The sequence below is a fragment of the Lysinibacillus sp. UGB7 genome, from assembly GCF_049058285.1.
In the GTDB taxonomy this organism is placed as follows: Bacteria; Bacillota; Bacilli; order Bacillales_A; family Planococcaceae; genus Lysinibacillus; species Lysinibacillus sphaericus_B.
In genome coordinates this window covers 1-57,671 of the sequence record NZ_JBMGUV010000031.1, presented here as the reverse complement: position 1 = coordinate 57,671, position 57,671 = coordinate 1, and the positions used below count along the sequence as shown (strand labels likewise).

Sequence of the window (57,671 nt, the reverse complement as noted above, 5' to 3'; positions counted from 1 at the left end):
GGTGTCGCTGTTATAAAATCTTTCTACAATTTGTTGGGCGGTAACAATCGGCTTTCCTCTGAAGTTAATGCCCTTGAATAGCATGCCATTTAACTCAAGCGACTTTCTGTAGGACTTGATGACCTCAAAAAAACGGCTAGATGCTTTGAATCGGATGCCCGTCACTCTTGACCTGTGCGCAGGAGTATTCACTGCAGTTAAAACATATTCTAATTGCTCGTAGGAATTTTCAACCTGAAACTTTTTACTTAGCCGATGATCCAAGTATTCCTGAAATGTAACCTGCTGCATATTCTCTTCACCGAGTTCCGGTAGTACATTGGACACATAACTGTTGAACATTGAATTAGGTGAAAATAAAATAATTTGATCTGCATTCAGACTATCTCGATATTTGTAGAGCAAATATGCAATTCGCTGTAAAGCGGCAGATGTCTTACCACTGCCAGCTGCACCGTGAACAATGAGCAGCCTCCTGTGGTCATGACGGATAATCCGGTTTTGCTCCTGTTGAATAGTAGCTACTATACTGTGCATATGTTTGTCTGTACCTTGACCAAGAACCTGCTGTAAAATCTCGTCTCCAATAGTGAGACTGGTATCGAACATAGATTGAAGAACACTTCCGCGGATAAGATATTGCCACTTCTTCTCCAACTTCCCTTGGATTATGCCTCCTCCTGGTGTTGCATACTGGGCAGGACCGGGCTGGTAATCGTAATAGACACTGGAGATAGGTGATCTCCAGTCGTAAATAAGGAAATCTTCGCCACTTTTATCCATAAGCGAAGAGATTCCTATATAAATCTGTTCCTGAGATGACATTCCCTCTTCTATGAAATCTATTCGGCCAAAGTAAGGAACCTTCTGCATACGGTGCAGCGTAGATAATCTCTTAGATGCATGTTTATGGGTGCTTTGGCTTACGGACAGTGCTTGCGCTTCTTGTCTTAAGCCGATGACAGTCTCAAGAAAATCGTCGAAGGTATCCATATTCACCTTAATTTCATCCCAAAAATGTTTGCGAATATTGATCACTTCGTTCTTGCGCTGCGAAGTTTCTTCCTTCAATCTGCTAATTTGCTCTGTAATGGTCTCCATTACATTGTCCACTCGTTTTTGCTCCTGCTGAAACTCCGAATTCATAGCATTCACTCCTTAAAAATATAAATGTAGGGGTTGACTAAAGAAAAAAAATACTTTATAATTAAAATAGGGATAATATACTCTTTTCAATTATAAAGTGTCTATCTATATAAATTTACCACGGGTTCACATTTTTTTCAATGTATTGGACCTAATTTCTATTTCTATAATTAAACATATATAAAAATGTAAAAACACTCCTATAAAGCGGCATTTAGGGGTGTTTTTTAATATCTGCTTATTACTAAAAAAGCATCGTTCTAAAATCTAGAACGATGCTTTCCCTATATTTCGAATAAACCGCACTTACTTGTGATACGGTTCACCGTAATGTGGCTAAGTGAGGTTTTTTTATTAATCTAATGAATCTATTACAACTTGATGAATTTGATTCACCATTTCTTCTAATGTCTGCTTACTTGTATTAAACGCATACTTATCAACTATATAAGGGTTGTATTGTCTAACTTCATCCACAGAAACATCGTGCCAGATAGGAAGGATAATCACTCTTTTTTCATTAATTTCTCTATTTAAAAAGCTTTTGAATTCATATTGTGACCAACCGCTTTCAATAAAGTTTTTGGATAAGAAAATTACAACAAACCTCGAATTCAATATCCCCATATTCATCATATCTGTTTGACTCTGTCCTATTTTAAATACCTTGACATCTTCAAAAACTTTCAATCCTTTATTACTAAGCTTCTCCGATAACTCTGAAACAAAAATGTCTTTATCGAGGCTTGAATGTGATAGAAATACATCAAACTCTATTATTTCTTTATCTTTAACTGAATGCTTAATATCTAATGAAAGTTCATTTAATTTTTTCGACATCTCAGAATAACTGTTTAAATACTCTACATTTGTACTCGTTTGTGATTCCATAGATTTTAGCATGGTTTTAAATTGCTTTTCCTGCTCTTTTGCCAGCCGACCTTTATACCTGTTCATACCTTCAGTATTTTTTCGTATCTGTTCAACAAGCGATGTAATATCTTTGTCTTGTTTTAGTAATTCTTTATTATATTGCCCTATTTTTTGAATATCCATTTTCGTTATACTTCTCTTACTTGAAAGTTTTAGCAGTTTATCGGCTTTTAAATCTCTTTTCTTTCTAGCATATGTCAATTTCTTTTGAAGCTGAATGTCTTTTTCTGTAAGTCTTTTTAAGTTAGTTTCATTTATCCCCATAAATACACCCTCTTAAATATAATATAAAACGTAAAACAAACACTCGTTCTTATTCTATAATACGAAGGAATATTTTTCAATTTTCATAATTTCTATCATCTGTTTTTTAAAGATACAACATCTGATACTAAGCTAGAGGCTATTCCAACTACCGTACCTAAAACAAAATATAGCAATTTCCTTCCCCCTTTCAATTTTACACCTAAATAAAAAGAGAATAGCTTCTATTAGCCATTCCCTTTTAAAATAATCTATTCTTTTCTATCCTCTTAATCTCTTACTAACAAAGTACAGTACAATTAAAATCACCCATGTAATCGGACTGAAAATAATCATAACTGCAAATCGAATAAACACAATCCAAAAATGTCCAAAGAATATAGTAATAATAAGTGCTACTATTACCGCAAGTATTAACCAAAATTGTTTCATAGTTGCCCACCTATCAACCTACAATGATTTTCTTAACTACCCAAATAAATGCTACTATTACCGCTACAAAAAGAAATCCTCCAAAGAATAGACCGAATAAAGCCATTACAATTCCCGACAACATAATAGCAATTGTCCACACAACAAAGAATGTAATAAAGCCGCCACCGATATTCTTCACAAATACTAAGGCAATGATAAAGCCTATTACTAACGCTAATATTTCCATTGGTTTTTTCCTCCAAATTGTCGTATCTCAATCCCTCTTAGGTTTCTTTTTAATATTTTCATCACCCAACTGTAGGAATAGCCATATTTTCTTGCTAAGTCTTTTGCGTTTTTTCCGTCATATTCATTTAGTATTTGTTGATATAAATACTCTTCTGATAATAATTTTTTAGGGAATGTTACATATTGCCCTGCAAAGTAATCATGAACGATTAGCGTATTTTCATATCCAATTAACTCAATGAATTCTTTATAAGCTCCATTAAAGCAAGAGCTGTTTAATGTACTCCTATCCATGGATTCATCCCACCTTTCTGAAAATATTTCTATATCAAATATTGCATTTTCAGATTTGAAAAGCACTTCGACTATTGAATGGCTTTTCCTAAGTAAAATCCACTCTTCTGCTTAAGGGAACAATTTGCATACAAACTAGTAATTAATTTTTCCATCATAGATATGGTTACTTCATTTTTTCTTCATTGTTTCTTTAATCAAAGCATACATGGATATCCCAAAAGATACGCCAGCTTGAAACAACTCAATTGGATTTTTAGTTGTTGGTATAGGTAGTTTCATCATGTTCACCTCCTTTTCTTGATTCCTTTTCATTAACCTCAATTGTTCCCCATTAAATTGTCGCCATTTTTTATCCAAACGCTTTTAAAATGTTGAGAATTTTGCTCATCGTAAACATCCAACATCATATACTCATCGTTAGTTACCGTTACAAAACTGATAGCTGTTACCATACAAATCTGAGGTAATCGTGACCATTCTTCTACTGTAAAATAGCGTTCGTCCATTTCTTCCTTGTATAATTCAACTGTCTCATAGCCAATGTCTTTTAGCAGAATCGACTCTTCTGTAAATTGCTTCATACCAACTAAAAATCGTTCATAGGAATACCTCATGTTTATACACTCCTTCTTGTCTTTTAAATTGCAATGAGAATAGAAAAAGAGGTAGATGACTCATCAACTGACAAGTCATCTACCTCTAGTTTTAGTTCTTTTAATATTTCATCATTGAGCTTTAATTGAATGCTATCAATTTTTCTATCTTCCCCAATGGTTATTTTGTGAATGATTAGATGTAATAGTCGTTTACGTTGCTCTCTCGTCAAAGCATTCTGAAAGGCATTTAAAAAGTTCATTAGAACTTCTTTAATCATTTCATACGCTATGCCCTTAACCGTACTTCCTTGAATTTGATTGCTTAAAGGCTCCATCAATTCATTTAACGCTAAAATTTGTTCTTCTAACATTTTTGCTTTTTCAATATACATTGCCTTTGGAATCAACTCTTCTGTGTAGGCATCAAATGTTTTCGCCATTTTTTGCTCTAGCTCTTTCAACTGTTTAGCATAGATATCATATTCTTTTTGCAAAGGTGCAAACATCTTTTCGTTACGTTGATTCACGCTTTTAACTAGCTGTTCAATCAATTGGTCACTTTTCATTAGTGTTTGTAGCTTGTTTAATACAAAGGAATCTGCGTACTCTGTTCTGACACTATTAGAACGACAAACTAATGTCCCTTTATTTTTCCAGGCACCGCAAACATAGTATTCTAATACTCTTTTCGTACCATCTTTTAATTTGTTTGTTGTACGACCAATGACCATCCCAGCTCCGCATACTGGACACCGCAAAATGCCCGTTAAAGGAAACTCGCCATCATGTACTCGGTTTGGTTTACTGGAACGACTTTCATATATATTTTGAGCCACTTTCCATACTTCTTCTGAAATAATTGGTTCATGTTCACCCTTAATAATAACTGGATTCGGATTGATATTGTTACGTCTTTTCTCGTTCCAATCTCTGCGTACATTGTAGCGAATGTACCCAGCGTAAATAGGATTTGTCACAATAGTTTTAATGGCATTCAATGAAAAGGTTTTACCCTTTTTTGTTCGGTAGCCCTTTTTGTTGATACAATTAGCAATGGATTTGTAACCATGTCCAGAGGTGTACATTTGGAAGATAACTCGTATAACGTTGGCTTCTTTTTCATTCACAATAAGATGTGTATCTTTTCGTTTTTTGTTCTCACTCGGTAATGCTACAACATCGTAACCAAGCACTTGTCCGCCATTCCAACGCCCTTCTTTTGCTCGAGCGAGCATACCCATTTTTACATTTTCAGCAATATTGTTTCGTTCATACTCTGCAATAGCAGCCATCATTTGAAACTGTAATTTGCCTGTTGGTGATTCTGTTTCATACTTCTCTGTGTAGGAACGGAAAGCGATGTTTTTGCTATTTAATAATTCAACAATATTCATTAAATCAACCATTTTACGTGCTAGACGGTTCATTTTCCATACTAAAACAACATCAAATTGCTTCTGTTCTGCATCTTGTAATAATCGCTGAACTGCAGGACGACCTGAAATGTTCTTACCGCTAATTCCCCTATCTATGTATTCATCATACACAGTGTAATCATGAAGTTCACAGTATTCACGAAGAACACGGGTTTGCTCATCAGCACTGTAGCCTTCTTCTGCTTGTTCTGTGGTGGATACCCTAACATAAATAGCGACTCGTTTTGTATATAAGTCATTCGTTACTTTCACTTTCTTTTACCTCCTCTGTATTCGTTTGTTGCAAATATTGAATTACCATGGATGTTAGTATCTCTAACGCTTCATTTGTTTCTTCCATATGTAAGCCTCACTTTTATAATATATATTTATTTTTTTCTTTGTTTCAGTTTGATTACTATAGTCAAGTTTGTTGTATAGATTCTATTTAGCGGTTCTTCATTTTCTTCCCTCTACTTCGATTAAGGAGAGGGTCAGGTGGCAAGCAAAATGAAAACTTTTCTTTTGATTCATTTCCTCCCACCTATTTCCATCCAACTTTTAATTTTTGTACTCCCCCTAGCCCCCTAAAATTGAATGCTTTCCCCGTTCATTGTAAGTACGTGAGTGTTCTCTAACCCTACAATTTCCATACCATCAAGGAAAACTGTTCCATTAACCTTCTTTTCCACAATTGGAATAGATTCATTACCCATAATGATTTTGAAATATTTCCAAAAAATTTGTCTGGACTTTGTCCTCTTGTCGTCTATTCCTTGTATATTCAACCACTGTAAATATTTATCGTAAAAATCAGACCTCTTCGTTCGAACCCCTTCCTTTAGAACGATATGGTCAAGGAAAAACTCCTTAACAGGATTTTGCTCAGCATAATAAGTACGTTGGCATTCCTCGATTACTCTACACTGGCTAAATTGATAGTTATTTTCCCTTAACCGCTTTAGACCATTAATTGCCCAATTCAAAATACCAGGAAGTTCATTTGTCAATTCCTGTATTAAATCTACATTTCGTTCATTTGTTTGGAATGTCCGATTAAATGGTACAATAAATATCTTTCTAAAAAAGCCATTGGTCACATCCTTTGAGTCGGGTAAGGCATTTAAGACAAAGACAAGCTTACAATATGGTTTGTAACTTATAGCTGAGCGATATTTGATGTTAATAGTTATTGTGTCCCCACTTACAATAGCCTTAAAGTTTTCAGTTTTTAATGCATTCTCACCCAAGTCATTTTCAGTAGCAATATTTACTGTTTTATTGATTAAACCTTCAAGACCAAACTGTTCACCAAAATCAGCCAATGGTATGCTACTTGCATTCTCTTTCCCTACCAATTTCCTAATGATGGCGGCAAGGACACTCTTACCATTTGCTCCACTACCATAAAAAAAGAATGCCTTTTCTGCTTTTGTTTCAGCAGATAAAAGATAGCCTAAAATCTCTTGATGAACCCGAATGAGTTCTTCATCATCTCTTGTAATTTCCTTCAGAAATTGCATAAAAGTTGGAGCAACCGCTTCTGGGTCATAGTCAATTGGCACTTGCACCGTTGACAAATAGCTTGGATGATGAGGAAAAAGTTCAAATCTATCTAGACTCAACATCCCATTCTTTAGATTGATGAAATTTCTCGTGGTGTTCATCTCATCCACTGTTTCTGATTCTCGTAATAATGCCTTAACCGCTTCTGCTTCCGATTTACTGTTCCAACTACTCCAACGCCCTTCATGCATCAGAGTTCGAATTACTTTTCCTAGCTCCACCTCTGTTGGTTCTTCATAGATACCTTTACTATGAAAGAGGAATAGTCGTCCATCCTTTGTAGAACGAACATGACAACGGCTAACGAAGTGCTTAGCAAAAATATTTGCATTGAAGGAAAAGCTATTCTTTTTTTCATTGTAAATAAAGCCATGTTCTTCCGCTCTACTAATATGGATTAACTGTTGCAGTTCTTCCAACAATTCAGGAGGAATCATTACTTCTGAAATTTTCTCTGCTAAATCAAATATCTCCGCAGACTCATAGTGAGGAGTATGATTAAATCCATAAAGCAATGCCTTAAAATATTGAAGGCTTTCTGAAACAACAAGCATATCCAAAGCAGTTACTAACATAGAAAGTTGTTCCTTCATATGAATGCCTTCAAGTAGCTTTCTAGTTCTTTCACTTCCTTCAAACAATCTTACTTTGCGTACTTTATAGGTAGAAAAATAAGGTGATGCGTCTTTCTGTATAGCTTCTATTTTCTGTTTCATTAATATGGGCTCCTTTTTAACAGGAGGGAATAATCCCTCCTTATGTATTCGGGTTTTCAACATTCAAAATTTCAATTTTTTCAAAGGCATTACCAGCTTCTGAAAACACATGATAGATTTTTGCATGTCCAGTTTTGCCAATCAAATAATTCATCGTTATTCTTTGACCTTTAAATACTTCTTTGAATGCACTAAGGAACATCATTAGTTCCGATTTTTGATGGGATGAGATATTGTAAAATACTATTAATGGTGTAATTTGCTGTGTTTTCTCACTGTAAAGGGAAAATTTAATAACATACTGGTCTTTCATTCCGTATTGTGTGTCCACATTTTCCTTTACCCCAATGTCATCAATTCGAAAGTCATATATACCTTCAGCAATTTTTGCTGTTCTTACCGTAGAAATAAAATCATCTCCAAAAGTGAAGATACGTTCCATAGCAGAATTCTTTATGGCAACTGATTTATTATGTTCTTCTTCCAAATCATTGCTTTTAACTAGATTAAACTGATTAGTAAACGGTTCTTCTGTTCCATTTTTAATTGATTCAATTTCATCCTCTTCATGAACTGGCACACTTCTATAAACTTCATTAGGTTGACTTAGTACTGGATATTTAGGTTTTCTTAGCATTGCTTTACACTCCCCTAATAATAAAATTTCTTTCTTTAATGATTTTGGAATCACTAATGACTTTCTGTAACAAATCATACCAATGGATATAAACATTATTTAGTAGGGAAAAAAAAATAGTTTTTCCCCCCTAATCTAGAAATAAAAAAGCCACCATGAAAATGGTAGCTAATTAAAGTAATTATTCTTATTTATGAAGCTCTTTTATTGCTTTTTCCAACACTGTTTTACTATCATCATAGGTTATATCATTAGGATTTTCATTTTTGCTAATAGCTTGTATTACCTTATCTTCAATCTCTTCATGACGGATTTCGCTAAACATATCCGCCACTTCACCAACTTCCATAAAGCATTGGTAAATCTTTTTTTCCAGATAGTCATACAGTTCAATTACATCATTTTCATTAAGTAATCGAGCATTATAATCACTGTCATCAAAGTCATATAATTCATCACTATAATTTTTTACTTCATATATCTTCTTTTTTTGTGGACTAATATTTTCATTACCTAAATTTTCAAATGTCCCATATCGTAATTCTGCCTCTTTTAACAACCTGCTAAATTTATCAATTAAACGGTTATGCCTCTCAATTGAAAAATATTGATGTTGCGAAAAAATTTCCAACGTTATTTTCTCTTTTTGACTACTATCCTTAACATTCCTAGTACTATATTCAACTAGCCCATTCACCAACTCACTCCATTGAGAATAGGGTAAACCTTCAAGTCCGCATTTCCTGATTACTTTCACTGATTTTGAAGTAAAGTTTAGAAGTAAATATTTTATGTATTCCTTTGATTCAATTGGTATTGCAAATTCACGACCATTCTTTATGGCATTTTTTTCAACCCCTTTAACCTTGAGAAGTTCGGTCAGCTTTTTTACCTGTTCTTTCTTATAATTGTCAAAAGCATTTCGTTCGTTTTCTACTACTTTTATATTTCCATCAACTTCTCTTTTTACGAAGTTGTAGTTACTTTCCAGTGCAAGTTCTTTTGAAATTTGGTACATAGTAACAGTTTCTTTTAAGTCCATTATCTTACGCTCCATTCTTAGGGGGGATAGGGGGAGAAGAGAATCAAAAAAATTCAGTTATTCTCATTGATTATCTTACTACAGTTTTTTCATTTGTTTATCATCTCAACATTTAAACACCATGTTGATTTTACTTTTCACTCACACCCTTACCCCATTTTCAGACAGACAAAAAAAGAGTGGATTATTGGTCTTTGCTTCGAAGGCATTCCAATAATCCATTACACTATCACAGTTTCATATTATGACATTGTCATACAGAACTAACTTCCACTCATTTTTCACAGCTGGATAAAGAGGATGGAAACCACTTCGTCCCCTGTACCAACTGCAATGATGACATCGTCTACCTTTGTAACTTCTTCTTGAACACATTTCAAATTTTCAGTAGCAGATTCGTTTGTATCTTGCTCTTCAATAGACGGAAATAAATTCATAATAATAGCTGAACCATAATCTAATTTTGCAAGGTTGTTAACGACATACATTGTTGTTTGGTCTAACACAATATCATCTGCTTGACCTGCATTTTTCATCAATACAAGTGCTTTTCTCTTGTTCTTATCCCACTCTTTCCTAACAACGTACTTATTTTTCATTTCGTCATCATAAGTGACCTCTGTTTTAATTATGCTTTTTATTATTTTCATGATTTTGTACTCCTTAGAATCAAAAAGACTCAAATACCTTTTATGGTATTTGAGTCTGATTATAATTTTTTATAGTATTTCAATCTATTTCCAAAGACAGTTGCTTTGGTGATGATGAATATTGAATTTTCTTTAATTTATTTTCACTTATTTTTACATCTTTAGATATATACAAAGCCTCTATAGTCTGTTCTGGATTTCCTGTTAATGTTGATTGTGAAGATGTACCTGCATTTAAGTTAATTCTCCTTAAATTTAAATAATCAGGCAAAGAGCTTCCATATATTTTATTACCTGTACTTCCATCAAATGAAATTATATATGGAATATTTCTTTTATTTAGGTCTTCTAAAGCTTCGATAAATTTCTCAAAATCTAATCCTTGAATATAACGTTTACTTGAACCTTTCGTACCTTGATACGGTGGGTCCATATATATTAAATCAGAAGTTTGGGTATCCTTTAATACTTCTACATAATCTAAGCTAGTAACTGTGATTTTATTTTGCAATAACTCTCCATAACCTTGAATATCGTTAGCCATTTTAATGGGATTTTTACCCTTTCTCCTATTATCAGGACCTTGATTAAACTCTCCCTTTTCATTATATCTAACAGCATTTTTCACACACCTAGCTAACAGATATAATAACATTTCTGGTTCATGAGTATTATTAAACTCGCTTCTAATAAAATTATAGTGCTCTTTTGAATCTCCTTCTAACTGACCATTCCAAATATACTCGTATCTTTGGATTACCTCATTTGGATTGGATGCCATTTTACTTAATAATTTAGCCAAAGGTTCATTAATGTCATTCAACCAATAATGATTACCTATTTTTTGGTCTGCACATGCTATTGAAATAGCGGCTGAACCTGCAAATGGCTCTACAATTCGTTCAACATTATTAGGGATACATTCTAAAATATACTTTGCCAAGTTCCTTTTACTGCCTTGATAAGGAATTGGATGTGGAATTGCCATGAAAACCTCTCCTTTAATTTGTCTAAATTATATCATGCGATTAATTAACGCTCAAAGCCCTATACTGCTCTATTTAAATGGTATTATTATCTATATAGTATGGGAGGGAATATTCTTGGAAGAATCATTAGATTACTATATCAAGAGAGAAATACCAAATGAAATCGAAGAATTAATAAAACAGCTTAAAAGTAAACGTGCACTAATTGTTGTAAATCATATAAAAGAACATGGGTATGTCACAAATGAAGATTTACTGGATGTATACGGTTATGGTCATGGACCTAGGGCTGTAAAAGATGCCAAAGACCGAGGAATTCCGATTAAAACTTTATCTATTAAATCTCCAAAAACAGGGCGCACTATAGCTGCATATGTTTTTGATGACATTACTAAGATAAGAAATGGAATTTTAGAAGGTAGAAAACCTTTGGAAAAAAGGATTAAAGAAGAACTTGCTGAAATTCATGGTGAAAAGTGTTATATCTGTACAGAGCCTTACGAAACTAGGTATCTGCAAGCAGACCATAAAATCCCTTACGATGTTATCGGTGAAAATTCCTCGTACGAATATGAGTTAGATAAGTATATGCTTCTTTGTCGTTCTTGCAATAGAGCAAAAAGTTGGTCGTGTGAATACTGTGAGAACTTTTTGAAATCGAAAGATGAAAATATTTGTAAATCATGCTATTGGGCTTCTCCTGATTCATATAACCATATTGCAATGAAAAATGAAAAAAGGTTAGAATTAGTATTTTCAGACAATGAAATAGTTATTCATGAAATTTTAGCTTATCAAGCTAAACGAAATAATATGTCCATTCCAGAATTAATAAAAGAAATTTTAAAAAGGTCAGTAGAATAAACTCTACTGACCTTAATACCCTATCTACTTATTTCAAATATGATGCTACTAAAACATATTTATTTTATAAGCTTATTTACTTGCTCTAATAATATTTTGCTTCTTTGTTCTATAAAATCTTCATATGCTAAATCAAAAGTATCACTTGGACAAATTGCAGATTTTAATACCACATCTGGTTTTTCAATTAATCTTTTATACTCTTTTGGGTCTAAATCCTTTATTTGATTATTGTCAGATTTTGATAAAAAGCAGAAATTAGCTAATTTATTAATATCAGACTTATCCACCCCTAATCTTTCCAAATGTTTTTGAGGGAAGATATGATGAAACTCTGTTTTATATCCTATTCTTAATTTTCTTTGCAAATCTATTGGACTTCCCGAAATAAAAGATTTTGGATTATGATTAGCTAGTAATGCTATAAATACTTTTGTTGTAATAGTATTTACATTGAATTTGTTGTCAAAGTATTCGGAATTAAATGTGTATTTAAAATTGAACACATTTGCATTTTCATCTTCTCTTAACTTTTCCATATCTTCTATATCTTTAGGGATTTTAGTATCAATTGCATTGGAATAGTGTTTTGAAAACCCTACTTTCCAAAACCATTTCACCAACTTTTCACGTTGCTTATTTGTATAGGCATCTCCCATTGCTCGATGTGTAGCAAAAAATTTAGTCAATGGAATTAACATAGAAGGATAGGGTAAATATTTTATATTGAATACTTTTAACTCATCTTTTAAAAATTGAATACTAGATTTAATTCCATTTTCTATCACTGAAAATTTTTCCCTAACATCTTGTCCATTTAAATCTATGATTGAGTCTGTACTGGACTTATTAAGTAATACACTTGTACAACATTTTAGCAACAAATCAACATGTGATGAATTATTACCGTCAAAACCAAATTCCTCTAATTCATCAGCTAGTTCTGTAAACTTCTCTTGTAATACAAAATCCTCACTCCAACTCCATGCAGCTAATAACTGGTAGTGGTCTAAATCCGTACCCGCTGTATTTACCCTTTCAAATACCATAGAAACTAATTTCATATCATCTGTTTTCATTTTCTCTACAGGAATAACCTTAGTAGATAATTTTCTCATTACTTTATCTAATTTATCAGCCTTTTCATCTGTCAGCTCTCTAGTAGCTCTTCGATATTCAACTGAGTCCATTATTTTATATACGGGAAAATATCGTTCTAAATTTACCTCTTCTTCCTTTAAAGGTATAAACAAACTTTTAGTATCTTCTAGGGACCCTTCCATATCAAAATAAATATCAATCCACTCTGGATTTTCAGCGGCTAAAATATCTCTATTAAATAGAGCACATAAAGAAGTTAGTCTTTGTTGCCCATCTAAAACATATTGATAAGTTTGCATTCCATTTAATTCAGGAGAGTCAAAACTCCCCACTTTTTTATCATATTTTAAGAGGTTTGAAGTTTCCCAGAATAATACATTACCGATAGGAAAGCCTTTATATAAACTGTCATATAACAAACCTACTTGTTCGGCGGTCCAAACGAATCCCCGTTGAAATGCTGGAATTCTTACGGTTCCCTTTTTTACCTGGCTATATAAATCTTCTATTGTAATATTACTTTGTTCCAAAATAAACCCCACCTTCCCTGTTAAATTATAACATATGAAGGCTTTGAATTTTATTATAAATTCCTAACTATGTGACTAGTTAGGAATTCAACAATATTGAAAAACCTCATTTACTTGTGATACGGCTCGCCCTTCATAATTCTAAAGCTTCTATAAATTTGCTCGATCAACACAAGCTTCATCAGCTGATGGGGCAATGTCATTTTGCCAAATGATTGCTTTTCGTCGGCACGCTTCAATACATCGTCGTGTAAGCCGAGAGAGCCACCAATTACAAAGGCGATTTTACTTTTCCCATACGTCATTAATGACTCAATATCTGCAGCCATTTCTTCGGAAGTTTTCATCTTGCCGTTGATGGCAAGGGCAATCACATATGTGTCTGGACCAATTTTAGAAAGTATACGCTCGCCTTCTTTTTTCTTGACGATTTCCATTTCCGCATCGCTTAGCTGCTCGGGTGCTTTTTCGTCTGGCACTTCAATTACATCCATCTTTGCGTAGCTACCTAGACGCTTTATGTACTCATCGATTCCCATTTTCAAGTACTTTTCTTTTAGTTTCCCGACTGATACAATCGTTATATTCACACGTTATCCACCTTTACAATTCATTTACAAACAACTTATCCACAAAAGTTATCAACATATCCACAAACTCTTCCTATATATTGTGTAAAGTTATTTCCTTGATACAATATATTCTGCTGGCTGTTCACAGTAGTTGCATTTTGTGGATAACTTTTTACCCTCTTCGATTTTATCCATAATTGGGAATACTTTTTGCTCTGCCACGAACATGTCTAAAGCGTGTTCTATATGCTTTTCACAGCTGTATTTTTCCATTTTTACTTGACTCCTTATTTTCCGAAATTTCCACAAACTTATTCACAAATTAGTCTATGTTATCCACAATCTATTGTAACAAAGGAAAAGCGAGTAGGAAAGAAAAGGCTTTCTTCCACTACTCGCTGTGTAAAGTTTCTATTCACAATTTTCTAGTTATCCACATCACTTTATAGTGTATCACTATTTGTTAGTGTTAATGATAGCTCCACTAATTTACCTTGACGATATACTTTCATTGTTAAATCATCACCAGTCTTTTTCTCATTATACAAATGCTTTCTTAAATCAATGGCTGTTTCAATTTTCTCCCCATCCATTTCCACAATGACATCATATTGTTTTACTCCTGCTTTAGCTGCTGGGGAGTTATCCATTACCTGCGTAATCACAACACCCGTTGTCACTTCTTCTGGTAATTTCAACGTTTGTTGTTGGTAGAATGCCGGTACTTCTGTTAAATCAGCTAACGAGATTCCCATTGTTGGACGTTTCATTTCACCATTTCGTTCTAGCTCCTCAATAATTGGGATTGCTGAGTTAATTGGAATGGAGAAGCCTAGCCCTTCGACAGATGATTCAGCAATTTTCATGGAGTTAATGCCGACCAATTCACCCGCTAAGTTAACTAATGCACCACCACTATTACCTGGGTTGATAGCCGCGTCGGTTTGTAAAACTTCTTGTTGCCAATCTTCCGTACCATCTCCATTTAAGTCGACTGGCACCGAACGATCTTTACCAGAAACAACACCCGTTGTAACAGAACCATAAAAATCTAAACCAAGTGGATTCCCTATAGCAATTACTGTTTCACCTTGTTTTAAGACATCTGAGTTACCGAACTTTGCAACTGTTTTAACATTTTTAGAGCTAATTGAAATAACAGCTAGGTCTGTCCAAACATCACGGCCCACTAGTTGAGCCTCTTCTTTCGTGCCATCCGCCATTGTTACCTCTAACTGTTTTGCCCCTTGTATAACGTGATTGTTTGTTACGATAAATGCTTTGTCGCCCTCTATTTTATAAACAACACCTGAACCGCTTCCTGCCTCTTGTGTTGATGTCGAAGGTGGACTCCAAAAGCCGTTGCTTGTCACTTCTTGAATATTGGTAATTCCCACAACAGCCTCTGAGGCTTTTTCAACCGCTGCTGTGACGTCTGTTGTTACTTCTGTTGCTACCTGATTAATGGTTGTGTCATTTTTGTCTGAGCCGTTTGTTGTTGTTCCTGGCATTTGATTGACAAGTCCAGGTAGCATTAGCCAAACGAGTAAAGCGCCAATAATGACACCGATAAGACCGCTGAAGAAGTAACCACCCTTACCACCGCCACCTTTCTTTTTTAAACGTTTTGACTGCATTTCTCGCTCCTCACGTTCGAGTCGCTCCTGTAAAGGTGACTTCTGTATTTCATCATTATTTAGAAAATCACTGTTTTTATCGTTATCTTGAAAATTACTCATCGTCCTCATCCTTTCATTGACTGCTATTTGTTAATTGTTACCCTTATCTTACGATTCAAACATTAAAATCAGATGAAAACTAAATAAAATGGACATAAAAATAGCTGTTCAATGCATTTACTTAAAAATGCGATTGAACAGCTTTTCTTTTTAGAAGCCTCTGGTAAATCAATGTTTGATTTTTGTATTTGTTATGAGCATTGACTGAGCCTCCGGCACGCCAATCAATCATCATTGGCCTTTATGTTAAACGGTTACTAACCTTGTTGGCTCTTCCGCGTCTGTATCAAATAAATGAACATATTCGCCTGCTATAATACCGCATGATTGCAAGGTTTGCGCTACGCTCATGCGCGCCAGCTCTTTCATGTTGTTATCCTTACTTAAATGTGACAAATAAATATTGGTCTGCTTTTCAAAAACGACCTCACTCATGGCAATAGCTGCATCCTCATTTGACACATGTCCTACATCACTTAAAATGCGACGTTTTATCGACCATGGATAACGCCCCATTTGTAGCATATTGACATCGTGATTACTTTCAAATACAAAGGAATCTGCCCCACGAATAATACCTTTCATACGATCACTGACATAGCCTGTATCGGTAATAATAACAAGTTTACGCCCGTCCTCATGAAAAGTATAGAACATTGGATCTGCGGCATCATGTGATACGGCAAAGGATTCAATCGACAATGAGCCAAAATGTTTCACAGTATCCATTTCAAACTCGAAACGTTGCTCTACTGGAATTTCACCTACGAGCCCATCCATTGCCTGCCATGTTTTGGCGTTTGCATAAATTGGTACACTATATTTTCGTGCCAATACACCAATTCCTTTAATATGATCGCTATGCTCATGTGTTACCAATATGCCATTTAGCTTTTTCATATTACGGTCGATTTTTGTAAATAGCTGCTCCATTTTTTTACCACTAAAGCCTGCATCGACGATAAATGCATAATCGTCGTTCTCCACGTAAATCGAATTGCCTGTACTGCCACTTGCTAAAACACTAAATCGCATAATTAAACTCCCCAGTCTTCTTCTTCGCCCTCTTGCTTGTCCTCTTGCTTATCCTCTTGGAATTCAATAACATTACCTTCAACAGCATTGACAAAATACTCTTCGGTTTCCCCATCAGATAATTTCACACGCATTTCCCATGTTGGGACCAGTACCTGCGTTCGAGTTAAATAAACAAGTGTCGAGTAGCCTAACTTCATTTGCGTAATCCGCGAATCTGGCTTTAGTAGTCCTTTTGTATACAATGTTTGTATAATTTGAAGTGGTGGAATCACACTTTCCTGTTGCTCCATCTCTTCAATACTATCAATCATTGTTTGCTCATACATTGTGACTTCGTTATTCGAATTCCATTGTACTTTTAATAAACCACTCTTATTGTAATAAAGCATTCCATTATTTGTTTTCTGGAAGAAGATTGCAACCCGTTCCTCACGGTCAACCTTCCACAATGCATAGGAAGTACCCTCTTTGATGTGCGCTTGGGCAAACTCTGTAAAGCTCGTATCGTCATTTATATTTCGTACTTTTACAGGACTCTCAAGAATTACCCGCGCTCTCGTTTCAACTGAAAGGTCCACTTGATGATTTGAATTTGCAAATTCAGCAGGCGTAAAAATATGGACTTTGCCTGAAATATACGTAGCCGACTCTATACTATTAGGGAGTGCTCCATACGTAATATTATCGTCTTCTAATCGTGCCCCAATCGTTTTCTCACCAGGTATCTCAACGTTCTGCGCCTCATCGTAACGATTCACATACAACGAGTATAGAAAAATATTTAAGATTAAAAAAACCATAATAAAAATGGACTTTGTTCTATTCCAATCCATTTTTGACACCTCCGAGCATGTCAGGCGTCAATAAAATCCATGCACCATTACGTATAACAAACCACCTTGGCTCTAGATTAAATAATTGTTCGTTTTCTTCCTTTGTTAAATAATAGCCCACCACAATTTCATCTATATCAGATAATACAATATTATTAAGCGTATGAATTTTTTCAACTATTTCTGTTCCAGATGGCAATTCTTTAATCTCTTTTTCCGATGGTATATCCATATCTAATGTAAAGTATGGTCGTTTATAACGGAAAATGCGATTATCTCCCCAAACAGTTGTAATTCGGGTTGTTGCCTGATCACTATATACCGGGAGCCCCTCTAAGTAGAGCTGATAATCCAATTGATTTTTACTTGTACTTGTTGATACATACCGGTAATCCGCTGTAAAGCCCCCATGTTCATTGATAAATTCAAAACTACTATTTAATAGCTTTGACGGCTCTATTCTTTCGCTACTTTCTGCAGCTGGATACACGTAGTTTAGTGATTTTAATCTCCTATCGACAGTCATTAGCGACATGCCATCTGTATATTTTTCAGATGTCGTGCTTTCAACAGTACGTTGTACAATATTTGGATCTGTAAATAACACATTTTTAAATGATTCTAGTGAAAGTTGTTCATCATCGATATAATACGTATACTTTACAGATTCAATTTTGTCATTAGCTACATAAAGTGATGTATAGCCATCACGCTCTACCTCTTTAAAAACACCATACTGTTTTGAAGGCTCAATAATATCCCTTACAAACTGATTGGCGTTTGAAAGGCTTACATTAGAACGCAACAATGAATCATTATTGCTACTAACGAAAAATACCTGTAATTCTTTATTGTTGTATTGGCTCCAATCTATGATCATACGATTGAACGTTGTTTCTGGTAGTTCCTTATCGGCAAATTGAAAAATAGAGCTAAATGCTGAGAAGGGAATCTCTCCTGCAAAAAAGACCGTCATGCGATTATTTGCTCGAATCAGCTCATTTACATAGTCTGGTGAAATTTTATTATTAATTCGCACTAAATCAAGAATGTTCCAGCCCTTAAAGGCATTCATCATATCTTTCATAGCGCCATTCGATACAGTTCCTGTAAATCCATCTTCAGCCCGAATTATAGCCTTATATGGTCTGATGACATCTTCCGTACTTTTTTGTGGCCCTATTAAGATTTCCTTACCTTCTGTTTGTTCAATAAATTTATAATCCGGCGTGTATGTCCAAATGATAAAGGTCAATACCACACTCAGCATAACGAGTAGAAATAAAACAGCTGATTTTACTGGTTCAATATACTTCATTCCCACTCACCTGCCTCGTCAAATTCGTCTAAATCATATGGTAATGTAAAGAATATCGTTGTGCCATGACCTTCATCACTTTCCGCCCAGATTTTCCCGCCATGTGCCTCAATCATTTCCTGTGCAATGGCTAGACCAAGGCCTGTACCACCCATAGAGCGTGCACGTGCGCGGTCTACTCGATAGAAACGATCAAATATGCGACCGACATTTTCTTTTGGAATCCCCATACCATCATCGGAAATCATCACCTTCAACATATTCCCCTGAACGGTAAAGCCAAAGCGTACATTACCACCGTCTGGTGAATATTTAATAGCATTGGAAATGATATTATCGATAACTTGTGTCACCTTATCCGTATCAAATTCAACATAATAAGATGCCTCTGGGAATAAGCGTTCAAATACTACCTTTTCAGACTTAGACATTTCAAAGCGATCGATGATGCGATTAAAGAATGAATTGAATAGGACAATGTCTTTATTCAGCTCATAATCTGCACTATCCATGCGGGATAACTGCAACAAGTCATTGACTAAACGGATCATACGCTCGGTCTCTGTCTGTGTAACATTTAAAAATGTTGGCGCAATGTTTTCATCTTTCCACGCCCCATCAGCCAACGCCTCTAGATAACTGCGCATTGTTGTTAAAGGTGTTCGGAGTTCGTGTGAAACGTTGGATACAAATTCTCTACGATCCATTTCAATCTTTTCTTGCTCCGTATTGTCATGTAGCACGGTAATTAGACCATTGATAAAGCCCGTCTCTTTTTGAATAACTGAGAAATTCGCCCGTAATATATACGGGGCATCTGCCGTACTAAAATTTAAATTTACTGCATCATTCATATGAATTAAATCTTCAAAACTATATTCCTGATCGATGCCTAAAACAGATGCAATTGGACGACCTAATGTTATATCTCTTGAAATATGCAATAGCTCAAGTGCTGGATCATTAATAAGAATAATACGCCCTTTGCGATCTGTGGCAATAACGCCATCTGTCATATTACTCAGAACCGAATTGAGCTTACGTCGCTCTGCCTCTGTTGTCGATTGCGCCTCCTGCAAGCGATTCGTCAAATGGTTAAAGGTAAGAGCAAGCTGCCCGATCTCATCTGTCCCATAAACTCGCACTTTACGTGAATAGTTTCCTTTTGCCATGGCCTGTGCCTGCTTTCGCATATCAGCAATCGGCTGTGTAATTGTGCGAGCCACTAAAATTCCTAAGAAGATAGTAATAACTAAGGACATCGCTGTTCCACCCAGGAAAATACGGTTAATATCATTCATTTGTTCAAAAACTGATTCAATATTCGATTCAATATAGAGTACCCCTATAATTTCATCATCAGGACCTGCGCCATCACGAATTGGCGTTGCTAGTACCCATACACGATCTCTTGTTTTATTGTCAATTTTTATAATATCAAATAAAGTCTCTGCTGAAATTGCACGACGGACAAGGTCAGTATTCGAACGTTGTCCAATTAAATTTTGGTTTTCAGCTTCTGACGTCGCAAGTATACGCTGCCGGTTATCTATGACGCGAATTTCTAAAATATCTCCATTTGAAACATCCTTCAAGCCTGTTGAAAATTCCTTCACGATGGACTTTAGGCTTTCCTCACGCGTTGGCATACTTTCATCGCGTTCTTTTAAAATTTCTTCACGAATGCTATATTGCATCAAATCAACACGTTGAAAAATGGATTCTTGAAAATTACTCTTCAAATTTCGCTCTAATTCACGCGCGAAATAGATGCCTATGATTTGCAAAGCTAGCATAATAAGTAAGATATAAATAAGCACTAGCTTGACATGAATGGACTTAAAGAAGCTTACTTTGTGCATTCCGTTTACTCCTGTTCAGGATTTCGTAAATAATAACCTACACCACGTCGTGTCACAATCCAAGCTGGATGACTCGGATTGTCCTCTATTTTTTCACGTAAACGACGAATCGTTACATCCACTGTACGTACATCACCAAAATAATCATAACCCCATACGGTCTGTAATAAATGCTCACGCGTCATCACTTGTCCTATATGTTTACCTAAGTAATGCAATAGTTCGAACTCACGATGTGTAAGTTCGATTGATTCCTCACGTTTCATCACTAAGTATGCATCCGGCTGAATAACAAGAGAGCCTACAACAATCTCATTTGACTCTTCCTGTGCTTCTTCTGCAGCCGGCGCCACAACTTGTAAACGGCGCATATTCGCTTTCACCCGAGCAATCAGTTCACGTGTACTAAATGGTTTCGTCACATAATCGTCTGCTCCCATTTCTAAGCCTAATACCTTATCAATCTCAGAGCCTTTTGCCGTAAGCATAATAATAGGAAAATCATATTTTTTTCGCACTTCTCTACAAACTTCCATACCATCCCGCTTAGGTAACATTATATCTAATAGCATTAGATCCGGCTGTTCTTCCTCAACCTTCTCTAGCGCTTCATCTCCATCATATGCGCAAATAACTTTGTAGCCTTCTTTAATTAAATTAAACTGTAAAATATCTGCGATTGGTTTTTCATCGTCAACAACTAAAATCGTTTTGTTCATCCATTCTCTCCCTTTCGCTATTCATCTATTTTAAAACAATGTGTCATGATTTATTTCAACTTCGTGTATTAAAACCTATGCTATCGCTTCGCTGTTGCGCAGCAATACTTTGTGTATTCTCATTGACAAAGCTAGTGTACTTTATTGCCTGAAGATAAAAGTCACTACTCTTAACTCTAACATGCTTTTAGCTTCCATGCATTATTCATGATTAGTTTCTCTATATCTATTTCGTCTATTAGCCCAAACACTCACGTGTTTAAAACTCCTACTGCAAAAAGAAGGGAACAGCCGCCTATAAATACCAAATATATGAGCCACAGGATAACACACTCCTAGGCTATCTTTCTAAATATTTCTTGGGAAATAGCATTATATTTTATGAGTTATATACAAAAAGGCAGCCCAGCATTTGGACTGCCTTTTATACAAGTAAATTACTGACCTACATAAGATAAAGGATTCACAAGTGCACCATTTTTCTCAACTTCAAAATGTAGATGCGTACCTGTAGAATTTCCAGTAGAACCCATAATCCCAATGACTGAACCTTTTTCGACAACCTGTCCAACCTCTACATCAATAGAAGATAAATGTCCATATAGCGTCGTATAGCCATTATTATGATTAACCACAATACGGTTTCCGTAGCTACCTGAAACTCCCGCTGCTACAACAACACCATTATCAGCTGCGAGGATGTTGTAGTTGCTAGGTCGGGCAATGTCGATTCCTCGATGTTGTGCACCCCAACGTTGTCCCATTTGACTAGAAATATAGCCACCTACTGCTGGCCAAGAAAATTCACCTGTACCTCGAGAAGAGATAACCTTTGTCCCTACAACTTCAATTTCATCAACTGGTTGCTGGACGACTGTTTCTTTTAAAGCCACTTTTGATGTACGTGTACCATTCTCAGATGTTAATAAATAGGATGTCTCCTTTTTACCGTCAACACCTTGCTGTTTTATAACTGACTCACCTTTATACATCGTTGGGTCTTCTTCTATAACCTTCTTAAACGGAATCGTATCTGTAACTTTCTTTTCTTGTTTTACTGCAATTGTTACGAACGGTTTAGCGACAGTTACGTTTAACGCTTGTCCTATTTGTAACACTGTATCCACCGCAATACCAGGATTTAAGGCTAATAACTCAGCTGTTGTTAAGCCATGTTTTTTAGCAACCGATCCTAATACATCACCTGGTTGAATTTTATATTCTTGTTGTTCGATGGAGCCAGTCATTAATAATTTCACCGCTTCTTCAGGCGTTAGTATAGCATTTGGCGCGATCTTCTTTGTTACACCTGAAACTCCCTGTTTAAAGGAAATATCTAAGATCCGCGTTTCACCAGATTGTAAAGATGGTAAACCATTAATAGCTTGTTGGTTATCTTGAAAACTTTTTAACTCTTGCTGTGAAACATATTGTAGCTTTAGCATACGAACAGTTTCTTCATAAGCATTAGCATCTTTTAAATTGGCGATCGGTTTGTTATCTACTAATAATGAAAAGGCTGGTGTTTGTGCTACAAGAGATTGCTCAACCTTCTTTAATGTTTCTGCATCCTTTGTTTCATTACTAAACACTTGCTCTGGTATTATTTTCACAGCAGCGTTAGCATCTATAGCGTATTCCTTGTACTGATTAATTGCTTCCTTTTCTTTTGAAGCAATGATTTCCTTCACGGCTTTGTCATCAGATACAGCACCCATATATTCATTGTCTACATAAACATGATAGATTTTATGTAACGCTTCTTTATGATTAATTTCTTTGGCATACCCCATATTAATAGTTAAACTTGCCATTAATACTGCAATAATTGATACCTTTTTAAAAGAAGAAAAATTGTAGGTGAATCTATTGTTTTCTTCTTTTTTATTCCAAGACGAACTCATCAATAAAGCCCCTTCCAACTTTACCCTATCATAGGTTTAATTACCCACAAGGATTTTTTGCACCACTATAATGTACCATAAAGAAAATATTGATTGAATCTTTTCTCCCTTTTGTAATGTAATTGTATTATTTCTCTACTAATTGTTACATAACTCCTATTTTTGTTAATCGCTATTCTATTGTATTTATATTCAATTATTCAGCATTTTAAACAATTTTATACTTTTTTCTTAAATTCTAGACAGTATATAGACTTATTACTTTTTACTTGATTAATATTTCGATAAAATAGAATAAGGTTAATACACTAGTTGATTGGAGCGATTTATTTGAGTGACTCACAAACCTCTGTGATAACATCTAAAGCAGGGAAACCACAAAAAAAGAAAAAAGCCCGAAGACATATAATAAGGACCATTATGGTTATGCTTGGTGCAATTATAATGGCTGTTGGACTAGAGCTATTTTTAGTACCTAACCAAATCATGGATGGTGGAATTGTTGGTGTTTCTATTATCACTTCACATCTATTAAATTTACCACTCGGTATTTTCATCTTCGTTTTAAACTTACCTTTTATCTTTTTAGGCTATAAACAGATTGGTAAAACTTTTGCCCTTTCTACAGGACTGGGAATTACTGTACTTTCCGCAACAACAATTCTTCTACATAATTCAGAACCATTTACAAGTGATACATTACTGGCAACAGTGTTTGGGGGAATAATTTTAGGAATTGGGGTCGGTATTGTTATCCGTTATGGTGGTTCTTTAGATGGTACGGAAATTTTAGCGATTCTTCTTAATCGAAAATTGCCTTTCTCAGTTGGGGAATTTATTATGTTTTTCAACTTATTTATCTTTACTGTAGCCGGCTTTATTTTCACGTGGGAGCAAGCAATGTACTCTATTCTAGCGTACTATATCGCCTACAAAATGATTGATATTGTTATTCAGGGGATGGAAGAATCTAAATCTGTTTACATTATTAGTGATGAGATTGATGAAATTGGTCAAACGATCATGGATCGCTTAGGTCGTGGTGTAACCTTTTTACATGGCGAGGGAGCGTATACGGGTAACGACAAAAAAGTAATTTTCACCGTTATTACACGTTTAGAGGAATCCAAACTGAAAACCATCGTCTCTGAAATAGACGACAATGCATTCCTTGCAATTGGTAATATTGCAGAAGTAAGAGGCGGGCGCTTCAAGAAGAAGGATATTCACTAAAAGTCAGGATATGAAAAAGAAAGCAATGGCGTGCCTGCACCATTGCTTTCTTTTTATATTATGCTTCCCAAATATCTACTAAAACGTTCGTCTGTTCACGAGCAGGACCGACAGAGAAAGTAGCAATTTGAATGCCTGTTAATTCGCTCACGCGCTCTACATAACGTCGTGCATTCTCTGGCAACTCTTCTAATGTTCGGCAGCCTGTAACATCTTCTGACCAGCCTGGAAGTTCTTCATAAATTGGTTCGCATTGTTCAATAATATGAAGATTTGCTGGATATTCTGTAATTGTTTCATCTTTATATTTATATGCCGTACAAATTTTCACTGTCTCTAGACCTGATAAAACATCGATTGAATTGAGCGCTAAATGGGTAATGCCACTTACACGACGTGAGTGACGTACGACAACTGTGTCAAACCAGCCTACACGACGAGGACGCCCAGTTGTTGTTCCATACTCGCGACCAACTTCACGAATTTGCTGACCAACTTCATCAAATAATTCTGTTGGGAATGGACCGTCTCCTACACGTGAAGTATAAGCTTTACATACACCTATTACACTTGAAACGCGTGATGGGCCAATACCAGCACCAATCGCTACACCGCCAGCAACAGGATTGGATGAAGTAACAAATGGGTAAGTACCTTGATCGACATCAAGTAAAATACCTTGTGCTCCCTCGAATAATACTTTGCCGCTCTCATCTAATACATCATTTAAAATTTTTGAAGTGTCCGTTACATACTTTGCAATTTCTTGCCCATAGCCATAATATTCTTCAAATATTTCTTCGAACGTTATGCCTTCAACTTCATAAAATTTCTCGAATAATTTATTTTTAATTGCTAAATTATAACGTAGTTTTTCTTCAAATATTTCTTTATCTAATAAATCAGCCATACGGATTCCGATGCGTGCAACTTTATCTTGATAGCATGGACCGATTCCTTTGCAAGTTGTACCGATTTTATTATCGCCACGGCTTTCTTCATCTGCAATATCTTGTTTAATATGATACGGCAGAATAACATGAGCACGGTTAGAAATACGAAGATTATCTGTATCGATGCCACGCTCCTGTAGTCCTTTTAGTTCTGTTACAAGCGACTTTGGATTAACAACCATACCATTTCCCATTACTGAAGTTTTTTCTTTGTAGAAAATACCTGATGGAATTAAATGTAATTTATATGTTTCACCTTCAATTTTTATGGTATGTCCTGCATTATCGCCACCTGCAAATCGGGCGATTGCATCCGCCTTTTGTGAAAGGAAGTCGGTAATTTTGCCTTTCCCTTCATCTCCCCACTGTGTTCCTACAACTACAACTGATGTCATAATCAGCACCTCCGTTAGATACATAATGTATCTCATTTATCAAGCCGTTAATTATTGTAACAATGATAGAAACCTCTAGTCAACAAAAAATAGTTAAAAACACGAACATAAAATCAAATACTATGATTTAACGTTCGTGTTTAATGACAGAATGGTATGAATATTATCGCGCTTTTAGATAAAGTGAAACGCCAATCAGTTCGGTTTTCTTTTTCCCCACTGATTGTAGTTGAACCAATCGGGCTTTTACGGTTCGTTAATCGACCACCTAGTCATTCTAGTTGTCATCTTTGCACTCGAGGTGGGCGTCTTACTGACCGTTCATGCGGGATAAATATTACTAATCACGTGGAGGTGGTGGCGGCATTTGTGACCAATCCACGTTAATAAATTTATTGAATTCCTTTTTAAATGCAAGCGTTACTGTTCCGGTAGGGCCGTTACGTTGTTTAGCTATAATAATTTCAATCATGTTTTTACTTTCAGATTCTTTATCGTAGTAATCGTCACGGTATAAGAATGCAACAATATCCGCATCCTGCTCAATACTTCCCGATTCACGTAAGTCACTCATCATTGGTCGCTTATCTTGACGTTGCTCAACGCCACGAGAAAGCTGTGATAAAGCAATTACAGGCACCTTTAATTCACGCGCCAATCCTTTTAAAGAACGTGAAATCTCTGATACCTCCTGTTGACGGTTTTCACCGGGTTTACCACTACCTTGAATTAACTGTAAATAGTCGATTAAAATCATTCCGAGGCCATGCTCTTGTGCTAAACGACGACACTTTGCTCGTATTTCATTGATACGTACACCTGGTGTATCGTCAATAAAAATACCTGAATTCGATAAACTTCCCATTGCCATAGTTAGTTTACCCCAATCCTCGGTTGTTAAAGCACCTGTACGTAAAACTTGGGCATCAATATTTCCTTCTGCACAAAGCATACGCATAACTAATTGCTCTGCGCCCATCTCTAACGAGAATATGGCAACATTTTCACGTGCCTGAACTGCTACACTCTGCGCAACATTTAGCGCAAAGGCCGTTTTCCCTACAGAAGGACGCGCCGCAACAATAATTAAGTCATTCCGCTGGAAGCCCGCTGTAATATGGTCTAAATCTCGGAATCCTGTAGGAATACCCGTAACATCACCTTTACGAGATTGTAGCTGCTCGATATTATCGAAGGTCTCTACTAACACGTCTTTTACATGCTTAAAGTCACCTGCATTTTTGCGATTGGCAACTTCCATCATCTTCTTCTCAGCTTCGCCAAGTAATGCCTCTACTTCGTCCTCTCGTGTATACCCATCTTCTACGATTTTTGTGGCTACACGAATTAAACGACGTAATAAAGCCTTTTCTTCAACAATTTTAGCGTAGTGGGCAACGTTGGCTGCCGTAGGAACAGCATTGGCGAGCTCTAGTATATACGATAGCCCGCCAACGTCTTCAATCTCTTTTTTTGCTGATAATTCCTCAGTAACTGTTACAACATCTATCGCTTTTCCCTGATCACTTAAACGCAACATCGTTTCAAAAATTTTCTTATGCGCATTTTGATAAAAATCATCTGCTAGAAGAATTTCTGATGCCGTTATTAATGCCTGTGGTTCTAGGAAAATCGCACCGATAACCGATTGCTCCGCTTCCCGGTTATGCGGTGGAACGCGGTCTATCATCGGTTCGCTCATGGATAGTCGCCCCTTATTCTTCCGTTACATGTACTTTTAATGCCGCTGTTACATCATGGTGTAGTTTCACAGGTACATTTGTAAAACCTAGTGCACGAATCCCATCATTTAAAGTCATTTTACGTTTATCGATTTTTATGCCATGTACTTTTTGTAGTGCATCTGCAATTTGCTTTGTAGAAACCGAACCGAATAGACGGCCGCCTTCACCTGATTTTGCTTTTAGCTCCACAGTTAAAGTCTCTAATTTTTCTTTCAATGCTTTTGCTTCAGCTAATTCTGCTGCTGCATTTTTTTCTTCTAATTTTTTTTGTCCTTCTAATTGACTCATAGCTTGCGCATTCGCTTCAGCAGCATAGCCATTTTTTACAAGGAAATTTTGTGCGTAGCCATCTGCCACATTTTTGATTTCACCTTTTTTTCCTTTTCCTTTAACGTCCTTTAAAAATACTACTTTCATTATTCCGAACTCCCTTCGAGTACCTCAAATATGGCCTCTTCTAAATATTTTTTCACTTCTTCTATAGTAAGAGCTTCAATTTGACAGGCCGCATTCGTTAAATGGCCGCCGCCGCCGAGCCGTTCCATAATAAGCTGTACATTTATTTCTCCAAGTGATCTTGCACTAATGCCAATTAAGCCATCAGAACGGTGAGCAACGACAAATGAAGCACTAACGTCCTTCATTGTTAGTAGAATATCTGCTGTTTGTGCGATTAATACAGAATCATACACTTTTGAATCTTCACCTGCGGCAATAGCAACACCTGGTTTTACGAACTTTACAGTTTGCACAATCTTAGAACGCTCAATATACGTATCAATATCTTCTTTTAGTAAACGTTGTACTAAAACTGTATCAGCGCCGTTCGTTCGTAAATAAGAAGCTGCCTCAAAAGTACGAGCACCTGTACGAAGAGTAAAACTCTTTGTATCGACAATAATTCCAGCCAGTAATGCTGTTGCCTCTAGCATATTAATTTTTGCGCGTTTAGGCTGATATTCTAGTAACTCAGTCACAAGCTCAGCTGTGGACGAAGCATATGGTTCCATATAAACGAGTGTCGGATTTTCTATAAAATCCTCACTGCGACGGTGATGGTCAATAACAACGACCTTTTCCGCTAATTTCAATAAGTATGGATCTATCACTAAATTTGGTTTATGTGTATCAACAATAATGAGCAAGGATTTCTCCGTCATTTTTGCTGCAACCTCTTCTGGTGTTAAAAAGTGTTCATAGAAATCAGACTTTCTTTCAATTTCATTCATCAAACGTGTTACACTTCCGTTTAATTCATCGAAATTTATGACAACATAGCCCTTTACATCATTCATTTGTGCCATTTTACGAACACCTACAGAAGCACCGATGGAGTCCATATCTGGATTCTTATGCCCCATGACAAATACTTGATCACTATCTTGAATCAGATCACGCAGGGCATGTGAAATGACACGAGCCCTAACACGCGTACGTTTCTCCACAGGATTCGTTTTACCACCATAGAATTTCAGCTTTCCAGTAGGTTGCTTGATGGCTACCTGATCACCACCACGACCTAAAACAAGGTCCAGGCTTGATTGTGCTAAACCGCCAAGTTCCACCAAAGAGGAAGATCCTGCACCTACGCCAATACTAAGCGTTAGTGAGAGATTTTTCTGTGCTGTTTTTTCACGAATTGTATCTAAAATAGCAAATTTTTTCTTTTCAAGTTCTGTTAAAATCGACTCATTTAATACTGCTAAAAAGCGATCCGATGAAATACGTTTTACAAATATTCCATGCTCCGCAGCCCAATCATTGACGATCGATGTCACCATCGTATTTGTTAAACTACGAGGTTGATCATCCATTGCTTGCGTAATTTCGTCATAATTATCTACAAATAAAATTGCAATAACTGTACGATCGGCGAAATACTGTTTTTCAATTGCTATTTGCTCGGTAACATCAAAGAAGTATAACAATCGCTCTTCTTCTTTATAAAACACACGATATTTCCGATCACGAAGGGTAATGGTTGCTTCATTTGTTTCTTCGGTCTTCATTAGTACATATATATCATCTGATATATTAACAATTCCTTCGCCTACTAATGTCTCCAAATTCAGTACACCTTGCATATATGGATTCGACCATTCAATTTCAAATTGCTCATTCACAAGTAAAATCCCAATCGGCATTTCAAGCAATGCCTCTTCTCCAACCTTTTTCATGCGGAAGGAAATGGATTCGATATGCTTTTCTGTTTCTTCAAAAGTAGCTTGTTCAACCTTCCACGTATAAACCATTAACAGAACAAAACCTATACCATAGCCGATTCCTATTCCGATATTCCAAATACATAGAAGTACGAACGTCACGATGCCAAAAATGGAAAGAACAAAAAGTGGATAGCGGATTGGTCGTTTTCTAAAAGTCCCCATTAGATCAGCCCCTTATTCTTTAGTCTTTCCTTTCACAAGTGAACGTACGTCAAAACCTAAATCTACAATACCAAGTAAAATAATGAATGACGATAATGGAATAGCTAATAAACTGGCAATCCATTTCACAGCATTTGGCATTCCTTTTTTGGAAATAAAATAATGGATAAAGGAAATCCCTTGTAGGATTAATAATAGCCATAAAATATAAGATACATTTAAAACAATTATCTCTAACATAGTGCCAGGTTCTGGACGTATAAATAAATTAATGGATAGAACAATCATGTAGTACCATAAAATAGCACGTGGTAAACGCATATTTTGAAATGGTACAAATTTTGGAACAGCTAAACCTAGGCGTTTTAAAATAGGTAAATTCAATGTAATTACGATGAATGCTGTAGAAAATGCAAAAATTGTTATGGTTGCTGGCATTGTCAACTCAAGTGTTTTAATCATTGCCTCTAGTTGTTCTGGTTGAATTGCTACCTTTCCAGTTACACTTTTAGCAAGCTCATTAGACTGCTCATAATTTTCACGAACGATGTCCAAACTCATATCAATCATGTTAAGACCTGCTAAGCGCACATAAGCTAAATAAACTAGTGCTGTTGACAACAAGACAGCGATACCAGATGACATGAATAAATAAAGTTTGCTTTTTTTCAGGTAAATCGCATCACCTATGACTACTCCAAGCAACCCCATGATAAAGGCGAACGGTAACATAGTAATGCCACTCACTAAAACGGTTAAAATACAGCCTACAACTGCTACGAGTATTGATGAGGAACGCTTGAAACTTGCACCATACCAAGCAATCGGTAACGGAGCAAATAATAAGGCTACCATAAACATAAATGGGATATACGCAGAGATAATCATTAAGATTGTAAAAATTGCGACCATCATTGAGCCTTGCACAAGCGCCTTGGTTTGATTATTCGGCATTGAAAACCTTCCTTTTTTTCAGTCAAACTTACTAAAGCTTATTGTACCATTTTTTCACGTTATTGAACAAAAAACGCTAAGATCAACTATTTTCTTTAGGGCTAATCTATGCAGACTAAGTGCGCAAAAGCACTTGTACATTCAACATGCCCAGGCTCCTTAGTGGAAACGCTCCTATTTTCTCAAGAGAAATTGATTAGCATCTTAGAGATTACATCTACTAAAAACTATGCATTACGTAACAACAAAAAAACCAGCATCCCGATACGAATATCGAAATATGCTGGTTTGAAATCGATGCAGAGTCAAAACCCTGACGTCATCAATCTTATTTGTCTTCTGATACGAATGGAAGTAATCCCATAATACGAGATACTTTAATAGCAGAAGTTAATTTACGTTGGTATTTAGCGCTAGTGCCAGTTACGCGACGTGGAAGAATTTTCCCACGTTCTGAGATGAATTTTTTTAGTAAATCTACATCTTTATAGTCGATATGCGTAATGTTATTAGCAGTGAAGTAGCAAACTTTACGGCGTTTGCGGCCTCCGCGACGTGGTGCCATAGTGATGTCTCCTCCTTATAAGTTTATAGTTTTTGTAGATAGAAGAGTTAGAATGGAAGATCATCCTCTGAAACTTCGATCGGTCCCTTGCTGTTAGCAAAAGGATCTTCATCTACACGTGTATAGTTCGGCTGATTCACTGGTGGTTGATTTTGCTGATAAGAACCGCCGCCAAATGAACCTTGCTGAGGCATTGCGCCACCAAACTGTTGTTGTGGTTGGCCACCGCCATAAGACGGTTGGCTATTTGCGTAAGATTGTCCACCGTATTGGTTAGATGCTGGAGCACCTCCACCACTACGAGGCTCTAAAAACTGTACGCTATCTGCCACAACATCAGTTGTATATACACGCTTACCATCTTGTCCTTCATAGCTTCCTGTTTGGATACGACCTTCTACTCCAATTAAACTTCCTTTTTTCATGAAGTTCGCTAAGTTTTCGGCCTGTTTGCGCCAAGCAACACAGCTTATGAAATCTGCTTCTTTTTCACCTTGTTGGTTTGAGAATGTACGGTTTACAGCAACTGTAAATCGAGTAGACGCAATACCATTTGGTGTGTAGCGTAGCTCGGGATCTTTTGTTAGTCTTCCAACTAATACAACACGGTTTATCATCAGAATACAACCTCCTTTTCAGCATTTTGTTTAAAATTATTTTGCTTCTTCGCGAACTGCAATGTGACGAATGATATCTTCGCTGATGTTAGCAAGACGTGTGTATTCGTTGATTGCTTCTGAAGTAGCGTTTACTTTTACGATTTGGTAGTAACCTTCGCGGAAGTCTTTAATCTCGTAAGCTAAGCGGCGTTTGCCCCACTCTTTTGCTTCGATGACTTCAGCACCGTTAGAAGTTAAGATTTCGTTGAAACGTTCAACTAAAGCTTTCTTCGCTTCGTCTTCAATGTTCGGACGTACGATGTACATTAATTCGTATTTTCTCATCTGTTTACACCTCCTTATGGACTCAGGCTCTCCTGTTTACAGGGAGCAAGGAGCAAGTAATAACTATTACTCACATCAATGAATTGTAACACATAGATATATGTCTTTCAAGTCGCAAACTAAGAATTCATTCGATATAATAAATGATAGTAAGTTCATAGAGGGGGCGTTTTCATGCTACCAGACAAAGAACCTGTTGTGATTGAATTAGATATAAAAAAACTGATGATGGACAATATTGTTGTCACAACTGGTCTAGTCATATTATTTATTGCCATTCAATATATTTGCTTAAAAGATTTTCAATTTTCATTTTGGGGTACGTTCAGCGCGAGCATACTATTTGTCGTCCTCTATATCGTCTTCATTATACTACATGAAATCTTTCATCTCATTGGATTTATGCTCTTTGGTGGGGTGCCTTTTAAATCTTTGAAATACGGTGTAAATTTCGAGCTTGGTGTGGCTTATGCAACAACTGATCAGCCATTACCCAATCATGCGATGAAAAAAGCATTGTTGCTACCATTTTGGACAACTGGTATGTTACCGACAATCGCTGGCTTCTATTTCAACAGTACTGTATTACTACTAATAGGTGCCTTTTTGATAGCAGGGGCCATTGGCGATTTTGCCATGTACAAAGAATTACGCAAGTATCCAAAAGATGCTCTTGTACTAGACGATCCTGAATACCCAAAGCTTTATGTTTATCCTACACAGAAAAAAGAGTTATTCAACAAGTAGCAAAAAAAGGGCAACCTATTGAAGATTGCCCTTTACATATTTTTATACGTTAAAACGGAATAACATAATATCGCCATCTTGAACGATATATTCTTTACCTTCGAGACGTACTTTACCCGCTTCTTTAGCCGCTGCTTGAGAACCAGCTTCTACTAAATCGTCGAAAGCAACTGTTTCCGCACGGATAAATCCACGTTCAAAGTCCGTATGAATAACGCCAGCACATTGCGGCGCCTTCATGCCTTTGCGGAATGTCCATGCGCGTACCTCTTGTACACCTGCAGTGAAGTACGTAGCAAGTCCTAGTAAATCATATGAAGTACGAATCAGTTGATCTAACCCTGATTCTTTAATGCCTAGCTCTTCTAAGAACATTGCTTTTTCTTCATCATCAAGCTCAGAAATTTCTTCTTCAATTTTTGCACAAATTGTAATTACGTGAGCACCTTCAGCCGATGCATATTCACGTACCTTTTGTACATATTCATTATTATCAGCATCTGCAACTTCTTCTTCTGAAACATTTGCAACATAAAGCATTGGTTTAATCGTTAATAGATGTAGGCCTTTAATAATCTTTAACTCATCCTCTGAAAGTTCAGCAGCACGAGCTGGTCTACCGTTCTCAAGTTCTTCTTTAATTTTAAGAAGGATTGGTTCTTCCACCATTGCATCTTTATCTTTTTGTTTTGCCATTTTGCTTACACGCTGTATACGTTTATCAACAGATTCTAAATCTGCAAGTGCAAGTTCTAAATTAATAACTTCAATATCGTCTATCGGGTCAACTGCACCTGATACGTGCGTAATGTTTTCATCTACAAAGCAACGTACTACTTGGCAAATTGCATCTACTTCTCGAATATGCGCAAGGAATTTGTTCCCTAAACCCTCTCCTTTAGATGCACCTTTTACGATACCAGCAATATCCGTAAACTCAAAAGCTGTTGGGACTGTTTTTTTCGGTATTACTAATTCAGTTAGTTTATCTAAACGTGCATCTGGCACTTCGACAATACCTACGTTCGGATCAATCGTTGCAAATGGATAGTTAGCAGCCAATGCTCCTGCCTTTGTAATTGCGTTAAATAATGTTGATTTACCAACGTTTGGTAAACCTACGATTCCAGCTGTTAATGCCATGCATGGACACAACCTTTCTATGTTCTGTTCAGATTTGCTCTTTTACCCCGTACTAATTGGTGCTAAGAATCCACTTCAAAATGGATGTGAAGCAAGTCGTCTAAGTGGGACATTTAAAATCCAAAAGTACCCGATTTGTTCAGACCAACATGAAGGCGAAGCCATAGGAAGTGGTTTCTTAGCCTAAGTTTCTTAAAATAATCGGCAGCTATGTAAAAGCCTCACCGATTAAAGATTCACTTTATAACCTTATCTATTATATTGATTCGCTATTAAAAAGTCTAATACACCTAAAACTTAAGCTTCATTTGCTGATTTTAATACTTTTTTCATTTTTTTCCCAAATTCACGACGTGGAATCATCACACTGTGCTGACACCCTTCACATTTAATTCGTACATCTGCACCCATACGAATAATTTTCCACTCATTTGTGCCACAAGGATGTTGTTTTTTCATCTCAACAATATCATTTAAACCAAATTGTTTTGCTTCCATTTATTCGTTTCTCCCTTCTTCTTTCCCACTTTTACCATAAATCAACATGTTTGGATAGGCCATTGAAATATTATTTTCCTCAAATAATTTAGTCACATCACGACGAATAGTTCTTGCCACTCCATATTGTTGTTGTGGTAATGTCTCGGCAGCAATACGAATGGTTACCTCTGTGCCCTTGACGTTTTGCACTCCTAAAAATACAGGTGCAGCCACTAGTTCTTCATGAACTTTAGGAAGTGTACTTAAATAGCTTATTATGAGGGCCTCAGCCTTTTCAAAATCAGCATCTGTTGTCATTTGTAAATCTACAAAAATTTTCGAGTTGTTAACAGAATAATTTATGACTTCTCCAATTGATCCATTTGGGATAATAAACTGCTCCCCAGTTGCACCTTTAATTTTCGTTGTCCGGAGACCAATCTCTACAACTGTTCCTTCTGCAGTATTAATCTTAATATAATCCCCTACACCAAATTGGTCTTCAAAAATAATAAAAAACCCTGTAATAACATCTTTTACCAAACTCTGTGCACCAAAACCGACAGCTAAACCGACGATTCCGGCTCCGGCAAGTAGACCAGCAACTCTAATATTTAATGATGACAATATGGCAATAATTGCTGAGAAATACACCACATAGGAAATGACACTTTGTAGTAATCTAGCAATTGTGCGTTGACGACGCTCTGAGTGATTTAACGGTGAACGCATACGTAATAAAAACACTTTATTGATAAACTTTTTACCTAAACGTACAACTATCAAAGATACAATTAGGATTAATGTAATCTCAATAGTTGCATCAACAACCTTCTCCCAGAATGCTTCTGACGTTAGTTTATTCCAATATCTATCCAGCATTTTTGTGTTAAATTCCATTATTACCACCTCTTGAATAACTTGCTAAAAATTTGCGTATACTGCATAAAAATTGAGCACTTCTTACAAATAAAAAGGAAAGTGAGTTTTTTTATGAATACTATACCAGATTTGGTACTACCTTATTCGCTTCATCATGAAAGTAAAAATGCTGTTTGGCAGTTGAGTACATTATTTTTAGAATATATACCTTTTCAACATGAGCGCCTTATTTTTTGTTGTATTGGTAGTGACCGTTGTACAGGCGATACACTGGGACCTTTAACGGGTAGTTTTTTAAAAAAATCCGTTAGTTTCCCCTACGAAGTTGTAGGATCACTAGAAGACCCATTACATGCTCTCAATTTAGATGCCACACTACAACAGCTACACCATCATACTACGAAACCCTTCATTATTGCGATTGATGCATGTCTAGGAAGTGAACATAATCTTGGTCATATCGCTGTACAGAATGGACCGATTTTGCCTGGGAAGGCTGTAAAAAAACAATTGCCCCCAATTGGTGACATATCCGTTAAAGGAATTGTCAATATTGGCGGCTTTATGGAAATGCTTGTTTTACAAAATACAAGACTGCATATTTCTTATGCGATGGCTGAAAAACTTTCTAGGGCACTTTTATTAGCTGCTCATCGTTATTCATTGAAAAGGATAGATGATGCCGACCAAAATGCCGACAACGATGATTCCAGGCAACAAGTTAGCAGCCTTGATCTTGGTTAAACCTGCTATATTTAAACCGATTGCCAAAATCATGACACCACCAACAGCGGTCATTTCTGTAATGAACATTTGTAGTGCTGTATCTGGTATATAGGCACTGATGACGCCTGCAAAGAGCGCGATTATTCCTTGATATACAAACACAGGTACCGCAGATAATAGGACGCCAATACCTAATGTGGACGCTAAAATAATGGATGTAAAACCATCAATAATTCCTTTTGTTATTAGCACATTATGGTCATTGCGCAAACCACTATCGAGTGCACCTATTACGCCCATCGAACCAACAACAAATATTAACGAGGCAGTTACAAAGCCTTCGGCAATGCTAAGTTGATTGTCATCATTACGATTTTTGCTAAATAATGACTCTACCCATTGACCAAGTCGATTCATCTGCTTATCTAAATCCAGCCATTCACCTATTACTGTACCTACTACTAAACTTACCACTAAAATAATAAAATTATTACTTTCAAAGCCCATTTTTATCCCTAGTAATGCAACAGCTAAACCTATAATCGATAATACGGTAGCTTTCATAGACTCAGGTATATTTTTAAATATACGCCCCACTAATGCACCTGCCATTATGAGCACCGCATTAATTAATGCCCCTAGCAATACCACAATCTTTCCTTCCCTCTCTAGAAAAATAGAGAGCGCCTAGTATTTTGGCGCTCTGATTACGTTAGAGAAATTTCTAGCTATTCCTCCTGTAAATTTAATATTTCTAAAATGCGTTCCAAATCATCTTCTGAGTAAAATTCAATTTCAATTTTCCCTTTATTATTCGCCTTCTTAATTTGGACATTTGTTCCAAAATAATCTCGTAATTGTGATTCTTTAGCTGCAACAAAGATATCCTTTTTCTTCGGCTGCTCTGTTTCACGTGAAACTTCTTCGTTTAAATTTTGCACAAGCATTTCCACTTGGCGAACATTTAAGCCTTGCTTTATTATCTTACCTGCAACTTCGGAAATTTTTCTTTTATTTTTCAAGCCAAGTAAGGCACGTCCCTGCCCCATTGACAATGTACCCGCATTCATCAGTGTACGAACATCAGCTGGCAGAGCTAGTAAACGAACATGGTTGGCAATGTGTGGCCTACTCTTACCTAATCGTTTGGATAACTCTTCCTGTGTTAAATGTAGATTCTCCATTAAACTTTGATACGCTTCTGCCTCTTCAATGACGGTTAAGTCTTCACGTTGAAGGTTCTCTAGAATAGCTAATTCCATCATTTGTGCATCTGTAAGCTCTTTAACAATGGCTGGGATAGCATCTACACCCGCTAACAGTGATGCCCTAAAACGACGTTCTCCAGCGACAATCTCATATTTCCTAGCCTTTTTCCGTAAAGCAATTGGCTGTAAAATACCATGTTCTCGAATGGAATCTGCTAATTCTTGCAATGCTTCTTCATCAAAAATTTTGCGTGGCTGAAAAGGGTTTGCAACGATTAACTCCAATTGTATTTCTTCTACTTGTCCACTATGTTCAAGGGACTCCCCTGGAAATAATGCACCAATGCCTTTCCCTAAACCTTTAGCCATTTTTAATCACTTCCCTCGCCATCTCTAAATATACTTCTGCACCTCTTGATTTTGCATCATAAATGATAATAGGCTGTCCATGGCTAGGCGCCTCACTTAATCGCACATTACGAGGAATAATTGTTTTATATACTTTATCTTGAAAATATTTTTTTACTTCATCAATAACTTGTAAGCCTAAGTTTGTCCGTGCATCAAGCATCGTTAATAATACACCATCAATATATAGCTGCTGATTCAAATGCTTCTGTACTAAGCGTACAGTAGACAACAGCTGACTCAATCCCTCTAATGCGTAATACTCACATTGTACGGGAATAATCAGTGCATCTGAGGCTGTTAAAGCATTGATGGTTAGAAGACCTAATGACGGTGGGCAATCAATAATAATATAATCAAAGTCTTCTTTTACATCTTGTAATGCGTGCTTTAGACGTACTTCCCGTGAAATTGTTGAGACTAATTCAATTTCAGCCCCTGCAAGTGAGATTGTTGCAGGAACAATTGATAAATTTTCTACATTTGTTTCTTGAATGACATTTTCAACATTTTCATCATCAATTAACACATCATAGATACAACTTTGTATTTCTCCCTTATTAATGCCCAGTCCACTTGTTGTATTGCCCTGTGGATCCGTATCAATTAATAGCACTTTCTTTCCCAAGTATGCTAGACAAGCGCTCAAATTGACCGATGTCGTTGTTTTACCTACGCCACCCTTTTGATTGGCGATTGCTATAATTCTACCCATTTAAAAGCACCTGCTTTCATCTATCAAAGTTTGCTTTGATAAATCCATTTGTAAAATCATTGTTTAATACCGCTATCTTAATTCCCATTCTAACAAAAAAACACAACAGAGTTGTATAAAATATTGAGAATATATACAAAAAAGAAGACATCTCAGAAATATTCCTAAGATGTCTCCCCTATAAATAACATATAATTCAATAAAAATATTTTTCTGAAATAATTTTAAACTTCTATTATTCATTCAAGACTTTTTCTTTTTAGGTATCTTTACAGTGATTTGATAGTAATCCTCTGTATCTTCTTCTTCAGTATTTACAGTAATACCACTTTTCGTCACCATAGATAGCGATTGCTTAATGGTATTTAAGGCAATACGGACATCTTTACTTATTGCCTTTCGTTTTGGCTTAGCTTTCTTTGGCGCGGTTTCTTCCTGTTCCACTGACTCAGGATTTAATAGCATATGAATCTGCTCTTCTAGCTGACGGACATTCCACTCATTGTCAATTGATTGCTGTAAAATTGCTAATTGTAGCGGCTGATCTTTAATGGCAATCAATGCACGCGCATGCCTTTCAGAGATAGTGCGATTTAAAATAGCTTGCTGCACTTCTTCAGGAAGCTTTAATAAACGTAATTTATTGGCTACCGTGGATTGTCCTTTTCCAATTCGTTGGGCCAGTGCTTCTTGTGTTAGCTCATGAAGCTCTAATAATTTTTGATAGGCTATTGCTTCTTCAATTGCAGTTAACTCTTCACGTTGAAGATTTTCAATTAACGCAATAGAAGCTGTCTCCTTATCACTTAAGTTTCGTACAATCGCAGGCACTTCTGTCCATTGTAGTTTTTTCATCGCTCGGTAACGACGCTCACCAGCAATAATTTCATACTGATTCTCTGCTGTCATACGGACAACAATTGGTTGAATCACACCATGTGTATGAATGGTTCTTGATAATTCTTCAATTTTTTCATCATCAAAAATAGTACGTGGCTGAAAACGGTTTGGCACAATTTGATCTATTGGAAGCTTAATGACCTCTTCTGCAGTATTAACCGCCTCTGCTTGTTCTACTTCATTTTTCACAATAGGCTCTGCTTTATTTCCGCCTCCAAAAAAACGTGAAAAAGGACTTTTCATCCAAGTGGCACCACCTTTAAGTAACTATCTTGCTCTGTGTCATTCTATTATTATTTATTATATTTCCTAAAATGTATATAGTTCATAGATGTCATTTGCGTGAACCATCCCTAACTAGTATGTATGCTCAAAATAGAAAAAATATTTTCCACCTTGAGTCGTTCCACATGAAACACTAATTATTGAATTGGTGTTTTATTTGGTACACCTGGTTTACGCGGATATTTTTTCGGTGTTCCTTTTATTTTATCAAATATATATAAAGTTCGTTCACTTTCTTCAACAGGTAACAGGAAAGAAAATTCTTCTCTCAGTGTAACACCAAATGTAGCTAATGCTTTTTTAGCATCTTTCAATTCTTCTGCGCCTGCTGCGGCCTTTAAGGCAACAAAATAGCCATCTTGTTTTGCTAATGGTACACATAGCTCGGATAATACTGACAAGCGTGCTACGGCACGGGCTGTCACAACATCAAATTGCTCACGATATTTTACATTTTGGCCAAATTCCTCTGCACGAGCATGGACAAAGTGCATATGCTCCAATTGTAACTCATCGCTTAAATGATTTAAAAATGTGATTCGTTTATTTAAAGAATCTACAATTGTTACATGTAAATGTGGGAAGCAGATTTTAATTGGTATACTTGGGAAACCAGCTCCTGCGCCAACATCACATACTGTTGTAACTTGAGTAAAGTCAAAATAAAATGAGGCACTAATCGAATCATAAAAATGTTTTAAATAGACACCCTCTATATCCGTAATGGCCGTTAAGTTCATCTTCTCGTTCCACTCTACAAGTAGTTCAAAGTATTTCTTGAATTGTGCTATTTGCTTGTCAGAAAGCTCGATACCCTTACCCTTTAATGCCTCAATAAATTGTTGTTCGTTCATGTAAAGTCTCCTTTTTAAAAATAGGAAGCGGGCACAAAGGTATGCCCGCCTCTTATTCACTTTACTGTTGTTCTATTATTCGCCGCTTACACGTGCAATTTTACCTTGTTCAATATAGACAAGTAAAATTGAAATATCTGCTGGATTTACGCCAGAAATACGCGATGCTTGTGCAATAGAAAGTGGCGTTACTTGTTTTAATTTTTGTCTTGCTTCTGTAGCTAGCCCTGAAATTGCATCATAGTCTATATTTTCAGGGATTTTTTTATTCTCCATTTTATGAAGTTTTTCGACTTGTTGCAATGCCTTTTCAATATAACCTTCATATTTCAACTGAATTTCAACTTGTTCCTTCACTTCATCTGTCAATTCAATATCAGCTGGTATTAAAGAAGATATTAAATCATAATGCACTTCAGGACGTTTTAATAGATCTGCTCCCCTAATACCGTCTTTTAATTCACTTCCACCTACAGAACGGATAGCAGATTGTGTTGCTTCATTTGGTTTAATAATGACTTCGCGAAGACGCGCAATTTCATTTTCAATAAGCTCTTTTTTCTCCACGAATTTTGAAAAACGTTTTTCTGAAAGCATTCCAATCTTATATGCTCTCTCCATTAAGCGTAAATCAGCATTATCGTGACGAAGTAGAAGACGATATTCTGCACGGGATGTCAGTAAACGGTATGGCTCATTTGTCCCTTTTGTTACTAGATCATCAATGAGTACACCAATATAAGCCTCTGAACGACTTAAAATCAATTCTTCTTTACCAAGTACATTTGCAGCAGCATTCATCCCTGCCATTAAACCTTGTGCAGCAGCTTCTTCATAACCTGATGTTCCATTAATTTGACCAGCTGTATACAAGCCTTTAATGCGTTTTGTTTCTAATGTAGGCCATAGTTGTGTTGGCACGATTGCATCATATTCAATAGCATAGCCTGCACGCATCATTTCTGCTTTTTCTAAGCCAGGGATGGATTGTACTAAACGTTTTTGCACATGCTCAGGTAAGCTTGTTGATAATCCCTGTACATATACTTCACGCGTATTACGACCTTCTGGCTCTAAGAAAATTTGATGGCGCGGTTTATCATTAAATCGTACAACTTTGTCTTCAATTGATGGGCAATAACGTGGGCCTGTCCCTTTAATCATGCCTGAGTACATCGGTGAAAGATGTAAATTTTCTTCAATAATTTCATGCGTTTGCTGACTCGTATAAGTTAGCCAACAAGGTAATTGATCCATGATGAATTCAGTAGTATCAAAGCTAAACGCACGTGGTTCATCGTCTCCTGGTTGAATCTCTGTTTTAGAATAATCAATTGTACGATTGTTCACACGCGGCGGTGTACCCGTTTTAAAGCGCACAAGATCAAACCCAAGATGTTTTAAGTTATCTGCTAAACCAATTGATGGTTGTTGGTTATTTGGACCACTTGAATATTTGACATCTCCGATAATAATTTCACCACGTAAGAATGTACCTGTTGTTACAACAACTGTTTTCGCACGATAAATGGCGCCTATTTGCGTAATTACACCTTTTACTTCATCTTCTTCTACAATCAGTTCCTCCACCATTGCTTGGTGAATTGTTAAGTTTTCATTTTCTTCTAATACACGTTTCATTTCATGTTGGTACAATACTTTGTCAGCTTGTGCGCGTAATGCACGTACAGCAGGACCTTTTCCCGTATTTAGCATGCGCATTTGTATATGCGTTTTATCTATAACTTTCCCCATGACACCACCAAGTGCATCAATTTCACGTACGACGATTCCTTTAGCAGGTCCGCCAATTGACGGATTACATGGCATAAATGCAATCATATCTAAATTGATTGTTAGCATCAGTGTGTTAGCACCCATTTTGGCTGCAGCATAAGCAGCTTCTGAGCCTGCATGACCTGCACCAATTACAATTACATCAAACGTGCCTGCCTCATATTGTGTTGGCATGCTCGTATCTTCCCTTCTCTAGTAGAATTATTTCCCTAAACAAAATTGTGAAAATAGCTGATTAATTAGGCTTTCTTGTACCGTATCGCCAATAATTTCACCAAGTATCTCCCACGTTCTTGTTACATCTATTTGCACCATATCAACTGGTACACTAGCTTGTGCAGCTGCTAATGCATCCTCTACCGTAGCTTGTGCTTGGTGAAGTAATGCAATATGACGTGCATTTGATACATATGTTAAATCGCCCGCTTCAATTTGCCCCTCAAAAAATAATGCGGCAATTGCTTCTTCAAGCTCTATGACTCCTTCTTCTTGTAAGAGAGAAGTTGTCACAATGCGATGTTTGCCTGCCAACTCTTTAACGCGAGCTAAATCTATTTTTTGCGGTAAATCTGTTTTATTTACAACGACGATATAATCCATCGCTTCAATTGTCTCGAAAAGACGCTCATCCTCAACCGTTAATGCATCTGAATAGTTTAATACCAATAAAATTAAATCTGCACCACGCAACGCCTCTCGAGAACGTTCCACACCAATTCGCTCTACAATATCTTCTGTCTCTCGAATACCTGCAGTATCGACTAAACGAAGTGGAACACCACGTACATTCACGTACTCTTCTATAATATCACGAGTTGTCCCTGCTATATCTGTCACAATGGCTTTATTTTCTTGCACTAAACTATTTAAAAGTGAAGATTTCCCGACATTTGGGCGACCTAAAATAACTGTGGATAAGCCTTCTCGTAAAATTTTTCCATGAGAAGAAGTCTTTAGCAGTTGAATGATTTCATTTCGTACCCACGTACATTTTTCAAGTAATACGGGTACCGTCATTTCTTCTACATCATCATACTCTGGATAATCTATATTAACTTCTACTTGCGCTAATGTCTCTAGCAATGCTTGGCGTAAATCACCGATTAGACGAGATAGTTTGCCATCCATTTGGCCAAGAGCTACGTTCATTGCACGATCCGTCTTCGCACGAATTAAATCCATCACCGCTTCCGCCTGCGATAAATCAATACGTCCATTTAAAAATGCTCTTTTCGTAAATTCACCTGGCTCTGCAAGCCTTGCACCATTTGTTAATACTAATTTTAATACTCGATTAACAGACACAAGCCCACCATGACAGTTGATTTCAACTACGTCCTCACGCGTAAATGTTTTCGGTCCACGCATTAACGACAGCATTACTTCCTCTACTACCTCTTTTGTCTTTGGCTCTACTAAGTGCCCATAATGAATTGTATGTGAAGCCTTCGTTGTTAAACTTTGACCACCTGGTGATTTGAATATTTTATCTGCAATTGCTACTGCATCGTCCCCACTCAAGCGAACAATTGCAATAGCACCTTCACCCATTGGTGTGGATATTGCAGCAATTGTATCGAACTCCATTTAATTACCTCCTTCACGTTATCCACATGTGGATAAACATAACCGACCAAAACTTTCTAACAACTTAGATTAACATATTTTTAAAAAAATCTAAAGTAAGGATAACTTCCAATTGTGGACAACATTTGCGCTAAACCATTTATTGTTTTCTAATTGCTCTAGAAACAAAAATCGACAAGATCCTTCGACATTTGGATATGGGATTATCCACAGAAAAAAGGTCATTTTATCATAACGATAAAATGACCTAGGCTATTATAATTTGTCTGTACGTTTTTAGTGAAGGAACTGTGTTCGTTATTTAACAGGTTCTATGACTAAATAACGATTAGGTTCTGTTCCTTCTGAGTAAGTTTCAATATCTAGGCGATTAGCCAATTGATTATGAATAATCTTTCTTTCATACGACTGCATCGGCTCAAATGCCACACGATGATTTAAACGAAGTGCCTTGTCAGCCATACGATCCGCCAACTGCTCTAATGCTTCTTGGCGACGTTCACGATAGTTTTCTACGTCTAATTTCACCATTAAGAACTGCTTAGCACTTTTATTTAACACAAGTTGTGTTAATTGCTGCAAAGAATTTAATGTTTGCCCTCGTTTTCCTATGAGCAGTGCTGCTTTTTCACTTTTTAGCTGAAATAATACGTATTTACCTTCACGTGCTGTGTCAATTTCAAGATCTTGAATGTCCAATTGTTCAGCAATATTTACTAAATAAGCTTTTGCTTCTTCAATTGGGTTTGCAGAGTTCTCTTCTTCCTCTGTACTTTCTTCTACTATGACTTGTTGGACAGCTTCGATTCCCATTGTTTGTTCAGAAACTTGTGAACTTACTGTTTCAACATCATCTAAGTCTGTTGCTTTGAACGATAGTTCCTTAGCCGAATGCTTTTGCTCAGCTACTTGTACTACGTCAATAGCTGGCTGAACTTGCTCTTCTTTTACTGTCACACGAACTTCTGCAGATCGTGCACCAAAACCTAAAAATCCTTTTTTGCCTTCTTGTAAAACTTCAACATCTACTTGTTCACGGGTTTTGCCAAGTTTCTGTAACGCCAATGAGATCGCTTCTTGTGTTGTTGCGCCTATTTGCGTAAGTTGTTTCACTTTTTAGCCCCTCCATTTTGAGCAGGTTGTGTTTTATCCTTTTGCCAAGGTTTGTAAATAAAAAGGTTTTGGAGAATCGAGATAATGTTCCCGATTACCCAGTACAATGATAATGCCGCTGGTAAAGCCATACCGAAACCAATAATCATGAATGGCATAATGTACATCATCATCTTCATTTGAGGGTTGTCCATTGCTGGGCCCGTACGTAATACGATAAATTGCATTAAACCAGCAAGAATCGCTAGTACTGGTGCTGGATCTGCTAATGGGAACATAAAGAAATTTCCTAAATCAAAAGCAGATGTAGCATTCATACGACTAATCGCATGATAGAAACCAATTAAAATTGGCATTTGAATAAACGCAGGTAAACATCCAGCAATAGGATTGGCTCCCGATTCACTCATTAACTTCATCATTTCTTGTTGGTACTGTTTCTGCGTTTGTGCATCCTTAGAAGCGTACTTCTTTTGCAATTCCTTCATTTTTGGCTGAAGTTCTTGCATTTTTTTAGAACTCTTTGTTTGTTTAATCATTAATGGAAGAATCGCTAAACGAATAATAATTGTTACTGCAATAATCCCCCATGCATACGTACCGAGTAAATCAGCAAAGTACTTAATCGCTGATACTAATGGCCAAACGATGAATTCATTCCAGAAGCCTTCGCTATCTTTGGAGATAGGCTCATTAAATTCTGTACAACCAGATAGCAGCAATGCTACGGATACTAGCGACAAAATTACCCAAAGTTGTTTTTTCAACCGTCTTCCCCCTACAAACCTATTCAATTTTCTTAAATCTATCTACGTTCTTTCTTACTTCTTCTTTACTCAACACATTCTCTCGCTTTTGAATAAAGTTAACAGTTATTTTATCATGCAAATAAGCTTTGACTCTACTAATTGTTCCAACTTAATATACCCATTCAAATAAGGAGAGTTACTATATTTACATTTGCTACAGTGGAACTTTATACGAAAGTGCGCTTTGTTGCCACTTTATTTGCCGTACGTACTATGCTTTTTTTAAAACTTTAGCAATTCGTAATACATGCTGCAAACTTTGTTTCACTTCATGAAAATCCATAGTGGCCGCCGGATGTCTGGCGATAATAACATAGTCCATATTCGGCTTGAGCTCATCTTTTAATTCATGAATGCTTTGTCGAATATAACGCTTAATCTGGTTGCGTGTTACCGCATTTCCAACCTTTTTACTAACCGATAAACCTATGCGTAATTCCGTTTGTCCCTCTTTTGGTAAATAATAAATGACAAACTGGCGATTAGCGAAAGACTTTCCCTTTTTAAACACCTTTTGAAAATCTTCATTCTTTTTCACTCGTTGGCGTTTTTTCATTACTTTCACCTGCTACTAAATAATATCCTTCAATCTTTATTGTTAGGTTTACCAAAAATAAAGAAAAAAAAGACCACTGATGTGGCTCAGTGGACTTATTTTATGCTGATAAAACTTTTCTACCTTTACGACGGCGAGCAGCTAGAACTTTACGACCGTTTTTCGTGCTCATGCGTGCGCGGAAACCGTGAACTTTGCTGTGCTTACGCTTTTTTGGTTGGTAAGTACGTTTCATGTTTATAGACACCTCCTGAATGAAAGTTGAATTTTTCAACATACAGACCTGCATATTATATAAAGTAATCAGCTATTTTGTCAATGTATTTCATAAATTTCTTTCGACAATTATTTCTCGGTTATTATTTTGCTTAATTATAATTATCCACAGAAAACTTGTCTTTTTTACACAGAGTTGTGTATAGTATTTTTTGCATGTTTTTTTATCCACAAGTGTTATCTACAGCTTTTTCACATAAGCAGTGCTTGTGGACAACTCAAAAGTGCATAAACAAAGGTTGTGTGGATAAGTTTCACAAACTATTGAAATAGCTTTGTTTTTCTGATACGATAACTGTGCTTCACTTTGTTGAAAACTGAAACGAACTAATCTTTTATCCACAACTGTTGATATGCTGTGGATAATTTTTATCACAGCCTTTGGTTAAGTTTTATCCACAGCTTGTGATTTTGTGGACTAGTCGTAAAATGAACGTATTTACTTATCACATAAATGCACTAAATTTTTTTATTGCTGTATATGTATTGAACTGTAAAGGAGAATAGCAGCTTGGAACATTTAGAAGAATTATGGAATAATGTCCTGGCTCAAGTTGAACAAAAAATTTCTAAACCAAGCTTCGAAACGTGGCTAAAGTCTACAAAACTACTTTCTTACAATGGAAGTGGATCAACCGTGACAATTGCTGCGCCAAATTCGTTTGCTCGAGATTGGCTTGAGAATCATTATATTCATTTGATTACAGGTATATTAACGGAGCTTACAGGCGAAGACTTGCTTATTAAATTTGTTGTTCAAAAAAACCAGGATTCGGACGATTTTGATTTACCAGCGCCTATTATCCAAGCAAAAAATAACGATCATCATGATATTTCACCAGGTATGTTAAATCCGAAATATACATTTGATACGTTTGTCATAGGCTCTGGAAACCGCTTTGCACATGCTGCCTCGTTAGCTGTTGCAGAAGCACCTGCGAAGGCTTATAACCCTTTCTTTATATATGGGGGAGTAGGGCTTGGTAAAACCCATTTAATGCACGCCATTGGCCACTATGTGTTAGAACATAATCCCAATGCAAAAGTTGTGTACTTATCATCCGAGAAGTTTACAAATGAATTTATTAACTCTATTCGTGATAATAAGGCACTCGATTTTCGCAATAAATATCGTAATGTAGATGTGCTGCTAATTGATGATATTCAATTCTTAGCCGGAAAAGAATCTACACAAGAAGAATTTTTCCATACATTTAACACATTGCATGAGGAATCAAAGCAAATTGTTATTTCAAGTGACCGCCCACCAAAGGAGATTCCCACATTAGAGGATCGCTTACGCTCCCGGTTTGAATGGGGATTGATTACTGATATTGCACCACCCGATTTAGAGACTCGTATTGCTATTCTACGGAAAAAGGCAAAAGCAGATGGTCTAGACGTTCCAAATGAAGTAATGCTCTATATTGCGAACCAGATTGACTCCAATATCCGGGAGCTTGAAGGTGCGCTTATTCGTGTCGTGGCGTACTCATCGCTTGTTAACAAGGACATTAACGCTACATTAGCTGCTGAAGCGTTGAAAGATATAATTCCTAATTCTAAACCACGAACTGTCTCCATTTTAGATATTCAAAATGCAGTAGGAGAGCACTTTAATATTCGTTTAGAGGATTTTGTCGCTAAAAAACGAACGAAATTAATTGCATTTCCACGTCAAATTGCGATGTTTTTATCACGCGAATTAACAGATTTTTCGCTGCCGAAAATTGGAGAAGAATTTGGGGGTCGTGATCATACAACAGTTATCCATGCTCACGAAAAAATATCTTCTATGTTGAAAAATGACACTCAGCTGCAACAAGATATTAAACAAATACGGAGCATGCTAGGGAAATAATCCTGTGGACAATTCAATTATTTAAACACAAACTTATGCACAGTCTATCTACATGTGGATAGACTGATTTCATTCATCTCAAAGCACTTATCCACAAATCCACAGGGCCTATTACTATATCTTTTAATATTTAATAAATAAATAATATAAATATGTGAGGGAAAACAAATGAAATTTGATATTTTACGTGACCGTTTATTAGAGGGTTTAAATGATGTCATGAAAGCTGTAAGTTCTAAAACGACTATTCCGATTTTAACGGGGATAAAAATTGATGTGACAAATGAGGGTATCCGTTTAACAGGTAGTGATGCAGACATTACAATTCAAACATTTATTCCTGTAGAAGAAGATGGCCAACAAATTATCCAGATAGCAGAAACAGGTTCAATTGTTGTACAAGCTCGTATGTTCAATGAAATAGTACGTAAATTACCAACAAATGATGTTGAAATTCAAGTAACAGCTGGTTTCCAAACACATATTCGTTCAGGTAAATCTGAATTCCATTTAATTGGCTCAGATGCAGTAGAGTATCCTTTACTACCTGAATTAACGGAAGATCAAAAATTTACTATACCTGCAGACCTATTAAAAACAATTATCCGTGAAACAGTATTTGCAGTTGCCACTTCAGAAAGCAGACCGGTGTTGACAGGTGTAAACTGGCAGATCAAAAATGAAGCTTTAATCTGTGTTGCAACAGATAGTCATCGTCTAGCAAGACGAAAAGTACAATTAGAAAATTTACCAGCTGTCGAACATAGCGTAGTAATTCCTGGAAAAAGCTTAAATGAATTAAATAAGGTGTTAGAAGATTCTACAAACCTTGTTCAAATTGTTATTACTAGCCAGCAAGTATTATTTAAAACTGGGGATGTATTATTCTTCTCTCGTTTACTAGAAGGCAATTACCCAGATACAACACGTTTAATTCCAGAAGAATATCAAACAAATGTGACGATTAATGGTAAAGCATTATTACAGGCAATCGATCGTGCATCACTTGTAGCTCGCGGTGATCGTAATAATGTCGTGCGCTTCGACATTTTAGATAATCAAGCTGTCGAAGTGTCATCCAATTCACCAGAAATAGGTAAAGTGCAAGAAGAAATTCCAGTAGAAGCATTAGAAGGGGAGAGCTTAAAGATTTCCTTTAGTGCGAAATACATGATGGAAGCCTTAAAAGCAATTGATGGTCAAGATGTCGTTATTCAATTTACAGGGGCTATGAGACCATTTATTTTACGTTCTGTACATGATGACGCGATTCTACAGTTAATTTTACCAGTTCGTACTTACTAATTTTTATGACGTAGGTAGCTGGTTAAAGAACCGTTCTTAAAGTTCACTTTATTTGCCAGTCACCACTAATAACTTTGATAAGCTTTAGGAGATAGTCGTTAACTGCGGCTATCTTTTTTTACTTATGGTGCATTTTTAGGTATGATAGAGAGATAGATATTCTGTATTTGGAGGGTGGCACAACTATGAAAGACATTGAAATTGACGTTGAGTTTGTGACGTTAGGACAACTTTTGAAAATGACCGATGCTATTAGCTCAGGTGGTATGGCTAAATGGTTTTTACACGAAAATGAAGTATACGTAAATGGTGAGGTAGATGATCGCCGTGGTCGCAAATTGCGTAATGGAGACGTTGTAAATATACCTGGATGTGGTCGGTTTCGTATCGTTGGACCCGCTGGACAATAAACTATGCATATTGAGCAGTTAAAACTTACAAATTACCGCAACTATGATACTTTAGCGTTAAATTTCTCTCCAAAAATTAATGTATTTATTGGTGAAAATGCGCAAGGGAAAACAAATGTTATGGAATCCATTTACGTATTGGCCATGGCTAAGTCACATCGTACGACGAACGATAAAGAATTGATACGTTGGGATTCAGACTATGGTAAAATAGAAGGGGCCATTCAAAAAAGGCACGGAATTTTACCAATTGAGCTTACGATTACGAAAAAGGGTAAAAAAGGTAAAATAAATCATATCGAGCAAAGTCGCCTTAGTCATTATATTGGTCAAATGAATGTGGTTATGTTTGCACCCGAAGATTTGAATGTCGTAAAAGGGAGTCCGCAAATACGACGACGTTTTATTGATATGGAGATTGGACAAATATCTCCAGTCTACTTACATGATTTATTAACCTTTCAAAAAATTTTAAAACAACGTAATCATTATTTAAAACTGAACCAAGGCAAGGTAACGACAGATGATGTGATGTATGAAGTCTATAATGAGCAATATATTCACGCAGCTACCCAAATTATTCGTAAAAGATTTCAATTTATGGATTTATTACAGGAGTGGGCAGAACCAATTCACGCAGGTATTTCACAAGGTAAAGAAACATTAGCTATTAAATACCGCACAGTAGCGGGTATTGAAAAAGAACACACTCCTAGTGAAGTTGAAAATCTTTTGCACAAAAAGCTGTTAGAGGTAAAGGCTCGTGAATTTGAACGAGGCGTAACTATGGTTGGGCCACATAGAGATGATTTGCAGTTTTTAGTGAATAACTATGATGTGCAGACATATGGTTCTCAAGGGCAACAACGTACAACTGCTTTGTCATTAAAGCTCGCCGAAATAGAATTAATTAAACAAGAAACAAATGAAACACCCATTCTACTTTTAGACGATGTATTGTCGGAACTCGATGATTATCGCCAATCGCATTTATTAAATACCATTCAAGGTGAGGTCCAAACTTTTGTAACTACTACAAGTGTTGATGGAATTCATCATGAGACGATGGAACATGCACAACTGTTCCACGTGAAACAAGGTGCGATTGAGGAAAGTTAGCCAGGGAGTTTTTTAGATTATAAAAGAATGGTAATAGTCAGCTCGGTTGACTGTTCATTCATTTACACACAATGATGTTATGAAGGAGTAGATGAAAGCCGTGGCTATAGAAAACGAAGGTTTACAAAATCAAGCTTATGAAGCCGATCAGATACAGGTATTGGAAGGTTTAGAAGCGGTTCGTAAAAGACCAGGGATGTATATCGGTTCAACAAGCTCCAAAGGGCTTCACCATTTAGTATGGGAAATCGTTGATAATAGTATAGATGAGGCTCTTGCAGGATTCTGTACAGATATTACAGTAACAATTGAAAAGGAAAACTGGATTCGCGTAGAAGATAATGGACGAGGAATTCCAGTTAGTATTCAAGAAAAAATGGGTAAGCCTGCTGTCGAGGTTATTATGACAGTGCTACATGCTGGTGGTAAGTTCGGTGGTGGTGGATACAAAGTATCAGGAGGTCTCCATGGCGTAGGAGCATCTGTAGTTAATGCCCTTTCTATTGAGACAATCGTTCAAGTGCATCGTGAGGGACATATTCACGAAATTATATTTGAACGCGGGAAAACAATTCAGGCTTTAACTGTTATTGGCGATACTGATCGTAATGGTACAACTACACGCTTCAAAGCAGACCCTGAAATATTCAAAGAGACAACAGTTTATGAATTTGATATTTTAGCTCATCGTATTCGTGAATTAGCTTATTTAAACAGAGGTATCCGCATTACAATTGCAGATGAACGAGAAGAAGAAAAACGTTCTACTACATATCATTATGAAGGTGGTATCCGTTCTTATGTAGAGCACTTGAATCAATCTAAAGAACCAATCCATGAACCGATTGATGTTCTTGGTGAAAAAGATGGTATTTCAGTAGAAATTGCGATGCAATATAACGCTGGATTCTCTTCAAATATTTTTTCATTTGCTAATAATATTAATACGTACGAAGGTGGTACACATGAGTCTGGCTTTAAAACGGCTCTCACACGTGTTATCAATGATTACGCACGTAAAAATGGATTACTAAAAGAGGCAGATACAAATCTTACGGGTGAAGATGTTCGTGAAGGCTTAACAGCTATTGTCTCTGTTAAGCATCCTGACCCACAATTTGAAGGGCAAACGAAAACAAAGTTGGGTAACTCTGAAGTAAGCCAAATCACAAATGCTTTATTCTCAGATGGTTTTGAGCGATTCATGCTAGAAAATCCGACGGTAGCTCGTAAAGTTGTTGAAAAAGGTTTAATGGCTGCTCGTGCACGTGTTGCTGCGAAAAAAGCGCGTGAATTTACACGTCGTAAATCAGCTCTTGAAGTGTCGAGTTTACCAGGTAAATTAGCTGACTGCTCTTCTACGAATCCAGCTGACTGTGAAATATATATTGTTGAGGGTGATTCTGCCGGTGGTTCCGCAAAATCTGGTCGTGACCGTCACTTCCAAGCAATTTTGCCATTGCGAGGTAAAATCCTTAACGTTGAAAAGGCACGTTTAGACAAAATTTTATCGAATGCAGAAATACGTGCGATGATTACCGCATTTGGTACGGGTATTGGTGAAGAATTCAGCTTAGAAAAGGCACGTTATCATAAAATCGTTATTATGACGGATGCCGATGTCGATGGTGCGCATATTCGTACGTTGCTCTTAACATTCTTTTTCCGTTTCCTAAGACCATTAATCGAGGCGGGTTATATTTATATTGCTCAGCCACCACTTTATCAAGTGAAACAAGGCAAGCACGTTGAATATTGCTATGATGATGAAACATTAAAAGAAATTTTAGAGCGCTTACCAAAAATGCCAAAACCAAATGTACAACGTTATAAAGGTCTTGGAGAAATGAATGCGGAACAACTTTGGGAAACAACGATGGATCCTGAGTATCGCACATTGCTACAAGTAGAATTAGATGACGCAATCAAAGCAAATCAAGCATTTGAGCGTTTAATGGGTGATGAAGTTGAACCCCGTCGTCAATTTATCGAAGAAAACGCAGTATATGTAAAAAATTTAGATATTTAATTTTCGTGAGGGGAGGTCTACACTTTGTCAGAACAAGAACGCTCCGGTGTTAAAGGAATTAATATAACAGAAGAAATTGAAACATCCTTTCTCGATTATGCAATGAGTGTAATCGTATCACGTGCATTACCAGACGTACGTGATGGACTAAAACCAGTACATCGTCGTATTTTATATGGCATGCAAGAGTTAGGAAATACAGCAGATAAAGCGTATAAAAAATCAGCACGTATTGTTGGGGATGTAATGGGTAAGTTTCACCCACATGGTGACTCGTCCATTTATGACGCAATGGTGCGTATGGCGCAAGACTTTAGTTACCGTTACATGCTCGTTGACGGCCATGGTAACTTTGGATCTGTCGATGGCGATGGTGCTGCAGCGATGCGTTATACTGAGTCTCGCATGTCTCGTATTGCAATGGAGATGCTCCGTGATATTAACAAAAATACAATTGACTATACTGACAACTACGATGGTTCTGAAAAGGAACCAGTTGTTCTACCAAGTCGTTATCCAAACTTATTAGTAAATGGTGCAGCGGGGATAGCTGTTGGGATGGCCACGAATATTCCACCACATCAACTTGGAGAGACAATCGATGCAGTACTAGCACTTTCTGAAAATCCTGCGATTACAACAGAAGAGCTTATGGAAATTATCCCTGGACCTGATTTCCCGACTGGCGGTTTAATTTTAGGTCGGAGCGGCATTCGTCGTGCCTATGAAACTGGGCGCGGATCAATTATTATTCGTGCAAAAGTAGAAATTGAACAAAAAGCGAATGGTAAAGAAACAATTCTTATTCATGAATTGCCTTATCAAGTAAACAAAGCAAAGCTTATTGAAAAGATTGCAGAGCTTGTACGTGATAAAAAAATAGATGGCATTACAAACTTAAGGGATGAATCAGACCGTCGTGGTATGCGTGTGGTCATTGAAGTGCGTAAAGACGCCAATGCCAATGTCGTTTTAAATAATTTATATAAACAAACAGCAATGCAATCAAGCTTCGGCATTAATATGTTGTCGCTAGTAAATGGTCAACCAAAAGTAATGGGCTTAAAAGAGATGCTATATCATTATCTTGAGCATCAAAAAGTCATTATTCGTCGTCGTACAGAATTTGATTTAAAGAAAGCAGAAGACCGTGCACATATTTTAGAAGGTTTACGAATTGCACTTGATCATATCGATGAAATAATTGCAATTATTCGTGGCTCTCGTAGTGGTGATGAAGCGAAGCCGCAATTGATGGAACGATTTAATTTATCAGAGCGTCAAGCACAAGCAATTTTAGACATGCGCTTAGTACGTTTAAGTGGTTTAGAGCGTGAAAAAATAGAAGCAGAATATCAAGAGCTACAAGTGCTAATTGCTGAGTTGAAAGCAATCTTAGCAGACGAAGCAAAAATTGTTGAAATTATTCGTACTGAAATAATAGAAGTAAAAGAACGTTTTAATGATACACGTCGCACAGAAATTACATCTGGCGGTATGGAAATGATAGAGGACGAGGATTTAATTCCTGTCGAAAATTCAGTAGTCACTTTAACTCATAACGGTTATATTAAGCGTTTAGCTGCGAATACATATCGCAGTCAAAAGCGTGGTGGTCGTGGTGTACAAGGGATGGGTACAAACGAAGATGATTTCGTAGAACACCTGATGAATACATCTACACATGATACAATTCTATTCTTTACATCAAAAGGCAAAGTATTCCGAGCAAAAGGTTATGAGATTCCTGAATACGGTCGTACAGCAAAAGGACTACCAATTGTTAACTTACTCAATATTGAAAAAGATGAGAAAGTAACTGCGATGATCCGTGTTGCTTCATTTGAAGACGATGCATACTTTATCTTTACGACAAAAACAGGTATTACAAAACGTACACCAGTATCACAATTTGCGAATATCCGTACAAATGGCTTAATAGCAATTAGCTTACGTGAAGATGATGATTTAATTGCTGTTCGTTTAACAGATGGTTCTAAACAAGTGATTATAGGTACGCGTGATGGAATGCTTGTACGTTTCCAAGAAGATGATATTCGCTCAATGGGTCGTACAGCTGGCGGTGTTCGTGGTATTAAACTACGTGACGGTGACGAAGTAGTTGGAATGGAAATCGTTGAGTCTGGGGAAGAAATTCTAGTTGTTACTGCAAAAGGTTACGGCAAACGTACTTCTGAGGAAGAATATCGTTTACAAAGTCGTGGTGGTGTTGGATTAAAAACAATTCAAATTACGGATAAAAACGGTCCTATGGTAGCTGTAAAAACTGTTGATGGTTCTGAGGATTTAATGCTAATTACAATTAATGGCATGTTGATACGTATGGACGTAAATGATATTTCGTTAATTGGTCGTAGCACACAAGGTGTTCGTTTAATTCGTTTAGGAGATGACGAACTGGTTGCAACTGTTGCGAAAGTTGAAAAAGAAGAAGATGACGATTCTTCTGAAGATGATGAACAAGTAGTAGAATAGTAAAAAACCGATGATCGGCACACTATTGTTGTCGTCATCGGTTTTTATTATAAATCATGAAAAATAAGTAATTATTTTGAATTCCATGATAAAATGAAATAACCTTAATGTTAAGCAAGTGAAATAGTGAAGAGGTGTTAATTTCGTGGAAACTATACATGTCCCAATTTCAGAGTTACGCATGGGTAAAGTAATATCTGAAGATATTTTTGCTAATACGCAATATCCAATAATTTTTAAAGACACAATAATTTCCCATGAGCATCTGCCGGTTTTTAGTGCATTTAATATTGCAAGGGTCCCTGTATATAAAGATGGGATGAAAGATGCTCAGTTAAATGACGACAAAGAATTAGAAGTTGCAATTCCACCTGAAGCTATCCCAACTTTTAGAAGGGTGTACAACAATTCTGTTGAGCAATTTAAAAGGGAATTTAAAAATTGGGAAGCTGGTGCCAAGGTAGATATTGCGAAAGCACGTACAATTATTCTTCCTCTGCTAGAGATGGTATTAGAAGATCGTACAATTATTTTTGATTTAAACGAGTATTCGAATCCTAAGGACTATTTATATCACCATTGTGTAGCAACTGCGTTGATTTCTTCTGTTATTGCACAAAAATTAGGTTATGATAGAGGACTCACGATTCAAATAGCAATTGGGGGTTTATTAGCAGATTGTGGTATGGCTAAAATTCACCCGCGTATTCGGGATAAAAAGACGACGTTAACAGAGCAAGAATTCGATGAGATTTATAAGCATCCTATCTATAGTTATAATATGGTCAAGGATCTAACAATTTTAAAAGATACGATGAAAGAAGCTATCTTTCAACACCATGAGCGTTTAAACGGAAGCGGTTATCCTAAAGGTGAAAAAATCGCCAACATATCTATTTTCGCACAAATAATTGCAGTTGCTGATGTATTTCATGCAATGACATGTGAACGCGTATATCGATCCAAGCAATCTTCTTTTAAAGTGATAGAAATGGTTAATGAATCTGAATTTGGAAAGTTTGATATTAAAGTAGTAAGAGCACTTATTGATTTAGTCGCTGATTTACCTATAGGTACAATTGTTGAACTTTCTAATTTAGAACGTGGTGAAGTAATGTTCGTCAACAAATTTGCTCCAACACGGCCTCTTATTAAATTAAGTAACACAGGAGAGATTTTTGATTTAGGGAAAAACCGTACGTTCTATATTTCACGTATAATTACTAATTAACAAAATTGTAGTAAGGCGATCATCTAGAATATTGATTGCCTTATTTTCTTTATAATCAATGATACTTCAAAACTATTTTAATTTTTTTATAGAAAGTGTTGACATAGTTTTAGAATCTTGATACTATAAGTAAGTCGCCAAGAGGTGACGCAGTAAACGCAACA

At 36.5% G+C, this 57,671-nt stretch carries 55 protein-coding genes (1 of these 55 running past the window's edge); 11 read left to right on the top strand and 44 right to left on the bottom strand.

Annotated elements, in window-relative coordinates:
* The 12 genes from helD to ACOMCU_RS21995 form a co-directional block, all read right to left on the bottom strand.
* Nucleotides 1–1,146, bottom strand: the 5' end (the start) of a protein-coding gene (helD, locus tag ACOMCU_RS22050) for an RNA polymerase recycling motor HelD (protein ID WP_421051408.1). Its footprint begins 1,194 nt before the window's first position; the window shows 1,146 of its 2,340 coding nt (coding positions 1–1,146); it begins with the start codon at nt 1,144–1,146; its stop codon lies beyond the left edge, outside the window.
* A gap of 354 nt (nt 1,147–1,500) precedes the next feature.
* The gene (locus ACOMCU_RS22045) at nt 1,501–2,343 is read right to left on the bottom strand and encodes a toll/interleukin-1 receptor domain-containing protein (RefSeq protein WP_421051407.1); all 843 of its coding nucleotides are present in this window, start codon (nt 2,341–2,343) and stop codon (nt 1,501–1,503) included.
* 261 nt (nt 2,344–2,604) lie between these two features.
* On the bottom strand, nt 2,605–2,775 hold the full coding sequence (locus ACOMCU_RS22040) for a hypothetical protein (RefSeq protein ID WP_421051406.1): 171 nt from the start codon (nt 2,773–2,775) through the stop codon (nt 2,605–2,607).
* A 13-nt stretch (nt 2,776–2,788) separates the two neighbouring features.
* On the bottom strand, nt 2,789–3,004 hold the full coding sequence (locus ACOMCU_RS22035) for a hypothetical protein (protein WP_421051405.1): 216 nt from the start codon (nt 3,002–3,004) through the stop codon (nt 2,789–2,791).
* Nucleotides 2,992–3,300, bottom strand: coding sequence for a Mor transcription activator family protein (locus ACOMCU_RS22030; RefSeq protein ID WP_421051404.1), 309 nt, complete (start codon nt 3,298–3,300; stop codon nt 2,992–2,994). Before ACOMCU_RS22030 ends, ACOMCU_RS22035 begins: the two co-directional genes overlap by 13 nt.
* Nucleotides 3,301–3,620: 320 nt before the next feature.
* Nucleotides 3,621–3,917 carry a hypothetical protein gene (locus ACOMCU_RS22025; RefSeq protein ID WP_421051403.1) on the bottom strand — a complete coding sequence of 99 codons (297 nt, stop codon included), beginning with the start codon at nt 3,915–3,917 and terminating at the stop codon, nt 3,621–3,623.
* A gap of 23 nt (nt 3,918–3,940) precedes the next feature.
* Nucleotides 3,941–5,587 (bottom strand): recombinase family protein, encoded by a 1,647-nt coding sequence (locus ACOMCU_RS22020; RefSeq protein WP_421051402.1) that lies wholly within the window; start codon nt 5,585–5,587, stop codon nt 3,941–3,943.
* A gap of 314 nt (nt 5,588–5,901) precedes the next feature.
* Nucleotides 5,902–7,596: a DNA primase family protein gene (locus tag ACOMCU_RS22015; protein WP_421051401.1), complete on the bottom strand. Its 1,695-nt coding sequence runs from the start codon at nt 7,594–7,596 to the stop codon at nt 5,902–5,904.
* A 40-nt stretch (nt 7,597–7,636) separates the two neighbouring features.
* On the bottom strand, nt 7,637–8,287 hold the full coding sequence (locus tag ACOMCU_RS22010; RefSeq protein WP_421051399.1) for a hypothetical protein: 651 nt from the start codon (nt 8,285–8,287) through the stop codon (nt 7,637–7,639).
* Nucleotides 8,288–8,420: 133 nt separating this feature from the next.
* Nucleotides 8,421–9,275 carry a hypothetical protein gene (locus ACOMCU_RS22005; protein WP_421051398.1) on the bottom strand — a complete coding sequence of 285 codons (855 nt, stop codon included), beginning with the start codon at nt 9,273–9,275 and terminating at the stop codon, nt 8,421–8,423.
* Nucleotides 9,276–9,556: 281 nt separating this feature from the next.
* Nucleotides 9,557–9,925 (bottom strand): DUF1643 domain-containing protein, encoded by a 369-nt coding sequence (locus tag ACOMCU_RS22000; RefSeq protein WP_421051397.1) that lies wholly within the window; start codon nt 9,923–9,925, stop codon nt 9,557–9,559.
* Between the two features lie 79 nt (nt 9,926–10,004).
* Entirely contained in the window at nt 10,005–10,913 is a 909-nt protein-coding gene (locus ACOMCU_RS21995; protein WP_421051396.1) for a Dam family site-specific DNA-(adenine-N6)-methyltransferase, read from the bottom strand.
* Nucleotides 10,914–11,028: 115 nt separating this feature from the next.
* On the opposite strand from ACOMCU_RS21995, the gene ACOMCU_RS21990 reads away from it, so the two are divergent.
* Complete coding sequence (locus tag ACOMCU_RS21990) at nt 11,029–11,778, top strand: HNH endonuclease (protein ID WP_421051395.1); 750 nt, start codon at nt 11,029–11,031, stop codon at nt 11,776–11,778.
* A gap of 59 nt (nt 11,779–11,837) precedes the next feature.
* Here ACOMCU_RS21990 and ACOMCU_RS21985 read toward each other — a convergent pair whose 3' ends face one another.
* From ACOMCU_RS21985 to ACOMCU_RS21940, 10 genes are all read right to left on the bottom strand, one after another.
* Nucleotides 11,838–13,409: a GmrSD restriction endonuclease domain-containing protein gene (locus tag ACOMCU_RS21985; protein ID WP_421051393.1), complete on the bottom strand. Its 1,572-nt coding sequence runs from the start codon at nt 13,407–13,409 to the stop codon at nt 11,838–11,840.
* Between the two features lie 110 nt (nt 13,410–13,519).
* Complete coding sequence (gene rlmH / locus ACOMCU_RS21980; RefSeq protein ID WP_421051392.1) at nt 13,520–13,999, bottom strand: 23S rRNA (pseudouridine(1915)-N(3))-methyltransferase RlmH; 480 nt, start codon at nt 13,997–13,999, stop codon at nt 13,520–13,522.
* Nucleotides 14,000–14,089: 90 nt separating this feature from the next.
* A complete protein-coding gene (locus ACOMCU_RS21975; RefSeq protein ID WP_010860707.1) occupies nt 14,090–14,254 on the bottom strand; it encodes a CxxH/CxxC protein in 165 nt (54 codons plus the stop codon).
* A gap of 170 nt (nt 14,255–14,424) precedes the next feature.
* Complete coding sequence (locus ACOMCU_RS21970; RefSeq protein ID WP_421051391.1) at nt 14,425–15,720, bottom strand: S1C family serine protease; 1,296 nt, start codon at nt 15,718–15,720, stop codon at nt 14,425–14,427.
* Nucleotides 15,721–15,966: 246 nt separating this feature from the next.
* Nucleotides 15,967–16,755: an MBL fold metallo-hydrolase gene (locus ACOMCU_RS21965; protein ID WP_421051389.1), complete on the bottom strand. Its 789-nt coding sequence runs from the start codon at nt 16,753–16,755 to the stop codon at nt 15,967–15,969.
* A 2-nt stretch (nt 16,756–16,757) separates the two neighbouring features.
* Nucleotides 16,758–17,591 carry a two-component system regulatory protein YycI gene (locus ACOMCU_RS21960; RefSeq protein WP_421051387.1) on the bottom strand — a complete coding sequence of 278 codons (834 nt, stop codon included), beginning with the start codon at nt 17,589–17,591 and terminating at the stop codon, nt 16,758–16,760.
* Nucleotides 17,578–18,909 carry a YycH family regulatory protein gene (locus ACOMCU_RS21955; RefSeq protein ID WP_421051386.1) on the bottom strand — a complete coding sequence of 444 codons (1,332 nt, stop codon included), beginning with the start codon at nt 18,907–18,909 and terminating at the stop codon, nt 17,578–17,580. Before ACOMCU_RS21955 ends, ACOMCU_RS21960 begins: the two co-directional genes overlap by 14 nt.
* Nucleotides 18,906–20,771, bottom strand: coding sequence for a cell wall metabolism sensor histidine kinase WalK (gene walK, locus ACOMCU_RS21950; RefSeq protein WP_421051385.1), 1,866 nt, complete (start codon nt 20,769–20,771; stop codon nt 18,906–18,908). Before walK ends, ACOMCU_RS21955 begins: the two co-directional genes overlap by 4 nt.
* Nucleotides 20,772–20,776: 5 nt before the next feature.
* On the bottom strand, nt 20,777–21,490 hold the full coding sequence (yycF, locus tag ACOMCU_RS21945; RefSeq protein ID WP_010860713.1) for a response regulator YycF: 714 nt from the start codon (nt 21,488–21,490) through the stop codon (nt 20,777–20,779).
* A 437-nt stretch (nt 21,491–21,927) separates the two neighbouring features.
* On the bottom strand, nt 21,928–23,394 hold the full coding sequence (locus tag ACOMCU_RS21940) for a peptidoglycan DD-metalloendopeptidase family protein (protein ID WP_421051384.1): 1,467 nt from the start codon (nt 23,392–23,394) through the stop codon (nt 21,928–21,930).
* 420 nt (nt 23,395–23,814) lie between these two features.
* Here ACOMCU_RS21940 and ACOMCU_RS21935 point away from each other — a divergent pair, with 420 nt between their 5' ends.
* On the top strand, nt 23,815–24,627 hold the full coding sequence (locus tag ACOMCU_RS21935; RefSeq protein ID WP_196228939.1) for a YitT family protein: 813 nt from the start codon (nt 23,815–23,817) through the stop codon (nt 24,625–24,627).
* Between the two features lie 58 nt (nt 24,628–24,685).
* Here ACOMCU_RS21935 and ACOMCU_RS21930 read toward each other — a convergent pair whose 3' ends face one another.
* From ACOMCU_RS21930 to rpsF, 8 genes are all read right to left on the bottom strand, one after another.
* Nucleotides 24,686–25,975 (bottom strand): adenylosuccinate synthase, encoded by a 1,290-nt coding sequence (locus tag ACOMCU_RS21930; protein ID WP_010860716.1) that lies wholly within the window; start codon nt 25,973–25,975, stop codon nt 24,686–24,688.
* 340 nt (nt 25,976–26,315) lie between these two features.
* Nucleotides 26,316–27,677: a replicative DNA helicase gene (gene dnaB / locus ACOMCU_RS21925; protein ID WP_010860717.1), complete on the bottom strand. Its 1,362-nt coding sequence runs from the start codon at nt 27,675–27,677 to the stop codon at nt 26,316–26,318.
* 13 nt (nt 27,678–27,690) lie between these two features.
* Complete coding sequence (gene rplI, locus ACOMCU_RS21920; RefSeq protein ID WP_010860718.1) at nt 27,691–28,137, bottom strand: 50S ribosomal protein L9; 447 nt, start codon at nt 28,135–28,137, stop codon at nt 27,691–27,693.
* Nucleotides 28,137–30,107 (bottom strand): DHH family phosphoesterase, encoded by a 1,971-nt coding sequence (locus ACOMCU_RS21915; RefSeq protein WP_010860719.1) that lies wholly within the window; start codon nt 30,105–30,107, stop codon nt 28,137–28,139. Before ACOMCU_RS21915 ends, rplI begins: the two co-directional genes overlap by 1 nt.
* A 12-nt stretch (nt 30,108–30,119) precedes the next feature.
* Entirely contained in the window at nt 30,120–31,061 is a 942-nt protein-coding gene (locus tag ACOMCU_RS21910; protein WP_010860720.1) for a YybS family protein, read from the bottom strand.
* Between the two features lie 328 nt (nt 31,062–31,389).
* Nucleotides 31,390–31,626, bottom strand: coding sequence for a 30S ribosomal protein S18 (gene rpsR, locus ACOMCU_RS21905; protein ID WP_010860721.1), 237 nt, complete (start codon nt 31,624–31,626; stop codon nt 31,390–31,392).
* Between the two features lie 47 nt (nt 31,627–31,673).
* Nucleotides 31,674–32,243 (bottom strand): single-stranded DNA-binding protein, encoded by a 570-nt coding sequence (gene ssb / locus ACOMCU_RS21900; protein WP_010860722.1) that lies wholly within the window; start codon nt 32,241–32,243, stop codon nt 31,674–31,676.
* Nucleotides 32,244–32,279: 36 nt separating this feature from the next.
* A complete protein-coding gene (gene rpsF, locus ACOMCU_RS21895) occupies nt 32,280–32,570 on the bottom strand; it encodes a 30S ribosomal protein S6 (RefSeq protein WP_010860723.1) in 291 nt (96 codons plus the stop codon).
* Between the two features lie 174 nt (nt 32,571–32,744).
* Between rpsF and ACOMCU_RS21890 the strand changes: the two genes are divergently transcribed.
* Nucleotides 32,745–33,317 carry a DUF3267 domain-containing protein gene (locus ACOMCU_RS21890; protein WP_010860724.1) on the top strand — a complete coding sequence of 191 codons (573 nt, stop codon included), beginning with the start codon at nt 32,745–32,747 and terminating at the stop codon, nt 33,315–33,317.
* Nucleotides 33,318–33,359: 42 nt separating this feature from the next.
* On the opposite strand, the gene ychF is transcribed toward ACOMCU_RS21890, so the two are convergent.
* The 3 genes from ychF to ACOMCU_RS21875 form a co-directional block, all read right to left on the bottom strand.
* A complete protein-coding gene (ychF, locus tag ACOMCU_RS21885; RefSeq protein ID WP_010860725.1) occupies nt 33,360–34,460 on the bottom strand; it encodes a redox-regulated ATPase YchF in 1,101 nt (366 codons plus the stop codon).
* Nucleotides 34,461–34,757: 297 nt separating this feature from the next.
* Complete coding sequence (locus tag ACOMCU_RS21880; protein WP_010860726.1) at nt 34,758–34,958, bottom strand: DUF951 domain-containing protein; 201 nt, start codon at nt 34,956–34,958, stop codon at nt 34,758–34,760.
* Complete coding sequence (locus tag ACOMCU_RS21875) at nt 34,959–35,840, bottom strand: mechanosensitive ion channel family protein (protein WP_421051382.1); 882 nt, start codon at nt 35,838–35,840, stop codon at nt 34,959–34,961.
* 93 nt (nt 35,841–35,933) lie between these two features.
* Here ACOMCU_RS21875 and yyaC point away from each other — a divergent pair, with 93 nt between their 5' ends.
* Nucleotides 35,934–36,566, top strand: a complete 633-nt coding sequence (gene yyaC / locus ACOMCU_RS21870; RefSeq protein ID WP_421051381.1) for a spore protease YyaC — start codon at nt 35,934–35,936, stop codon at nt 36,564–36,566.
* Here the strand turns inward: yyaC and ACOMCU_RS21865 are convergent.
* From ACOMCU_RS21865 to rpmH, 11 genes are all read right to left on the bottom strand, one after another.
* On the bottom strand, nt 36,483–37,199 hold the full coding sequence (locus tag ACOMCU_RS21865) for a DUF554 domain-containing protein (protein ID WP_421051380.1): 717 nt from the start codon (nt 37,197–37,199) through the stop codon (nt 36,483–36,485). The two genes, yyaC and ACOMCU_RS21865, sit on opposite strands and share 84 nt — an antisense overlap.
* Nucleotides 37,200–37,276: 77 nt before the next feature.
* Nucleotides 37,277–38,125 (bottom strand): ParB/RepB/Spo0J family partition protein, encoded by an 849-nt coding sequence (locus tag ACOMCU_RS21860; RefSeq protein WP_010860730.1) that lies wholly within the window; start codon nt 38,123–38,125, stop codon nt 37,277–37,279.
* Complete coding sequence (locus ACOMCU_RS21855; RefSeq protein ID WP_010860731.1) at nt 38,118–38,879, bottom strand: ParA family protein; 762 nt, start codon at nt 38,877–38,879, stop codon at nt 38,118–38,120. The genes ACOMCU_RS21860 and ACOMCU_RS21855 overlap by 8 nt, the downstream gene beginning before the upstream one ends.
* Nucleotides 38,880–39,122: 243 nt before the next feature.
* Complete coding sequence (noc, locus tag ACOMCU_RS21850) at nt 39,123–40,022, bottom strand: nucleoid occlusion protein (RefSeq protein ID WP_010860732.1); 900 nt, start codon at nt 40,020–40,022, stop codon at nt 39,123–39,125.
* A 179-nt stretch (nt 40,023–40,201) separates the two neighbouring features.
* Complete coding sequence (gene rsmG / locus ACOMCU_RS21845; protein WP_219363748.1) at nt 40,202–40,918, bottom strand: 16S rRNA (guanine(527)-N(7))-methyltransferase RsmG; 717 nt, start codon at nt 40,916–40,918, stop codon at nt 40,202–40,204.
* A 75-nt stretch (nt 40,919–40,993) separates the two neighbouring features.
* Complete coding sequence (mnmG, locus tag ACOMCU_RS21840) at nt 40,994–42,889, bottom strand: tRNA uridine-5-carboxymethylaminomethyl(34) synthesis enzyme MnmG (protein ID WP_010860734.1); 1,896 nt, start codon at nt 42,887–42,889, stop codon at nt 40,994–40,996.
* 27 nt (nt 42,890–42,916) lie between these two features.
* A complete protein-coding gene (gene mnmE, locus ACOMCU_RS21835; RefSeq protein ID WP_421051379.1) occupies nt 42,917–44,302 on the bottom strand; it encodes a tRNA uridine-5-carboxymethylaminomethyl(34) synthesis GTPase MnmE in 1,386 nt (461 codons plus the stop codon).
* 297 nt (nt 44,303–44,599) lie between these two features.
* Entirely contained in the window at nt 44,600–45,415 is an 816-nt protein-coding gene (jag, locus tag ACOMCU_RS21830; protein WP_421051378.1) for an RNA-binding cell elongation regulator Jag/EloR, read from the bottom strand.
* The gene (yidC, locus tag ACOMCU_RS21825; protein ID WP_010860737.1) at nt 45,412–46,182 is read right to left on the bottom strand and encodes a membrane protein insertase YidC; all 771 of its coding nucleotides are present in this window, start codon (nt 46,180–46,182) and stop codon (nt 45,412–45,414) included. Before yidC ends, jag begins: the two co-directional genes overlap by 4 nt.
* 253 nt (nt 46,183–46,435) lie before the next feature.
* On the bottom strand, nt 46,436–46,780 hold the full coding sequence (gene rnpA, locus ACOMCU_RS21820) for a ribonuclease P protein component (RefSeq protein WP_421051377.1): 345 nt from the start codon (nt 46,778–46,780) through the stop codon (nt 46,436–46,438).
* Between the two features lie 100 nt (nt 46,781–46,880).
* Nucleotides 46,881–47,015: a 50S ribosomal protein L34 gene (rpmH, locus tag ACOMCU_RS21815; RefSeq protein WP_004233310.1), complete on the bottom strand. Its 135-nt coding sequence runs from the start codon at nt 47,013–47,015 to the stop codon at nt 46,881–46,883.
* A gap of 552 nt (nt 47,016–47,567) precedes the next feature.
* On the opposite strand from rpmH, the gene dnaA reads away from it, so the two are divergent.
* The 7 genes from dnaA (at nt 47,568) to ACOMCU_RS21780 (ending at nt 57,507) form a co-directional block, all read left to right on the top strand.
* On the top strand, nt 47,568–48,917 hold the full coding sequence (gene dnaA, locus ACOMCU_RS21810; protein ID WP_010860739.1) for a chromosomal replication initiator protein DnaA: 1,350 nt from the start codon (nt 47,568–47,570) through the stop codon (nt 48,915–48,917).
* A gap of 168 nt (nt 48,918–49,085) precedes the next feature.
* On the top strand, nt 49,086–50,222 hold the full coding sequence (dnaN, locus tag ACOMCU_RS21805; protein WP_421051375.1) for a DNA polymerase III subunit beta: 1,137 nt from the start codon (nt 49,086–49,088) through the stop codon (nt 50,220–50,222).
* Nucleotides 50,223–50,407: 185 nt separating this feature from the next.
* Nucleotides 50,408–50,632, top strand: a complete 225-nt coding sequence (gene yaaA / locus ACOMCU_RS21800) for a S4 domain-containing protein YaaA (protein WP_010860741.1) — start codon at nt 50,408–50,410, stop codon at nt 50,630–50,632.
* A 3-nt stretch (nt 50,633–50,635) separates the two neighbouring features.
* Complete coding sequence (recF, locus tag ACOMCU_RS21795) at nt 50,636–51,751, top strand: DNA replication/repair protein RecF (protein ID WP_421051374.1); 1,116 nt, start codon at nt 50,636–50,638, stop codon at nt 51,749–51,751.
* Between the two features lie 91 nt (nt 51,752–51,842).
* Entirely contained in the window at nt 51,843–53,780 is a 1,938-nt protein-coding gene (gyrB, locus tag ACOMCU_RS21790; protein WP_010860743.1) for a DNA topoisomerase (ATP-hydrolyzing) subunit B, read from the top strand.
* A gap of 24 nt (nt 53,781–53,804) precedes the next feature.
* Nucleotides 53,805–56,276 (top strand): DNA gyrase subunit A, encoded by a 2,472-nt coding sequence (gene gyrA / locus ACOMCU_RS21785; protein ID WP_421051373.1) that lies wholly within the window; start codon nt 53,805–53,807, stop codon nt 56,274–56,276.
* 145 nt (nt 56,277–56,421) lie between these two features.
* Nucleotides 56,422–57,507, top strand: a complete 1,086-nt coding sequence (locus tag ACOMCU_RS21780; RefSeq protein WP_421051371.1) for an HD-GYP domain-containing protein — start codon at nt 56,422–56,424, stop codon at nt 57,505–57,507.
* The last annotated feature ends 164 nt before the right edge of the window (nt 57,508–57,671 follow it).

Excerpts from the sequence above, each read along its gene's own strand:
- yaaA (WP_010860741.1), top strand. The coding sequence starts at position 50,408 with ATGAAAGACATTGAAATTGACGTTGAGTTTGTGACGTTAGGACAACTT.
- ACOMCU_RS21955 (WP_421051386.1), bottom strand. The coding sequence starts at position 18,909 with ATGAAGTATATTGAACCAGTAAAATCAGCTGTTTTATTTCTACTCGTT.
- ACOMCU_RS21940 (WP_421051384.1), bottom strand. The coding sequence starts at position 23,394 with ATGAGTTCGTCTTGGAATAAAAAAGAAGAAAACAATAGATTCACCTAC.
- ACOMCU_RS22040 (WP_421051406.1), bottom strand. The coding sequence starts at position 2,775 with ATGAAACAATTTTGGTTAATACTTGCGGTAATAGTAGCACTTATTATT.
- noc (WP_010860732.1), bottom strand. The coding sequence starts at position 40,022 with ATGAAAAGTCCTTTTTCACGTTTTTTTGGAGGCGGAAATAAAGCAGAG.
- rnpA (WP_421051377.1), bottom strand. The coding sequence starts at position 46,780 with ATGAAAAAACGCCAACGAGTGAAAAAGAATGAAGATTTTCAAAAGGTG.
- rpmH (WP_004233310.1), bottom strand. The coding sequence starts at position 47,015 with ATGAAACGTACTTACCAACCAAAAAAGCGTAAGCACAGCAAAGTTCAC.
- yyaC (WP_421051381.1), top strand. The coding sequence starts at position 35,934 with ATGAATACTATACCAGATTTGGTACTACCTTATTCGCTTCATCATGAA.
- ACOMCU_RS21910 (WP_010860720.1), bottom strand. The coding sequence starts at position 31,061 with ATGCCGAATAATCAAACCAAGGCGCTTGTGCAAGGCTCAATGATGGTC.
- ACOMCU_RS21975 (WP_010860707.1), bottom strand. The coding sequence starts at position 14,254 with ATGGAAAAATACAGCTGTGAAAAGCATATAGAACACGCTTTAGACATG.
- ACOMCU_RS21915 (WP_010860719.1), bottom strand. The coding sequence starts at position 30,107 with ATGGGGACTTTTAGAAAACGACCAATCCGCTATCCACTTTTTGTTCTT.
- rpsF (WP_010860723.1), bottom strand. The coding sequence starts at position 32,570 with ATGAGAAAATACGAATTAATGTACATCGTACGTCCGAACATTGAAGAC.
- ACOMCU_RS21930 (WP_010860716.1), bottom strand. The coding sequence starts at position 25,975 with ATGACATCAGTTGTAGTTGTAGGAACACAGTGGGGAGATGAAGGGAAA.
- rplI (WP_010860718.1), bottom strand. The coding sequence starts at position 28,137 with ATGAAAGTAGTATTTTTAAAGGACGTTAAAGGAAAAGGAAAAAAAGGT.
- ACOMCU_RS21995 (WP_421051396.1), bottom strand. The coding sequence starts at position 10,913 with ATGGCAATTCCACATCCAATTCCTTATCAAGGCAGTAAAAGGAACTTG.
- gyrB (WP_010860743.1), top strand. The coding sequence starts at position 51,843 with ATGAAAGCCGTGGCTATAGAAAACGAAGGTTTACAAAATCAAGCTTAT.
- ACOMCU_RS22045 (WP_421051407.1), bottom strand. The coding sequence starts at position 2,343 with ATGGGGATAAATGAAACTAACTTAAAAAGACTTACAGAAAAAGACATT.
- ACOMCU_RS21880 (WP_010860726.1), bottom strand. The coding sequence starts at position 34,958 with ATGGAAGCAAAACAATTTGGTTTAAATGATATTGTTGAGATGAAAAAA.
- rpsR (WP_010860721.1), bottom strand. The coding sequence starts at position 31,626 with ATGGCACCACGTCGCGGAGGCCGCAAACGCCGTAAAGTTTGCTACTTC.
- ACOMCU_RS22000 (WP_421051397.1), bottom strand. The coding sequence starts at position 9,925 with ATGAAAATAATAAAAAGCATAATTAAAACAGAGGTCACTTATGATGAC.
- rsmG (WP_219363748.1), bottom strand. The coding sequence starts at position 40,918 with ATGAACGAACAACAATTTATTGAGGCATTAAAGGGTAAGGGTATCGAG.
- recF (WP_421051374.1), top strand. The coding sequence starts at position 50,636 with ATGCATATTGAGCAGTTAAAACTTACAAATTACCGCAACTATGATACT.
- ACOMCU_RS21890 (WP_010860724.1), top strand. The coding sequence starts at position 32,745 with ATGCTACCAGACAAAGAACCTGTTGTGATTGAATTAGATATAAAAAAA.
- ACOMCU_RS21960 (WP_421051387.1), bottom strand. The coding sequence starts at position 17,591 with ATGGATTGGAATAGAACAAAGTCCATTTTTATTATGGTTTTTTTAATC.
- ACOMCU_RS22035 (WP_421051405.1), bottom strand. The coding sequence starts at position 3,004 with ATGGAAATATTAGCGTTAGTAATAGGCTTTATCATTGCCTTAGTATTT.
- mnmE (WP_421051379.1), bottom strand. The coding sequence starts at position 44,302 with ATGGAGTTCGATACAATTGCTGCAATATCCACACCAATGGGTGAAGGT.
- mnmG (WP_010860734.1), bottom strand. The coding sequence starts at position 42,889 with ATGCCAACACAATATGAGGCAGGCACGTTTGATGTAATTGTAATTGGT.
- walK (WP_421051385.1), bottom strand. The coding sequence starts at position 20,771 with ATGCACAAAGTAAGCTTCTTTAAGTCCATTCATGTCAAGCTAGTGCTT.
- dnaN (WP_421051375.1), top strand. The coding sequence starts at position 49,086 with ATGAAATTTGATATTTTACGTGACCGTTTATTAGAGGGTTTAAATGAT.
- dnaB (WP_010860717.1), bottom strand. The coding sequence starts at position 27,677 with ATGAGCGAACCGATGATAGACCGCGTTCCACCGCATAACCGGGAAGCG.
- ACOMCU_RS21935 (WP_196228939.1), top strand. The coding sequence starts at position 23,815 with ATGGTTATGCTTGGTGCAATTATAATGGCTGTTGGACTAGAGCTATTT.
- ACOMCU_RS22030 (WP_421051404.1), bottom strand. The coding sequence starts at position 3,300 with ATGGATAGGAGTACATTAAACAGCTCTTGCTTTAATGGAGCTTATAAA.
- ACOMCU_RS21860 (WP_010860730.1), bottom strand. The coding sequence starts at position 38,125 with ATGGCTAAAGGTTTAGGGAAAGGCATTGGTGCATTATTTCCAGGGGAG.
- ACOMCU_RS21875 (WP_421051382.1), bottom strand. The coding sequence starts at position 35,840 with ATGGAATTTAACACAAAAATGCTGGATAGATATTGGAATAAACTAACG.
- ACOMCU_RS22005 (WP_421051398.1), bottom strand. The coding sequence starts at position 9,275 with ATGGACTTAAAAGAAACTGTTACTATGTACCAAATTTCAAAAGAACTT.
- ACOMCU_RS21970 (WP_421051391.1), bottom strand. The coding sequence starts at position 15,720 with ATGAGTAATTTTCAAGATAACGATAAAAACAGTGATTTTCTAAATAAT.
- ACOMCU_RS21965 (WP_421051389.1), bottom strand. The coding sequence starts at position 16,755 with ATGCGATTTAGTGTTTTAGCAAGTGGCAGTACAGGCAATTCGATTTAC.
- ssb (WP_010860722.1), bottom strand. The coding sequence starts at position 32,243 with ATGATAAACCGTGTTGTATTAGTTGGAAGACTAACAAAAGATCCCGAG.
- ychF (WP_010860725.1), bottom strand. The coding sequence starts at position 34,460 with ATGGCATTAACAGCTGGAATCGTAGGTTTACCAAACGTTGGTAAATCA.
- ACOMCU_RS22025 (WP_421051403.1), bottom strand. The coding sequence starts at position 3,917 with ATGAGGTATTCCTATGAACGATTTTTAGTTGGTATGAAGCAATTTACA.
- yycF (WP_010860713.1), bottom strand. The coding sequence starts at position 21,490 with ATGAACAAAACGATTTTAGTTGTTGACGATGAAAAACCAATCGCAGAT.
- ACOMCU_RS22015 (WP_421051401.1), bottom strand. The coding sequence starts at position 7,596 with ATGAAACAGAAAATAGAAGCTATACAGAAAGACGCATCACCTTATTTT.
- ACOMCU_RS21855 (WP_010860731.1), bottom strand. The coding sequence starts at position 38,879 with ATGGGTAGAATTATAGCAATCGCCAATCAAAAGGGTGGCGTAGGTAAA.